Source organism: Pseudomonas sp. TE6283, assembly GCF_054060555.1.
In genome coordinates, this window is record NZ_JBSSDH010000025.1 from 1 (window position 1) to 54,575 (window position 54,575).

Annotated in this window: 53 protein-coding genes (1 of these 53 running past the window's edge); 21 read left to right on the top strand and 32 right to left on the bottom strand. The window is 64.7% G+C overall.

Translation table 11 applies throughout. From position 1 onward, the window contains the following. Positions 1-112: 112 nt before the first annotated feature. Together ACVWZ5_RS23240 and ACVWZ5_RS23245 are read right to left on the bottom strand one after the other, a co-directional pair. Positions 113-916: a hypothetical protein gene (locus tag ACVWZ5_RS23240; protein ID WP_143514973.1), complete on the bottom strand. Its 804-nt coding sequence runs from the start codon at positions 914-916 to the stop codon at positions 113-115. Next, positions 883-1,110: a hypothetical protein gene (locus tag ACVWZ5_RS23245; protein WP_062574814.1), complete on the bottom strand. Its 228-nt coding sequence runs from the start codon at positions 1,108-1,110 to the stop codon at positions 883-885. Before ACVWZ5_RS23245 ends, ACVWZ5_RS23240 begins: the two co-directional genes overlap by 34 nt. Before the next feature lie 220 nt (positions 1,111-1,330). Here ACVWZ5_RS23245 and ACVWZ5_RS23250 point away from each other — a divergent pair, with 220 nt between their 5' ends. After that, on the top strand, positions 1,331-1,600 hold the full coding sequence (locus ACVWZ5_RS23250) for a hypothetical protein (RefSeq protein ID WP_050706787.1): 270 nt from the start codon (positions 1,331-1,333) through the stop codon (positions 1,598-1,600). Positions 1,601-1,611: 11 nt separating this feature from the next. Here the strand turns inward: ACVWZ5_RS23250 and ACVWZ5_RS23255 are convergent, their stop codons facing one another. The 3 genes from ACVWZ5_RS23255 to ACVWZ5_RS23265 form a co-directional block, all read right to left on the bottom strand. Next, on the bottom strand, positions 1,612-1,848 hold the full coding sequence (locus ACVWZ5_RS23255) for a BrnA antitoxin family protein (protein ID WP_084943651.1): 237 nt from the start codon (positions 1,846-1,848) through the stop codon (positions 1,612-1,614). After that, on the bottom strand, positions 1,823-2,131 hold the full coding sequence (locus ACVWZ5_RS23260; RefSeq protein ID WP_050706788.1) for a BrnT family toxin: 309 nt from the start codon (positions 2,129-2,131) through the stop codon (positions 1,823-1,825). The genes ACVWZ5_RS23255 and ACVWZ5_RS23260 overlap by 26 nt, the downstream gene beginning before the upstream one ends. Positions 2,132-2,289: 158 nt before the next feature. Then, positions 2,290-3,615, bottom strand: coding sequence for a DEAD/DEAH box helicase (locus tag ACVWZ5_RS23265; RefSeq protein ID WP_028693084.1), 1,326 nt, complete (start codon positions 3,613-3,615; stop codon positions 2,290-2,292). A gap of 142 nt (positions 3,616-3,757) precedes the next feature. Between ACVWZ5_RS23265 and ACVWZ5_RS23270 the strand changes: the two genes are divergently transcribed. Beyond that, entirely contained in the window at positions 3,758-5,059 is a 1,302-nt protein-coding gene (locus ACVWZ5_RS23270; protein ID WP_084943648.1) for a mechanosensitive ion channel family protein, read from the top strand. A gap of 165 nt (positions 5,060-5,224) precedes the next feature. Continuing rightward, entirely contained in the window at positions 5,225-6,427 is a 1,203-nt protein-coding gene (locus tag ACVWZ5_RS23275; protein ID WP_062574816.1) for an MFS transporter, read from the top strand. Between the two features lie 3 nt (positions 6,428-6,430). Here the strand turns inward: ACVWZ5_RS23275 and ACVWZ5_RS23280 are convergent, their stop codons facing one another. The 3 genes from ACVWZ5_RS23280 to ACVWZ5_RS23290 all read right to left on the bottom strand — a co-directional run bounded on the left by ACVWZ5_RS23280 (position 6,431) and on the right by ACVWZ5_RS23290 (position 8,553). Next, on the bottom strand, positions 6,431-7,303 hold the full coding sequence (locus ACVWZ5_RS23280) for a carboxylate/amino acid/amine transporter (protein ID WP_062574817.1): 873 nt from the start codon (positions 7,301-7,303) through the stop codon (positions 6,431-6,433). Positions 7,304-7,528: 225 nt separating this feature from the next. Beyond that, positions 7,529-8,128: an FMN-dependent NADH-azoreductase gene (locus ACVWZ5_RS23285; RefSeq protein WP_062574818.1), complete on the bottom strand. Its 600-nt coding sequence runs from the start codon at positions 8,126-8,128 to the stop codon at positions 7,529-7,531. Between the two features lie 110 nt (positions 8,129-8,238). Next, on the bottom strand, positions 8,239-8,553 hold the full coding sequence (locus tag ACVWZ5_RS23290) for a hypothetical protein (RefSeq protein ID WP_050706798.1): 315 nt from the start codon (positions 8,551-8,553) through the stop codon (positions 8,239-8,241). 50 nt (positions 8,554-8,603) lie between these two features. On the opposite strand from ACVWZ5_RS23290, the gene ACVWZ5_RS23295 reads away from it, so the two are divergent. From ACVWZ5_RS23295 to ACVWZ5_RS23310, 4 genes are read left to right on the top strand one after another with little or no spacing between them, the layout of a single operon-like run. Continuing rightward, positions 8,604-9,527 carry a LysR family transcriptional regulator gene (locus ACVWZ5_RS23295; RefSeq protein ID WP_028693074.1) on the top strand — a complete coding sequence of 308 codons (924 nt, stop codon included), beginning with the start codon at positions 8,604-8,606 and terminating at the stop codon, positions 9,525-9,527. A gap of 13 nt (positions 9,528-9,540) precedes the next feature. Beyond that, positions 9,541-10,353 (top strand): alpha/beta fold hydrolase, encoded by an 813-nt coding sequence (locus ACVWZ5_RS23300; RefSeq protein ID WP_084943644.1) that lies wholly within the window; start codon positions 9,541-9,543, stop codon positions 10,351-10,353. Beyond that, complete coding sequence (locus ACVWZ5_RS23305; protein ID WP_062574821.1) at positions 10,347-10,904, top strand: peptidylprolyl isomerase; 558 nt, start codon at positions 10,347-10,349, stop codon at positions 10,902-10,904. Before ACVWZ5_RS23300 ends, ACVWZ5_RS23305 begins: the two co-directional genes overlap by 7 nt. A gap of 51 nt (positions 10,905-10,955) precedes the next feature. Beyond that, a complete protein-coding gene (locus tag ACVWZ5_RS23310) occupies positions 10,956-12,788 on the top strand; it encodes an ABC transporter ATP-binding protein (RefSeq protein WP_457340891.1) in 1,833 nt (610 codons plus the stop codon). Between the two features lie 155 nt (positions 12,789-12,943). Here the strand turns inward: ACVWZ5_RS23310 and ACVWZ5_RS23315 are convergent, their stop codons facing one another. Then, positions 12,944-14,071 carry a GNAT family N-acetyltransferase gene (locus ACVWZ5_RS23315; RefSeq protein ID WP_457340892.1) on the bottom strand — a complete coding sequence of 376 codons (1,128 nt, stop codon included), beginning with the start codon at positions 14,069-14,071 and terminating at the stop codon, positions 12,944-12,946. Positions 14,072-14,309: 238 nt separating this feature from the next. On the opposite strand from ACVWZ5_RS23315, the gene ACVWZ5_RS23320 reads away from it, so the two are divergent. Then, entirely contained in the window at positions 14,310-15,554 is a 1,245-nt protein-coding gene (locus ACVWZ5_RS23320) for a putative porin (protein ID WP_050706803.1), read from the top strand. A gap of 192 nt (positions 15,555-15,746) precedes the next feature. On the opposite strand, the gene ACVWZ5_RS23325 is transcribed toward ACVWZ5_RS23320, so the two are convergent. Continuing rightward, the gene (locus ACVWZ5_RS23325) at positions 15,747-16,868 is read right to left on the bottom strand and encodes a beta-ketoacyl-ACP synthase III (protein WP_186600134.1); all 1,122 of its coding nucleotides are present in this window, start codon (positions 16,866-16,868) and stop codon (positions 15,747-15,749) included. A gap of 233 nt (positions 16,869-17,101) precedes the next feature. Further along, positions 17,102-21,007: an ATP-dependent RNA helicase HrpA gene (gene hrpA / locus ACVWZ5_RS23330; protein WP_084943607.1), complete on the bottom strand. Its 3,906-nt coding sequence runs from the start codon at positions 21,005-21,007 to the stop codon at positions 17,102-17,104. A 591-nt stretch (positions 21,008-21,598) separates the two neighbouring features. Here hrpA and ACVWZ5_RS23335 point away from each other — a divergent pair. Both ACVWZ5_RS23335 and ACVWZ5_RS23340 read left to right on the top strand, forming a co-directional pair. Beyond that, positions 21,599-22,963: a glutamine synthetase family protein gene (locus ACVWZ5_RS23335; RefSeq protein WP_084943605.1), complete on the top strand. Its 1,365-nt coding sequence runs from the start codon at positions 21,599-21,601 to the stop codon at positions 22,961-22,963. A gap of 29 nt (positions 22,964-22,992) precedes the next feature. Next, positions 22,993-24,300 carry an NAD(P)/FAD-dependent oxidoreductase gene (locus ACVWZ5_RS23340; RefSeq protein ID WP_028693065.1) on the top strand — a complete coding sequence of 436 codons (1,308 nt, stop codon included), beginning with the start codon at positions 22,993-22,995 and terminating at the stop codon, positions 24,298-24,300. Positions 24,301-24,431: 131 nt separating this feature from the next. On the opposite strand, the gene fadD1 is transcribed toward ACVWZ5_RS23340, so the two are convergent. Together fadD1 and fadD2 are read right to left on the bottom strand one after the other, a co-directional pair. Then, positions 24,432-26,129 (bottom strand): long-chain-fatty-acid--CoA ligase FadD1, encoded by a 1,698-nt coding sequence (gene fadD1 / locus ACVWZ5_RS23345; protein WP_028693064.1) that lies wholly within the window; start codon positions 26,127-26,129, stop codon positions 24,432-24,434. A 311-nt stretch (positions 26,130-26,440) separates the two neighbouring features. Beyond that, positions 26,441-28,129 (bottom strand): long-chain-fatty-acid--CoA ligase FadD2, encoded by a 1,689-nt coding sequence (gene fadD2, locus ACVWZ5_RS23350; RefSeq protein ID WP_062574829.1) that lies wholly within the window; start codon positions 28,127-28,129, stop codon positions 26,441-26,443. Between the two features lie 201 nt (positions 28,130-28,330). Here fadD2 and ACVWZ5_RS23355 point away from each other — a divergent pair, with 201 nt between their 5' ends. Together ACVWZ5_RS23355 and ACVWZ5_RS23360 are read left to right on the top strand one after the other, a co-directional pair. Beyond that, a complete protein-coding gene (locus tag ACVWZ5_RS23355; protein ID WP_096049553.1) occupies positions 28,331-29,275 on the top strand; it encodes an alpha/beta hydrolase in 945 nt (314 codons plus the stop codon). A 33-nt stretch (positions 29,276-29,308) separates the two neighbouring features. Then, the gene (locus ACVWZ5_RS23360; RefSeq protein WP_062574831.1) at positions 29,309-29,779 is read left to right on the top strand and encodes a MaoC family dehydratase; all 471 of its coding nucleotides are present in this window, start codon (positions 29,309-29,311) and stop codon (positions 29,777-29,779) included. 42 nt (positions 29,780-29,821) lie between these two features. Here the strand turns inward: ACVWZ5_RS23360 and ACVWZ5_RS23365 are convergent, their stop codons facing one another. From ACVWZ5_RS23365 to ACVWZ5_RS23390, 6 genes are all read right to left on the bottom strand, one after another. Further along, positions 29,822-31,060 carry an RNA polymerase sigma factor gene (locus tag ACVWZ5_RS23365; protein WP_062575762.1) on the bottom strand — a complete coding sequence of 413 codons (1,239 nt, stop codon included), beginning with the start codon at positions 31,058-31,060 and terminating at the stop codon, positions 29,822-29,824. Positions 31,061-31,101: 41 nt separating this feature from the next. Beyond that, positions 31,102-31,446: a YciI family protein gene (locus tag ACVWZ5_RS23370; RefSeq protein ID WP_028693059.1), complete on the bottom strand. Its 345-nt coding sequence runs from the start codon at positions 31,444-31,446 to the stop codon at positions 31,102-31,104. A 42-nt stretch (positions 31,447-31,488) separates the two neighbouring features. Further along, a complete protein-coding gene (locus ACVWZ5_RS23375; protein WP_062574832.1) occupies positions 31,489-31,914 on the bottom strand; it encodes a YybH family protein in 426 nt (141 codons plus the stop codon). Between the two features lie 94 nt (positions 31,915-32,008). After that, complete coding sequence (gene aac(6') / locus ACVWZ5_RS23380; protein ID WP_232857282.1) at positions 32,009-32,461, bottom strand: aminoglycoside 6'-N-acetyltransferase; 453 nt, start codon at positions 32,459-32,461, stop codon at positions 32,009-32,011. 24 nt (positions 32,462-32,485) lie between these two features. After that, positions 32,486-33,127: a LysE family translocator gene (locus tag ACVWZ5_RS23385; RefSeq protein WP_062574833.1), complete on the bottom strand. Its 642-nt coding sequence runs from the start codon at positions 33,125-33,127 to the stop codon at positions 32,486-32,488. Between the two features lie 77 nt (positions 33,128-33,204). Continuing rightward, positions 33,205-34,164 (bottom strand): threonine dehydratase, encoded by a 960-nt coding sequence (locus ACVWZ5_RS23390; RefSeq protein ID WP_062574834.1) that lies wholly within the window; start codon positions 34,162-34,164, stop codon positions 33,205-33,207. Between the two features lie 75 nt (positions 34,165-34,239). Here ACVWZ5_RS23390 and ACVWZ5_RS23395 point away from each other — a divergent pair, with 75 nt between their 5' ends. Beyond that, the gene (locus tag ACVWZ5_RS23395; protein ID WP_096049551.1) at positions 34,240-35,607 is read left to right on the top strand and encodes an aminotransferase-like domain-containing protein; all 1,368 of its coding nucleotides are present in this window, start codon (positions 34,240-34,242) and stop codon (positions 35,605-35,607) included. Positions 35,608-35,659: 52 nt separating this feature from the next. Here ACVWZ5_RS23395 and ACVWZ5_RS23400 read toward each other — a convergent pair whose 3' ends face one another. After that, on the bottom strand, positions 35,660-35,917 hold the full coding sequence (locus ACVWZ5_RS23400; protein WP_028693053.1) for a DUF2790 domain-containing protein: 258 nt from the start codon (positions 35,915-35,917) through the stop codon (positions 35,660-35,662). A gap of 261 nt (positions 35,918-36,178) precedes the next feature. Here ACVWZ5_RS23400 and ACVWZ5_RS23405 point away from each other — a divergent pair, with 261 nt between their 5' ends. Next, positions 36,179-36,628, top strand: coding sequence for a GNAT family N-acetyltransferase (locus tag ACVWZ5_RS23405; RefSeq protein WP_081100329.1), 450 nt, complete (start codon positions 36,179-36,181; stop codon positions 36,626-36,628). Here the strand turns inward: ACVWZ5_RS23405 and def are convergent. From def to ACVWZ5_RS23420, 3 genes are all read right to left on the bottom strand, one after another. Continuing rightward, positions 36,583-37,119: a peptide deformylase gene (gene def / locus ACVWZ5_RS23410; protein ID WP_062574835.1), complete on the bottom strand. Its 537-nt coding sequence runs from the start codon at positions 37,117-37,119 to the stop codon at positions 36,583-36,585. The two genes, ACVWZ5_RS23405 and def, sit on opposite strands and share 46 nt — an antisense overlap. Next, the gene (locus ACVWZ5_RS23415) at positions 37,119-38,075 is read right to left on the bottom strand and encodes a YihY/virulence factor BrkB family protein (RefSeq protein ID WP_062574836.1); all 957 of its coding nucleotides are present in this window, start codon (positions 38,073-38,075) and stop codon (positions 37,119-37,121) included. The genes def and ACVWZ5_RS23415 overlap by 1 nt, the downstream gene beginning before the upstream one ends. Positions 38,076-38,240: 165 nt before the next feature. Further along, positions 38,241-38,420, bottom strand: a complete 180-nt coding sequence (locus tag ACVWZ5_RS23420; RefSeq protein ID WP_023629533.1) for a CsbD family protein — start codon at positions 38,418-38,420, stop codon at positions 38,241-38,243. A gap of 213 nt (positions 38,421-38,633) precedes the next feature. Here ACVWZ5_RS23420 and ACVWZ5_RS23425 point away from each other — a divergent pair, with 213 nt between their 5' ends. Next, complete coding sequence (locus ACVWZ5_RS23425) at positions 38,634-39,014, top strand: hypothetical protein (protein ID WP_050706820.1); 381 nt, start codon at positions 38,634-38,636, stop codon at positions 39,012-39,014. Here ACVWZ5_RS23425 and ACVWZ5_RS23430 read toward each other — a convergent pair whose 3' ends face one another. Next, positions 39,015-39,851 (bottom strand): CvfB family protein, encoded by an 837-nt coding sequence (locus ACVWZ5_RS23430; RefSeq protein WP_028693048.1) that lies wholly within the window; start codon positions 39,849-39,851, stop codon positions 39,015-39,017. A 130-nt stretch (positions 39,852-39,981) separates the two neighbouring features. Here ACVWZ5_RS23430 and ACVWZ5_RS23435 point away from each other — a divergent pair, with 130 nt between their 5' ends. Continuing rightward, positions 39,982-40,842, top strand: coding sequence for a DUF6279 family lipoprotein (locus tag ACVWZ5_RS23435; RefSeq protein WP_096049549.1), 861 nt, complete (start codon positions 39,982-39,984; stop codon positions 40,840-40,842). A gap of 50 nt (positions 40,843-40,892) precedes the next feature. Here ACVWZ5_RS23435 and aceK read toward each other — a convergent pair whose 3' ends face one another. Further along, complete coding sequence (gene aceK / locus ACVWZ5_RS23440) at positions 40,893-42,608, bottom strand: bifunctional isocitrate dehydrogenase kinase/phosphatase (protein WP_062574838.1); 1,716 nt, start codon at positions 42,606-42,608, stop codon at positions 40,893-40,895. Positions 42,609-42,741: 133 nt separating this feature from the next. Between aceK and ACVWZ5_RS23445 the strand changes: the two genes are divergently transcribed. Next, positions 42,742-43,641 (top strand): DMT family transporter, encoded by a 900-nt coding sequence (locus ACVWZ5_RS23445; RefSeq protein ID WP_084943599.1) that lies wholly within the window; start codon positions 42,742-42,744, stop codon positions 43,639-43,641. Positions 43,642-43,656: 15 nt separating this feature from the next. Here ACVWZ5_RS23445 and ACVWZ5_RS23450 read toward each other — a convergent pair whose 3' ends face one another. From ACVWZ5_RS23450 to cysK, 3 genes are all read right to left on the bottom strand, one after another. Next, a complete protein-coding gene (locus ACVWZ5_RS23450) occupies positions 43,657-44,538 on the bottom strand; it encodes a DMT family transporter (RefSeq protein WP_062574840.1) in 882 nt (293 codons plus the stop codon). Positions 44,539-44,914: 376 nt separating this feature from the next. Next, complete coding sequence (locus ACVWZ5_RS23455; protein ID WP_028693043.1) at positions 44,915-45,850, bottom strand: aspartyl/asparaginyl beta-hydroxylase domain-containing protein; 936 nt, start codon at positions 45,848-45,850, stop codon at positions 44,915-44,917. A gap of 269 nt (positions 45,851-46,119) precedes the next feature. Then, complete coding sequence (cysK, locus tag ACVWZ5_RS23460) at positions 46,120-47,094, bottom strand: cysteine synthase A (RefSeq protein ID WP_062574841.1); 975 nt, start codon at positions 47,092-47,094, stop codon at positions 46,120-46,122. A 130-nt stretch (positions 47,095-47,224) separates the two neighbouring features. Here cysK and ACVWZ5_RS23465 point away from each other — a divergent pair, with 130 nt between their 5' ends. The 3 genes from ACVWZ5_RS23465 (at position 47,225) to ACVWZ5_RS23475 (ending at position 50,481) form a co-directional block, all read left to right on the top strand. Beyond that, positions 47,225-48,298 (top strand): DUF748 domain-containing protein, encoded by a 1,074-nt coding sequence (locus ACVWZ5_RS23465; protein ID WP_258802142.1) that lies wholly within the window; start codon positions 47,225-47,227, stop codon positions 48,296-48,298. 145 nt (positions 48,299-48,443) lie between these two features. Continuing rightward, a complete protein-coding gene (locus tag ACVWZ5_RS23470; RefSeq protein WP_011535085.1) occupies positions 48,444-49,289 on the top strand; it encodes an AAA family ATPase in 846 nt (281 codons plus the stop codon). Positions 49,290-49,302: 13 nt separating this feature from the next. Beyond that, on the top strand, positions 49,303-50,481 hold the full coding sequence (locus ACVWZ5_RS23475) for a vWA domain-containing protein (RefSeq protein ID WP_062574843.1): 1,179 nt from the start codon (positions 49,303-49,305) through the stop codon (positions 50,479-50,481). 37 nt (positions 50,482-50,518) lie between these two features. On the opposite strand, the gene ACVWZ5_RS23480 is transcribed toward ACVWZ5_RS23475, so the two are convergent. From ACVWZ5_RS23480 to ACVWZ5_RS23495, 4 genes are read right to left on the bottom strand one after another with little or no spacing between them, the layout of a single operon-like run. Continuing rightward, positions 50,519-51,442 carry a 5-oxoprolinase subunit C family protein gene (locus tag ACVWZ5_RS23480; RefSeq protein ID WP_096049548.1) on the bottom strand — a complete coding sequence of 308 codons (924 nt, stop codon included), beginning with the start codon at positions 51,440-51,442 and terminating at the stop codon, positions 50,519-50,521. Further along, entirely contained in the window at positions 51,439-52,134 is a 696-nt protein-coding gene (gene pxpB / locus ACVWZ5_RS23485; RefSeq protein ID WP_062574845.1) for a 5-oxoprolinase subunit PxpB, read from the bottom strand. The genes ACVWZ5_RS23480 and pxpB overlap by 4 nt, the downstream gene beginning before the upstream one ends. After that, entirely contained in the window at positions 52,131-52,910 is a 780-nt protein-coding gene (locus tag ACVWZ5_RS23490) for a 5-oxoprolinase subunit PxpA (RefSeq protein ID WP_028693037.1), read from the bottom strand. Before ACVWZ5_RS23490 ends, pxpB begins: the two co-directional genes overlap by 4 nt. Positions 52,911-52,920: 10 nt before the next feature. After that, positions 52,921-54,207 (bottom strand): MFS transporter, encoded by a 1,287-nt coding sequence (locus ACVWZ5_RS23495; protein ID WP_062574846.1) that lies wholly within the window; start codon positions 54,205-54,207, stop codon positions 52,921-52,923. A 129-nt stretch (positions 54,208-54,336) separates the two neighbouring features. On the opposite strand from ACVWZ5_RS23495, the gene ACVWZ5_RS23500 reads away from it, so the two are divergent. Further along, positions 54,337-54,575 carry the 5' end (the start) of a LysR family transcriptional regulator gene (locus ACVWZ5_RS23500; RefSeq protein WP_050706836.1) on the top strand. 673 nt of this gene lie beyond the right edge of the window, so the window shows 239 of its 912 coding nt (coding positions 1-239); it begins with the start codon at positions 54,337-54,339; its stop codon lies beyond the right edge, outside the window.

A 54,575-nucleotide genomic window follows, 5' to 3' on the forward strand; every position in this document is an offset into this window, starting at 1 on the left:
GATGTTCTATAACCCCAAGCGTCGACACAGCAGTGCTATGCAGCTGTCTCCAGTAGAGTATGAGAAACGCTATTTTCTGAGCTTGGAGAGTGTCTCGGAAACCAGGGGCGATTCAATCCGCCGCATTATCCCGACCATAGTGTTCTCTATTAAGCTTAGACCTTTCAGCAACAGAATGTGGACTGTATGGATCATCCAATACACTGGGCTTACCACCACTGAATCCAGCTGTACCTCCATCTTTCGCACCATTAATGACACCCCTCCCGCCCCCTGGCAACTCCACAGGAGTAGTCGTTGGCTTTTTGGCCTCATGCCCACCACTCCCTTTGCGCCCCGAGGCAACACCCAGAATCATGCTGCTGATGAGCTTGCCGCCCCCCACCAGGAATTTGTCGCTGTCAGACTCCCCATTCAGGACAACACCGCCGCCTTCCATGTGCTCGGCAAGCATCGTGCCGACTCGGGTCATGGCACGGTCGTACTGTTCATTGAGGTCTTGACCGAGCTCCGTCTGCCCAATCGCTGTCGACACCGCCAGCTGTATAACCGCCTTGGGCCCCTGGATCATCGCCAGAGCAAGAGCCAGTTTCTGACCCCGCTCCGGGTCTGCATCCAGATACTCATTGATTTGCGAGCTATAGGTCAGCGCCATCTGCACCGGACCACGACGTTCAGTGATCGGCGTAGGGTCAAGCTCCATCGCCCCCCACAGACGGGCAAGCTCGTTCGTCGACTCCTCGTGCTTATCGAACACATGTTCGATCTGGTTAAGGCGTGCCAGCACCTCCTGCTGGAAACTCGGCGTGCGCATGAGCGCCTTGGCTTCATCAGGCTTGAAGTTCGCCATCAGCAGGGCTTCATAGGTGTCCTCTGCGAGCTTCACCCCGCCAATGGCCACGGCACCTGCATCCAACTGACGCCCTTGTCGGCCGCCGGTTGCGCTTCACCGGGTTCGGCGGCCTTGCCGGGCAGGTTGCGCAGCTCTTCCAGGCGGCGTTGCTGCTCTTCGAGCAGGCGGTCCTGGCGGTCGCGGATCAGGTCCTGGTCGCCGGGTGAGGCAGCACGGGCCGTACCCATGGTCGTGCAGGCCAGCAAGGCGGCAAGCATGCAAGCTCGCCCCCGGTTAAAACGCATAGACATCATCCAGTCCCTGGACCACGGAAAAAGAGCGCGAGATATTATTTGGCCATCATCATGGCATCAAATTAATATCGTCAAAAAACCGTGAAAGTCATCTGATGCCTGAACCAGCAGTCACCCGGGCTGAACTTCCTCGCAGCCCGACGCCTCCACCGGACTGAATCCACTGGTAACAAGGAGTCGAGGGATGAAACCGTTGCCATGCCTTATCTGCGCGGCCACCCTGCTCTGTGCACAGCCCATCTGGGCCTGCACACCGGAAGAGGCCACGCAAAAAAGAGAAGAACTGGCAGGGCTGGTCAGTCAGTTGACCGAACAGAACCCGCGCAAGGCCAAGGAGATAAACGACGAGCTCCAGCACATGGAGCTCGGAACGGCCAGCAAGGACCTGCCGGACAAATGCCAGTTGATCGACAAGCGCATCCAGGAACTTAAAGAAGCGGAAAGGAAAACCTGACCGCGCCAGTGTCAGCGTCGCTGCTGGGCCTGCATGTACTGGCGAAGCAACTGGTTGATGCGGGTCTGGTAGCCGGCCCCCTGTTCCTTGAACCAGGCCAGCACGTCGGCGTCCAGGCGGATGGTCACCGTTTGCTTGGCCGGCACTCGCAGCTCGGCGCGGCGGAAGAAGTCATCGTCGAGCTCGGGGATGTCCGAGGTATCGACAGTGGCTTGGTCTTGCTCACAGCTTCTGGACGGTTTCGACATAGCGCGTTACCTCACGTCGTGTGGCTCTTCTGGCGGAAATGATGCGGATCACATCACCCTGCCGTTCGGTGTAGGCGACCACGCTGACCCAGGCATTGATCCAGCCCATGCCGATCCAGCGTGCCTCCGGGTACTCGAATCGCTCATCGCGCAACGCCAGCATCGGCTGGCGGAACATCTCGGGCACGTCGTTGAAGTCGATACCGTGCTTGCGGATGTTGAGCAGGTTCTTTTCCTCGTCCCATTCAAATCGTACGGGACAATCGTATTTACAGCTGTACATACGCTACTCCTCCTTGACTGCACATGCCAGAGGAGTGTGGCGGGTAGGCGACAAAATGCCCGGGCTTGAACAGGGTTTGGGAAATGGGCTACGCGCCCTGGGGAAGGAGGTGAAGCAACCCGCCACCGTTGCAGTGGCGGGCTCATTGCCGGTGGTACTTACTCAGCGGCTGGCTTGCGCTTTTTCAGTGGTGCCAGGCCGTCGGAACTGGCCAGAGGCGCATTGGCCTTGGGCTTGGCGGTAGGCCTCTTCTTGGCGGCACCCTTCTTGTCGCCACCGGCCTTCTTCTCGACCTTTTTCTTCTTGCTGCCGGCTGCCTTGCCCGAGGCCTTGACCTTCTTCGGCCCGCTGTAGGTACCCTTGACCTCCTTGATGACGCGGCGCTCGAACTGCTGCTTGAGGTAGCGTTCGATGCTGGACATCAGGTTCCAGTCGTTGTGGGTGATCAGCGAGATCGCCAGGCCTTCGCCACCGGCACGGCCGGTGCGACCGATACGGTGCACGTACTCGTCACCGCTGCGAGGCATGTCGAAGTTGATCACCAGGTCCAGGCCGTCGATGTCCAGGCCGCGAGCCGCGACGTCAGTGGCCACCAGGACCTTGGAGCCGCCATCCTTGAAGCGGTCGATGGCCAGCTTGCGGTCCTTCTGGTCCTTCTCGCCGTGCAGGACGAAAGCCTTGACCTCCTTGGCCACCAGGTGACCGTAGATACGGTCGGCCAGGGCACGGGTGTTGGTGAAGATGATTGCCTTCTGGTAGGTCTCGTTGGCCAGCAGCCACTGCACGATCTGCTCTTTGTGCTGGTCATGGTCGGCGGTGATGATCTGCTGACGGGTGCCTTCGGCCAGTTGCGAGACACTGTTGAGCATCAGGTGCTCAGGGTCCTTGAGCACTTTACCGATGATGTCGCGCAGGGCCGCACCGCCCGTGGTCGCCGAGAACAGCAGGGTCTGCTTGCGGTTCTCGCACTCCTTGCACAGGCGCTCCATGTCTTCGGCAAAGCCCATGTCGAGCATGCGGTCGGCTTCGTCGAGGATCAGCACCTCCACGTGCGACAGGTCCAGGTTGCCGGCATTGAGCTGCTCGAGCAGACGGCCGGGGGTGCCGATCAGCACATCCGGCACCTTGCGCAGCATGGCGGCCTGTTCCTTGAAGTCTTCACCGCCGGTGACCAGCCCCGACTTGATGTAGGTGAACTGCGAGAACAGTTTCACCTGCTTGAGGGTCTGCTGGGCCAGCTCGCGGGTCGGCAGCAGGATCAGCGCCCGGATCTCCACGCTCGGGCCGCTGCGATCGACCAGGCGGTTGAGCAGCGGCAGCACGAAGGCGGCGGTCTTGCCGCTGCCGGTCTGCGCCGTCACCCGCAGGTCACGCCCTTGCAGGGCCAGGGGAATGGCCGCTGCCTGCACCGGCGTCGGCTCGACAAATTTCAGCTCGGCCACGGCTTTGAGCAGGCGTTCGTGCAGGGCGAATTGGGAAAACACGGGGTAACCTCGGGCAAGTGCGAAAAATTCAGTTGCATAGGGTAACGTTTTCCGTGGCCAGAACCGAATTTCTTTTGGCAACTTTGCACCGATCCACGCTCTAATACCCCTTCATACCGCAACACAGACCGCTTCCACGCCCATGGACATCCAACGCTTCTGGCGCGACGCCCTCGACCTTTGGGGCACGCTCGACCAACACCCATTGCTGCACGCCGCCCTCGGCCTGATCGTGCTGCTGCTGGTCTCGCTGCTGGTCGGCCGCCTCGCACGCTTTCTGATCCTGCACTCCACCCGCCTGCTCGGCCGCCAACAGCCACTCAGATGGCTGGACGACCTGCGCCACAACAAGGTGTTCCACCGCCTGGCGCAGACCACCCCGTCGCTGGTGGTGCAGTTCGGCCTGAAGCTGGTCCCGGAGCTGTCGACCACCACCCAGCACTTCCTCGGCAACGTCGCCCTGGCGGTGACCCTGCTGTTCATGACCCGCGCCCTGTCCTGCCTGCTCGACGCGCTGCTGGACATCTATGCCCGCAGCGAGCACGCCCGTACCCGCTCGATCAAGGGCTACATGCAGCTGGCCAAGATGATGCTGTGGATCTTCGCCGCCATCGTCATCGTCGCCACCCTGATCGACCGCTCGCCGCTGTTGCTGCTGTCGGGTCTGGGCGCCATGTCGGCGGTGCTGCTGTTGGTGTACAAGGACACCCTGCTGTCGTTCGTCGCCAGCGTGCAGCTGACCAGCAACGACATGCTGCACGTCGGCGACTGGATCGAGATGCCCCAGGCCGGCGCCGACGGCGACGTGGTGGACATCACCCTGCACACGGTCAAGGTACAGAACTTCGACAAGACCATCGTCTCGATCCCCACCTGGCGCCTGATGAGCGAGTCGTTCCGCAACTACCGCGGCATGCAGCAGTCCGGCGGGCGTCGGATCAAGCGCAGCCTGTTCATCGACGCCGCCGGCGTGCGCTTCCTCAGCCCGGACGAAGAACAGCGCCTGGGCCAGGTACGCCTGCTGGGCGACTACCTGGCGCAGAAGCGCCAGGAACTGCATCACTGGAACGAGGCCCTGGGCCCGGTGGCGGAGCTTTCGGCCAACCGCCGCAAGCTGACCAATATCGGCACCTTCCGCGCCTTCGCCCTGGCCTACCTGAAGAACCACCCCAACGTGCACCCGAACATGACCTGCATGGTCCGCCAGATGCAGACCACCGCCGAAGGCGTGCCGCTGGAGATCTACTGCTTCACCACCACCACGGTATGGGCCGAATACGAGCGCATCCAGGGCGATATCTTCGACTACCTGCTGGCGGTGCTGCCGGAGTTCGGGCTGAGCCTGTACCAGCAACCGAGCGGTAAAGACATGCGGGTGGGATTGGCGACCAGGCCGTTGCCTCAGACCCAGCCACGCAGCCTGGATGCATTGAGCGAAGCCTGACCGTCCAATCGGGGCGCCCGAGCGGGCGCCCCTTTGCATTGCGCCCCCAAGACGCTCTAACCTAGGGCCATCCAGGACGACGTCATCACGGAAGATCGACGGCCCACTCGCCACGCCCATCCCTGACGCTCGACAGACGCCTGCCACAGCCCTCGTGATCGAGCCATGCCTCAGGACATTTCCAGCGTTTCACTGCACGACGCCCCGCCATCGCCTCGGCGCAAGGCGCTTGCCGCCGCCAGCCTCGCCCATGGCGTGCATGACGGGCTGACCGATGTCATCTACGTGTTGCTGCCCCTCTGGCAGGTCGCCTTCGGCCTCAGCTACGCCCAGGTCGGACTGCTGCGCGGCGCCTACGCCGGCATGATGGCGGGCTTTCAGTTGCTGGCCAGCAAAGGCGCCCGGCGCTGGGGCCGCGAGGCCCTGTTGGTCCGCGGCACGGCGCTGGCCGGGCTGGCCTACCTGCTGGCCGCCCAGGCCAGTGACCTGAACCTTCTGCTGATCGCCCTGATGCTCGCCGGCCTCGGCGCCAGCACCCAGCACCCGCTGGCCAGCGCGCTGGTCGCCGATGCCTACGAAGGCAGTGGCAAGGTGAAACAGGCCCTGGCCCAGTACAACTTCGCCGGGGATATCGGCAAGGCGCTGATCCCCGGCCTGGTCGGCCTGGTGCTGGTGTATGTGTCATGGCAGGCCAACGCCACCGCGCTTGGCCTGCTCGGCCTGGGGGCGGCAGCGGCGCTGTGGTGGCTGTTGCGTCAGGCACCACCCGCAGGGCGATCAACGCACAAGGCCACAGCCCACGACCAGGTTGGCTCAAGGTCGGGGCTCGCGGCGCTGATCGCCACCGGCACCCTCGACAGTGGCGTGCGCATGGGTTTTCTGACCTTCCTGCCATTCCTGCTGCAGGGCAAGGGCGCGACCACTGCGCAGATCGGCCTGGCCCTGACATTGCTGTTCATCGGCGGCGCCTTCGGCAAGCTGTTCTGCGGCTACCTGGGCGCCCGGCTGGGGCCGGTACGCACCGTGGTCTGTACCGAGCTGCTGACCGCCGCGCTGATCCTGGTAGCGCTGCTGTTGCCCTATCTGCCATTGATGCTGGTGATGCCTCTGATCGGCGTTGCACTCAACGGCACTTCATCGGTACTGACCGGGCTGGTGCCGGACTTCGCCGGCCGCGAGCAGCGGGAACGGGTGTTCGCCTGCTTCTATACCGGCACCGTCGGCGGCGGCGCGCTGGCGCCGGTGTTGCTCGGCGCGATATCCGACCACACGGGAGTGGAACAGGGATTGATGGCGCTGGCAGGCACGCTGCTGCTGACACTGCCCTTGTGCCTGATCGTGCACACGGGCCTGCCGCGCCGGCAATGAGCCTCAGGCTGCTCCCGGCAGCCTCGCGCGCTGGCCACCCAAACGGCTCAACCACACCGACGCCAGGATCACCGTACCGCCAACGGCCAGGCGCCCGAGCGGTTCGTCCTGGTTCCAGATCAGCAGGTTGAGCAGCAGGCCCACCGGCACATGCAGGTTGTTCATCACCGCCAGGGTGCCGCCGGAGACCAGGCAGGCGCCCTTGTTCCACCAGTACAGCCCCAGCGCCGTCGGGCACAGGCCCAGGAACAGCAGCACCAGCCACTGGGTGTCGGTGCTCGGCAGGTGCTGGGTATTGCCGAACAGCAGGAAGGCCGGCAACACCACCAGCAACGCGCCCAGGTAGAAATAGCCGAACCGGCGGTAATGCGGCAGGTCGCTGGGGTGACGGGCCACCAGGTGGCGGTACAGCACCTGGCCGGCGGCGTAGGTGAAGTTGGCCAGTTGCAGCAGCAGGAAGCCCATGAAGAACTCGCCGGTGACCGTGTCGAAGCGGATCACCGCCGCGCCGGCCACCGCCACCAGGGCGGCGAGCAGCGCCCAGGGGTTGAAGCGCCGGTTCAGGGCATCCTCGATCAAGGTGACATGCAGCGGGGTGAGGATGGTGAACAGCAGCACCTCCGGCACCGTCAGCACGCGGAAGCTGAGGTACAGGCAGACATAGGTGATGCCGTACTGCAGCGCGCCGATCAGCAGCATCGAGCGCATGAAGCGCGGCTCGACCTGGCGCCAGCGGGTCAGTGGCAGGAACACCAGCCCGGCCAGCAGCACCCGGACCAGCACGGCGAAGTAGCTGTCGACGTGGCCGGCCAGGTATTCGCCGATCAGGTTGAAGGAGTACGCCTGGATCAGCGCGACGATTATCAGGTAGCCCATGGTTGGCCCTCGTGGATCAAGGCGGGGACCTTAGCGGGTTGGGCCTGTGCAGTTCAACCATGGGGATTGTTGAGGTGCTTGGGGTCTTCGCCATCCTTTGTTGCCCGCTCCCACGCCGTTCTCCCACGTCGTTCTTACGAGCATAAAAAAAGCCCGGCCATGAACTGGCCGGGCAGGCACACCCAAAGGAGCAACAAGGTGTCAGGGTTGGGAATTCGTCGCGGCTCAGGCCACCGCGGCCAGTCTTGCCTTGGCCTGGTTCAGGCCCTTCTCGTGGAACTCGCCGCTCATGTTCAGGCCTTCGGCGTGGATGAAGTCCACATCGTGGATGCCGATGAAGGCCATCACCTGGCGCAGGTAGGGTTCCTGGTGGTCGCTGCTGGCACCGGCATGGATGCCGCCGCGGGCGGTCAGGACGATGGCGCGCTTGCCGTTGAGCAGACCCTGCGGCCCGGTCGGGGTGTACTTGAAGGTGATGCCGGCGCGCAGCACGTGGTCCAGCCAGGCTTTCAAGGTACTGGGGATGGTGAAGTTGTACATCGGCGCGGCCATCACCAGCACGTCGGCGGCCAGCAGTTCGTCGGTCAGCGCATTGGAACGCGCCAGCGCCTCACGCTCGGCGGCGCTGCGCTGTTCCTCAGGCTTCATCCAGCCGCCAAGCAGGTTGGCGTCCAGGTGCGGCACGGGGTTCACCGCCAGGTCGCGCACCTTGATCTCGTCGGCGGGATGCGCCGCTTGCCATTGCTGGATGAAGTCCAGGGTCAGTTGACGGGAAACGGAATCCTGCTGGCGGGCGCTGCTTTCGATGATCAGTACGCGGGACATGGGCTGCCTCCATCGGCGCTAAAGGGTGGCGATTCGATGGAGGTGAGATTAATGGTTGACCTATCGATAAAAAAGCGTAAAAAGTGGGATCAACCTATCGATTAATCTGTTTATTCGGCTTTGCAGTCGAGCACGATGCGCAGCTTGATGATCTGCCGGTTGAACTTGGCGGTGACATCCACGCTCCTGCCGGCGGGCACATTGACCCGGCGCACCCGTGGCGCCTCGGGACCGTTGCGGAAGGTGACCTTGCACGCCGCCGGCACCTGCCCATAGTTGTTGAGGCTGATCGAGCCGATGTCGTAGGCCGTGTCGTAGGCGGTGTAGTCGACCTTGACCCCGGTCAGGTCCTTTTCCACGTCGATCGGGTATGCCATGGCCCCGAGGGGCAGGCACAACAGCAAAGCCGCACAACATTTCTTCATACGGGCGCTCTCCTTGGGAAGAGCGCAGCTTAGGACAACAGGAGCCCTGGATGAAAGCACCGCGCGTTACCCTGGATCAGTGGCGGACCCTGCAGGCGGTGGTCGACCACGGCGGGTTCGCCCAGGCCGCCGAGGCCCTGCATCGTTCGCAGTCGTCGGTGAGCTACACCGTGGCGCGGATGCAGGAGCAACTGGGCGTGCCGCTGCTGCGCATCGATGGGCGCAAGGCGGTGCTGACCGAGGCCGGCAGCGTGCTGCTGCGCCGTTCGCGGCAACTGGTCAAGCAGGCCAGCCAGCTGGAAGACCTGGCTCACCACATGGAGCAAGGCTGGGAAGCCGAAGTGCGCCTGGTGGTCGACGCCGCCTACCCCAGCGCCCGCCTGGTGCGCGCCCTGGCCGCCTTCATGCCGCAGAGCCGCGGCTGCCGGGTGCGCCTGCGCGAAGAAGTGCTGTCGGGGGTCGAGGAAGTGCTGCACGAAGGCATCGCCGACCTTGCCATCAGCAGCTTCAACATCGGCGGCTACCTGGGCACCGAACTGAGCCCGGTGGAGTTCATCGCCGTCGCCCACCCCGAGCACGCCCTGCACCGCATGGGCCGCGAGATCACCTTCCAGGATCTGGAAAGCCAGTTGCAGGTGGTGATCCGCGACTCCGGCCGGGCCCAGCCACGCGATGTCGGCTGGCTCGGCGCCGAGCAGCGCTGGACGGTCGGCAGCCTGGGCACCGCGGCGACCTTCGTCGGCAGCGGCCTGGGTTTTGCCTGGCTGCCCCGGCACATGATCGAGCGCGAGCTGCGCGAAGGCGTGCTCAAGCCCCTGCCGCTGGATCAGGGTGGCAGCCGCCATCCGCTGTTCTACCTTTACTCCAGCAAGGAAAAGACCCTGGGCCCGGCCACGCAGATCCTCATCGAACTGCTGCGCAATTTCGACACCGCGCCGCTGGACGTGCCCTTCGCAGCCCCCCCGCAAGCCTGAGAGGACCGCGCCCATGGCCTGTTTCGAACATGACGGATGCCTGCTGCATTACGAGGAACATGGCCAGGGCGAGCCCCTGGTGCTGCTGCACGGGCTGGGTTCGAGCAGCCAGGACTGGGAACTGCAGGTGCCCGAGCTCGGCCGCCAGTATCGGGTGATCCTCATGGACATCCGCGGCCACGGGCAATCCTCCAAGCCGCGCAAGGGCTACCAGATAAAGACTTTCAGCGAGGATCTGCTGGCCCTGCTGCGCCATCTGGACACCGGCCCGGTGCACTTCGTCGGCCTGTCCATGGGCGGCATGGTCGGTTTCCAGTTTGCCGTCGACCACCCCGACTGGCTGCGCAGCCTGTGCATCGTCAACAGCGCCCCCGAGGTCAAGCGACGCACCCGCAGCGACTGGATCTGGTGGCTCAAGCGCTGGGGCCTGGCACGCCTGCTCAGCGTCGAGACCGTCGGCAAGGGCCTGGCTGCGCGGCTGTTTCCCAAGCCGGAGCAGACCGAACTGCGGCGCAAGATGGCCGAGCGCTGGGCGCGCAACGACAAGCGTGCCTATTTGAAAAGCTTCGACGCCATCGTCGACTGGGGCGTGCAGGAACGCATCGGCCAGATCCGCTGTCCCACCCTGGTGATCGCCGCCGACCACGATTACACACCGATACAACTGAAGGAGCGTTACGTCGCCCTGATGCCCAACACAAGGCTGGCGGTCATCGACGATTCGCGGCACGCTACGCCCCTGGATCAACCCGAAGTCTTCAACCGTACCGTGCTGCAGTTCCTCGCAGCCGCTTCCACCTCTCAAGGATCTTTGAGCCCATGCTGAAAAAACTTCTGCTCACCGCCTGCTCGGTCGCCTTCGCCACCAGCGTCATGGCCTCCGACAAGACCCCGCACGTTGAGCTGGTCACCAGCTTCGGCAAGATCGAGATCGAGCTGAACGCAGAAAAAGCGCCGATCAGTACCAAGAACTTCCTCCAGTACGTGGACAGCGGCTTCTACAACAACACCATCTTCCACCGCGTGATCCCGGGCTTCATGGTCCAGGGCGGTGGCTTTACCGACCAGATGGTGCAGAAGAGCACCAAGGACCCGATCCGCAACGAAGCGAGCAACGGCCTGCAGAACACCCGCGGCACCCTGTCCATGGCCCGCACCTCCGACCCGAACTCGGCCACCAGCCAGTTCTTCATCAACGTCGCCGACAACGACTTCCTCAACCCGGGCCGCGACCGTGGCTACGCGGTGTTCGGCAAAGTCACCAAGGGCATGGAGGTGGTCGACCAGATCGTCAACTCGCCGACCACCGTCAAGAAAGGCATGCGTGATGTGCCGGCGGATCCGGTCTACATCAAGTCGGCCAAACGCATCGATTGATCCCGCGCCACACAGGGACGTGAGTCGGGTCGAACAGGAGTGTCGTCACCCATGCTGTACCGTCGTTTCGAGCAGTTGATCGATATCTTCCGCGAGGCGCCCAGTGAGGCGCCTCCCGGCAAGGTCTGGCCCTTCTATCTCTATTACCTGCGCCAGGTGTGGCCGAGTTTCCTCGCCCTGCTGATCGTCGGCCTGGTCGCCTCGCTGATCGAGGTGGCGCTGTTCAGCTACCTGAGCCGGATCATCGACCTGGCCCAGGGCACGCCCAACGCCAACTTCTTCAGCGAGCACAGCGGCGAGCTGATCTGGATGCTGGTGGTGGTGCTGGTGCTGCGGCCGGTGTTCTTCGGCCTGCACGACCTGCTGGTGCACCAGACCATCAGCCCGGGCATGACCAGCCTGATCCGCTGGCAAAACCACACCTACGTGCTCAAGCAGAGCCTGAACTTCTTCCAGAGCGACTTCGCCGGGCGCATCGCCCAGCGCATCATGCAGACCGGCAACTCCTTGCGCGATTCGGCGGTGCAGGCGGTGGACGCGCTGTGGCACGTGCTGATCTACGCCATCAGTGCGCTGGTGCTGTTCGCCGAGGCCGACTGGCGGCTGATGCTGCCGCTGCTGGTGTGGATCGCCTGCTATATCGGTGCGCTGTACTACTTCGTGCCACGGGTGAAGGAGCGCTCGGTGATTTCCTCCGACGCCCGCTCCAAGCTGATGGGGCGCATCGTCGACGGCTACACCAACATCGCCACGCTCAAGCTGTTCGCCCACACCGACTACGAGCAGCAGTACGCCCGCGAGGCGATCAGCGAGCAGACCGAGAAGACCCAGCTGGCCTCGCGGGTGATCACCAGCATGGATGTGGTCATTACCTCGCTGAACGGCCTGCTGGTGGTCACCACCACCGGCCTTGCCCTGTGGCTGTGGAGCCAGTCGCTGATCAGCGTCGGCGCCATCGCCCTGGCCACAGGCCTGGTGATCCGCATCGTCAACATGTCCGGCTGGATCATGTGGGTGGTCAACGGCATCTTCGAGAACATCGGCATGGTCCAGGACGGCCTGCAGACCATTGCCCAGCCGGTCACCGTCAGCGACAGGCCCAATGCTCCGGCGCTCAAGGTCAGCCGCGGTGCGGTGCGCTTCGACCATGTCGACTTCCACTACGGCAAGGGCGGCAAGGTGATCGACGCGCTGAACCTGGACATCCGCCCCGGCGAGAAGATCGGCCTGATCGGTCCGTCCGGCGCCGGCAAGTCGACCCTGGTCAACCTGCTGCTGCGCCTGTACGACATCGACAGCGGGCGCATCCTCATCGACGGCCAGGACATCGCCGAGGTCAACCAGGCCAGCTTGCGCGCGCAGATCGGCATGATCACCCAGGACACCTCGCTGCTGCACCGCTCGATCCGCGACAACCTGCTGTACGGCCGGCCGGATGCCAGTGACGAGGAAGTCTGGGAAGCAGTGCGCCGGGCCCGGGCCGACGAGTTCATCCCGCAGCTGTCCGATGCCCAGGGCCGCACCGGCTTCGACGCCCATGTCGGCGAGCGCGGCGTCAAGCTCTCCGGCGGCCAGCGCCAGCGCATCGCCATTGCCCGGGTATTGCTGAAGAACGCGCCGATCCTGATCATGGACGAGGCCACCTCGGCACTGGACTCAGAGGTCGAGGCGGCGATCCAGGAGAGCCTGGAGACGCTGATGCAGGGCAAGACGGTGATCGCCATCGCCCACCGCCTGTCGACCATCGCCCGCATGGACCGGCTGATCGTGCTGGACAAGGGGCATATCGTCGAAAGCGGCAGCCATGCCGAGCTGCTGGCACAGCGCGGGTTGTATGCGCGGTTGTGGCATCACCAGACCGGGGGGTTCGTCGGCGTCGACTGAGTTAGACGCGACCCCTGTAGGAGCGGCCTCGTGTCGCGAAAGGGCCGCAACGCGGCCCCGGCGATCTTTGCATCAACGCTGAAATCCTGGGGCCGCTTTGCGGCCCTTTCGCGACACAAGGCCGCTCCTACAGGGATAGCGTGTGGCCAGGCACTTCAAACCTGGCGATACGGCAACATCCCCCGCGCCTCGTCGGCGTAGGCCATCACCCCTTCACGCTCCTGGCGCAAAAAGTCCGCGACCGCCCGGCGCAACCCCGGGTGCAGCAGGTAATGCCACGACCGCGTGATCGCAGGCTCAAACCCGCGAATCAGCTTGTGCTCGCCCTGGGCCCCGGCATCGAAGCGCTGCAGACCTTCACCGATCGCGAAGTCCATGCCCTGGTAGAAACAGGTCTCGAAATGCAGGCGGTCGAATTCATCCAGGCAACCCCAGTAGCGGCCATACAGGCTGTCGCCCCCCACCAGGCTGAAAGCCATCGCCACCTCGCGCCCTTGCTGCCGGGCAATCACCACGCGAATCGCCTCGGGCATGCGCTCGGCCACCAGGCTGAAGAACTCGCGGGTCAGGTACGGTGCTCGTCGCCGTACGGCATAGGTGTTGGCATAGCAGCGGTAAACGAAGTCCCACTGTGCCTCGCTCAGTTCATCGCCGCGGTACCAGGCGAAATCGATCCCCTGCCCCGCCACCTGTTCACGCTCCTTGCGCATCTGCTTGCGCTTGCGTGAGCTGAGGGTGTCGAGAAAGTCCTGGAAGTCCCGATAACCCCGGTTACGCCAGTGGAACTGGCAGCCCAGGCGCTCCAACCAGCCCGGCTGGCCGGCAATGGCCGCGTCCAGCACACTGTCGGTGAAGTTGATGTGCGCCCCCGACAGCCCACCCTTGCCCAGGTACTCGGGAATCGCCTGCAACAGCAGCATGCCATCGGCTGGATCGGCGGCCAGCAAACGCGGCCCCGCGACCGGACTGAACGGCACCGCGCCGAGCAGCTTGGGGTAGTAGGCGATGCCCGCACGCTCACAGGCATCGGCCCAGCCATGGTCGAACACGTACTCGCCGAACGAATGCCACTTGCGGTAGGCCGGCAGCAACGCGCGCACCTCGCCATCGCGCTCCATCACCAGGTGTTCGGCGGCCCAGCCGGTGTCGGGCACCACGCTACCACTGTCTTCCATGGCACTGAGAAAGGCGTGGCGCAGGAACGGCTGGCCATCCGGCACCAGCGCATCCCAGGTGGTCGCCGGCAGGTCGCGCAGGTGGGCAAGGCTGTGGAGGCTGGTCACATCGGCAACTCGCAGGACAAAGAACGCCAGTATTGCCAAACCGACCGTGACACTCAAATGACGGGCCGTTTACTTCACAACAGTGCCACTATTCAGACATTATTCTGTCATTCCCCCCCGCAATACTTGCGCCTGTTTTCCGGAACCCCAGAACCTGTCTATTCAGGCCCTTTCCGAAGACATGCCAACTCGGGGGCGGGCGCTTGAGCCTCCCCACTTTTCCAACAGGGAGAACCTTATGCGTCTTGTTTCTACACTTACCGGAGTGAGCCTCACCGGCATGATGCTGGCTCTGAGTACTCCGGCCAGTGCTGCTGTCGACGCCAAGCTGCTCGAAATACTCCGCGCCAACGGCTCGATCAACCAGGCGCAGTACACCGAACTGCAGGGCGACCTGGCAAAGGAAACCAAGGAAAAGGCGGACCAGAAAGCCCAGTCCGAGCGCCTGAGCTCCTTCGAGCAGAAAGTGGCATGGGCCGCCAAGACCCAGATCAAGGGTGACGTGCGCCTGCGCTACGAAGACGTCAACGTCGACAACCCCAACAGCCGCAGCGGCAACCAGGACCGCGAGCGTGTGCGCGCCCGCGTCGGTTTCTACAGCGAGATCAACCCCCAGGTCGACGCCGGCATTCGCGTGGCCACCGGCAGCAGCTCGGACGCCCGCTCGACCAACCAGAGCCTGGACAACTACTTCGACAAGAAATCGCTGTGGGTGGACCTTGCCTACCTCGACTGGCACCCGACCGCCGTGCCGAACCTGCACCTGATCGGCGGCAAGATGCTGCAGCCGTGGGTGAGCATGGGCGACATCATCTGGGACAGCGACATCAACCCGGAAGGCGTGGCCGTCACCTACAAGACCAACCTGGGCGGCGCCGAAGTGTTCGGCAGCGCCGGCCACTACACCCTCAAGGACAACGTCGACGGCGACGGCGTGCAGTTCAAGCACGATGCGCAGCTGTACCACGGCCAGTTGGGTACCAAGTTCAACCTGGCTGACAGCGTCAAGGTCACCGTCGGCGGCAGCCTCTACGGCTTCGACAACGACAAGAAGTCGGCCGTGCTGCGCAGCTTCGGCAACACCACCACCGAGTTCAACCTGGCCGAAGGCTTTGGCCAGGTGGACTTCACCGGCTTCGCCATCCCGCTGTCGGCCTATGGCCAGTTCGTCAAGAACACCGACAGCACCGACGGCGAGGACAAGGCCTGGCTGGCCGGTTTGAAGACCAAGCTGGGCGCCTGGAGCCTGGACTACAACTACCGCGACGTGCAGCGCAACGCCGTGGTCAGCCTGTTCACCGACTCCGACTTCGGCGCAGGCTTCACGGGTTCGCGTGGCCACAAGTTCAAGGTCGGCTACGAGATCGACAAGAACTTCTCCCTGGGCGCGGCCTACCTGATGGCCAAGACCGACCTGTCGCAGTTGCCGAACAACAATGCTGACGTCGACACCTTGCAGGTCGACCTGGAAGCCAAGTTCTAAGCACTATGCTGAAGCGGGAATTGCTGACCCCATCCGGCATTTCCCGCTTTTTTTGCCTGCCAGAAAGCTGGGGCTGCTTTGCAGCCCTTTCGCGACACAAGGCCGCTCCTACAGGGGATCGCATTTCCCTGTAGGAGCGGCCTTGTGTCGCGAAAGGGCCGCAAAGCGGCCCCGGCATTCTCGAACCGGAAATCAGCGCTTGCGCAGCACCACGCTCCCGATCGAATACCCCGCACCAAACGAACTCAGCACCCCCAGCGACCCCTTGGCCAGATCATCCTGATACAGGTGGAAGGCAATCACCGACCCCGCCGAACTGGTGTTGGCATAGCGATCCAAGATCACCGGCGCATCTTCCTCGGCCACTTCACGCCCCAGCAGCTTCTTGACGATCAGGTGGTTCATGCTCAGGTTGGCCTGGTGCAGCCAGAAGCGCTTGACGTCCGACGGCTGCAGGTCGTTCTCGGCCAGGTGCTGGCCGATCAGCTCGGCAACCATCGGGCAGACTTCCTTGAACACCTTGCGGCCTTCCTGCACGAACAGCTTGTCGCGGGCACCGATGCCCTCTTCCGCGGCGCGGTTGAGGAAGCCGAAGTTGTTGCGGATGCTGTTGGAGAACGCCGTCAGCAGCTTGGTGCTGACGATGTCGAACTGGTGTTCGGAGGTCGCCAGGTCGGCACGCTCGACCAGCACCGCGGTGGCGGCGTCGCCGAAGATGAAGTGGCTGTCGCGGTCACGGAAGTTCAGGTGGCCGGTGCAGATCTCCGGGTTGACCACCAGCACCGCGCGCGACTGGCCCAGCTGCACGCTGTTGGCGGCGGTCTGGATACCGAAGGTGGCCGACGAGCAGGCCACGTTCATGTCAAAGGCGAAGCCCTGGATGCCCAGTGCCTGCTGCACTTCGATGGCGATGGCCGGGTACGGGCGCTGCAGGTTGGAACAGGCGACGATCACCCCGTCTACATCGGCGGCGGTACGCCCGGCACGCTCCAGGGCCTGGCGGGCGGCTGCCACGCCCATCTCGCAGAGGATCGATTGTTCGTCGTTGCCGCGCTCGGGCAGACGCGGCTTCATGCGCTGCGGATCGAGAATACCGGCCTTGTCCATGACGAAGCGGCTCTTGATACCCGAGGCCTTCTCGATGAAGGCGGCGTCGGACAGCGGCGCCGCCTCGACCTCGCCACGCTCGATGGCGGCGGCGTTGTCGCGGTTGAAACGCTGAGCCCAGGTGTTGAAGGATTCCACCAGTTCTTCGTTGGAAATGCTTTGGGCCGGGGTGTACAGGCCGGTGCCGCTGATCACGACGTTGTGCACGGTCGTTCCTCTGTCAGAGGCCATCGCCAAACGGGCGCTGGCCGAAAAAAGGTCGATACTGGCACCTTGGTACCAGTTTGTAGGCGAGGGCTTCGCCCTCGTTCGCGGGTAAACCCGCTCCCACAGGGCATCGCCATATTCAGAACCGGCGATAATCCTGTGGGAGCGGGCTTGCCCGCGAATGGGCCACAAAGCGGCCCAAATTCCACCAAGTTTGCCACAACTTGAGGGGCTTAGGCTTCCACCTGACTCCACTGTTTGCTCAGTCGCTTGTCGGAAACCGGCACCTTCGTCCCCAGTTGCTGGGCAAACAACGACACCCGGTATTCCTCCAGCAGCCAGCGGTACAGGGTCAACTGCTCATCGCGCTTGCCTTCCTGGGCATGCTTGTCGGCACGGGCCTGGTACTGCGCCCAGCAATTGGCCAGCTCAGCGCTCCACACCCGGTCCTTCTGCACCTGCGAACCCAGCTTTTCAAGGCGCAGTTCCACCGCCTTGAGATAACGCGGCAACTCCTTGAACCAGGCCCCCGGCGTTTCCCGCACGAAGCCCGGGTACACCAGGTTGGCCAGCTGCTGCTTGATGTCGTTGAGTGCCACCGCCTGGCTCAAGTCGATCTTGCCCTTGAAACGCTTCTGCAGGCCATGCCACAGCTTCAGCACCTCCAGGGTCTGGCGGGCCAGGCGTTCGGCGTGCTCGGTCCAGCTGCCGCGCTTGCGTTCGGCCAGCGAGGCCAGGCCCGCGCCATCGCGCGGCAGTGGGTCTTCGCCTTCCAGCACACAGCTGTCGAGGCTGGCCAGGAGGATATCCTCGACCAGCGCCTCGACCCGTCCCAGTTCACGGTACAGCAGCCCCAGCTCGGTCAGCCCCGGCAGCTTGCCGCGCAGGAACTTGGCCGGCTCCGCCAGCTGTTGCAGCAACAGGCGCTGCAAGGCGCGACGGTGCTGGAACTCGGCTTCGGCCTGGGTCGAGAAGCGCCCCTCGCGCACCGTGCCGTTGTCCTCGACCAACGCCGGATAGACCGTCATCGACAGCCCGGCGATCTTCTGCTGGGCGGTCTGCGCCACCTGCGCGAAGGCCTTGGCCTGTACCGGCTGCTCGGCCTTCTCGCTGCGCGGCAGGGCCAGCGCCGCCTGGCTGGCAGCGGCGAAGCGGGCGGTCAGCTCGGCGAGGTCGCGACCTTCGCCGAGGAACTTGCCCTGGGCATCGACCACTTCGATGTTCATGCGCAGATGGCCTTCCACCAGCCCGGCCGCCTCCGCCCAGGCCTCGTCCGACACCCGCGCCCCGGTCATGCGCAGCAACTCCTGGCCCAGGGCCTGCGGCAATGCCCCTTGGCCGAACGCCATGCGCGACAGGGCCGCCTTGACGAAGTCGGGCACCGGCACGAAGTTCTTGCGCAGGGCCTTGGGCAGGTTGCGCACCAGGGCGATGCACTTGGCCTCCAGCAGGCCGGGTACCAACCATTCCAGGCGTTCGCCCGGCAGGTTCGGCAACAACGGCGCCGGCACCCGCACGGTCACGCCGTCACGCGGGTGGTTCGGCTCGAAGTGATAGCTCAGCGACAGGCGCAGATCGCCCACCTGCAGGTGGTCCGGATACTGCGCGGCGGTGACCTCGCTGGCCTCGCGGGCGAGCACGTCCTCTTCGCGCATGATCAGCAGGTTCGGATCCTTCTGGCTGTTCATCCGGTACCAGCTGTCGAAGGTCGCCGTCTGGTGGATCTCTTCGGGCAGGCGTGCCTCGTAGAAGGCGTACAGCGTCTCCTCGTCGGCCAGAATATCGCGCCGGCGGGCCTTGGCCTCCAGCTCGTCGAGCTGCTCGAGCAGGCGCTTGTTGGCCGCCAGGCACTTGGCCCGGGACTGGATCTCGCCACCGACCAGGCCGTCGCGGATGAACAGCTCGCGGGAAGTGACCGGGTCGATCGGGCCGAAATGCACCGGTCGACGGCCGACCAGGATCAGTCCGTAGAGGGTAATCTGCTCGTAGGCCACCACCTGGCCGCGCTTCTTCTCCCAGTGCGGTTCGAAGTGGTTCTTCTTGATCAGGTGGGTGGCCAGCGGCTCGATCCAGTCCGGCTCGATCTTGGCCACCATGCGCGCATACAGCTTGGTGGTCTCCACCAGTTCCGCGGCCATCACCCACTGCGGGCGCTTGCGACCGATGCCCGACGACGGGTGAACCCAGAAACGCCGCTGACGCGCGCCCTGGTAGTCGCCCTCCTCGGTCTTCTGGCCGATCTGGCTGAGCAGGCCGCTGAGAATCGCCTTGTGCAGGGGCTGGTAGTCGCAGGCATCCTTGTTCACCGCCAATTGCAGGTCGCGGCAGATCAGCGCCAGCTGGCGATGGGCGTCGCGCCACTCGCGCAGGCGCAGGTAGTTGAGGAAGTTCTTGCGGCACCAGTTGCGCAGCGGGCTGGCGGTCAGCGCCTGGCGCTGCTCCTCGAAACCGCGCCACAGGTTGACCAGCGCGGCGAAGTCGGAATCGACATCCTTCCACTGCGCATGGGCCTGGTCGGCGGCCTGCTGGCGCTCCGGCGGGCGCTCGCGCGGGTCCTGCACCGACAGCGCGCTGGCGACGATCAGCACTTCCTGCAGGCTGCCCTGGCGGGCGCCTTCGAGCAGCATGCGGCCCAAACGAGGATCGATCGGCAGGCGCGCCAGCTGGCGGCCCAGCGGCGTCAGCTGGTTCTCGCGGTTGACCGCCGACAGCTCCTGCAACAGGTTGAAGCCGTCGCTGATGGCCTTGCCATCCGGCGGCTCGATGAACGGGAAGGCGTCGATCGCGCCCAGGCGCAGGTGCAGCATCTGCAGGATCACCGCGGCCAGGTTGGTGCGCAGGATCTCCGGGTCGGTGAACGCCGGCCGGCCGTTGAAATCGTCCTCGCTGTACAGGCGGATGCAGATGCCCGGCTCGACCCGGCCGCAGCGGCCTTTACGCTGGTTGGCGCTGGCCTGGGACACCGCCTCGATGGGCAGGCGCTGGACCTTGGCGCGGTAGCTGTAGCGGCTGATGCGCGCGGTGCCGCTGTCGATCACGTAGCGGATGCCCGGCACCGTCAGCGAGGTTTCGGCGACGTTGGTCGCCAGCACCACGCGCCGGCCGCTGTGGGACTGGAAGATCCGCTGCTGCTCGGCCGGCGACAGCCGCGCATACAGCGGCAGGATCTCGGTGTGGCGCAGCTGCGCCTTGCGCAGGATCTCGGCGGCGTCGCGAATCTCGCGCTCACCGGGCAGGAACACCAGCACATCGCCCGGGCCCTTGCCCTGGCTGCGTTCGTGCTGGGCGATCTCGTCGAGGCTGGCGAGGATCGCCTGGTCGACGGAAAGGTCCTCCTCGACCTGGTTGCCCTCCTCGTCGTGCTCGCTGGTCAGCGGCCGGTACCAGGTTTCCACCGGGTAGGTACGCCCGGACACCTCGATGATCGGCGCGCCGTCGAAGTGCTTGGAGAAGCGCTCCAGGTCGATGGTCGCCGAGGTGATGATCAGCTTCAGGTCGGGGCGGCGATGCAACAGGGTCTTGAGGTAGCCGAGCAGGAAGTCGATGTTCAGGCTGCGTTCGTGGGCCTCGTCGACGATGATCGTGTCGTAGCGCTCGAGGAAGCGGTCGTGCTGGGTCTCGGCCAGCAGGATACCGTCGGTCATCAGCTTGACCAGGGTGTTCGAATCGCTCTGGTCCTCGAAGCGCACCTGGTAGCCGACCAGCGCCCCCAACGGCGTGCCCAGCTCCTCCGCGACCCGCGCCGCGACGCTGCGCGCGGCGATCCGCCGGGGCTGGGTGTGGGCAATCAGGCCATGGCTGCCGCGGCCCAGCTCCAGGCAGATCTTCGGCAGCTGGGTGGTCTTGCCGGAACCGGTCTCGCCGGCGATCACCAGCACCTGGTGCTCGGCCAGGGCCTTCTTGATCTCGTCGCGCTTGGCGGCGATGGGCAGGTTGTCGTCGTAGCGAATGCTCGGCACGCTCTGCTGGCGCGCGGTGACCTGGGCGCAGGAGGCCTGGACCTTTTCCACCCACTGCGCGAGCTTGCCCTCGTCGGGGCGCTTGCGCAGCTCGTGCAATTGCCGGCGCAACCGATGGCGGTCGGCGATCATGGCGTGGTCGAGGTTCTTCAGCAGTTGGTCGATGGCGTGGTCTGTCATGGGGCTTTTTAATGATGCAGGCGAGTGCTGCTTTTTCATGATCGGCAGGCGTAAGAGGCGCGATTGTCGCAGATTTGCGAAATCGATGCTGCCTGTGCCCGCCGTTCAGTCGCGATCACGCTCGAAATAGCGGGAGCGCTTGAACAACAACGGGGTAGCAATTGCCACGAAAAAAGCTGACCAGCCACCTGCCAACTAGCCTAGGTCCGATAAAACTGTGGGAAGCTTCCTGAGCTGCTGCAACGCGGCGAGCAGACCTTGCCAATGTTTAGCTCTCACCGGAATGAACGTCGCCATTCACTGCTTTAATCAACCTTACAGGCCATGTGAGTATCCAGGGATGCTTCCCGACCCGATGAACGCCCGCCCGCTGCCCTACCCTTCGCTGCCGAAGGCCCGGGCCCGTGCCGGTGAAAATCCGCTGGTCCATATCATCATGGCGTTCTGGGCCCTGTGGCATTGCCGTCACGCGCGCCCACCGGACACGTCGCTCACGCACTCCTGACCCGACCCGGCCGCCCTACTGGCCGATTGACTCAGCCTGACCGCTCGCCTGCGCGGCGGTCACGTGTGCCCCAGAGCGAATCCACCATGCACTTTGCCCCTGCAGAGCAAGCCAGGCGTTTCCTGGCCGACAACCCCGATATCGACCTGATCGAACTGTTCATCCTCGATGCCAACGGCGTGCCACGCGGCAAGCTGCTGCACCGTGAGGAACTGCTGGCAGTGTTCGAAAGCGGCCGCCCGCTGCCCAGCACCATCCTCGGCCTGACCCTAAACGGCGACGATGTCGAAGACTCGGGCCTGGTCTGGGACGTCGGCGACATCGACTGCCGTGCCTACCCGCTGGACGGCAGCCTGGTGCGCCTGCCCTGGCGCCGGGTGCCGACCGCCGCCGTGCAGGTCAGCATGCACCCCAGCGAAGGCCTGCCGGCCAGCGTGGCCGATCCGCGCCATGTGCTGCTGCGGGTGATCGACGCGCTCAAGGCCGATGGTCTCCACCCGGTGATGGCCTGCGAGCTGGAGTTCTACCTGCTCGACCAGCAGCGCGACGCCCAAGGCCGGCCGCAGCCGGCGCTGGACAGCGACGGGGGACGTCCGCGTGGGACCCAGGTGTATGGCTTGCGCGAGCTGGAGCAGATCGAACCCTTCCTCGCCGACCTCTATGCCGCCTGCAAGGCCCAGGGCATCCCGGCCCGCACGGCGATCTCCGAATACGCGCCCGGCCAGGTGGAGATCACCCTGGAACACGGCGACGCACTCGAGGCGATGGACCAGGCCGTGCGCTACAAGCGCCTGGTCAAGGGCATCGCCAACGCCCACGGCATGCAGGCCTGCTTCATGGCCAAGCCGTTCGCCCAGCTGGCCGGCACCGGCATGCACATGCACCTGAGCCTGGCGGACGCCGCCGGCAACAACCTGTTCGCCAGCGAGGACAAGGCCGGTACCCCGCTGCTGCGCCAGGCGGTGGCCGGCATGCTGCATCACCTGCGCGAATCGTTGCTGATGTTCTGCCCCAACGCCAACTCGTTCCGCCGCTTCCAGGCAAACAGCTATGCACCGCTGGCACCGACCTGGGGCGTGGACAACCGCACCGTCAGCCTGCGCGTACCCGGTGGCCCGGCCAACAGCCGGCATATCGAGCACCGCATCTGCGGCGCCGACGCCAACCCCTACCTGGCCGCCGCCGCGATTCTCGCCGCCACCCACCAGGGCATCCGTGAACAACTCGATCCCGGCGCACCGGTCGAGGGCAACGGCTATGCCCAGGCCGGCGAACACCTGCCCACCGACTGGCTAACCGTCCTCGAGGCCCTGGAAAATTCGAGCTGGGCCCGAGAGGCGCTGGGCGAGGCCTTCCTCGGCGTCTACCTCAAGGTCAAGCGCGCCGAGTACCGCCAGTTCATGGCCGAGGTCGGCGAGCAGGACTGGCGCTGGTACCTGCACCAGGCCTGATGCCCACGAGATTACAAGAAGGAACAAGCATGAACGCAGCAGTGAACAACGGCCCGGCCCAGCGCGCGCCGTCCTATTACAGCGCCACCCTCAACGACACGACCGAATACCCCACGCTCAAGGGCACGGTGCAGGTGGACGTGGCGATCATCGGCGGCGGCTTCACCGGCGTGGCCACCGCGGTGGAACTGGCCGAGCGTGGCCTGAAGGTGGCCATCGTCGAGACCAACCGCATCGGCTGGGGCGCCAGCGGGCGCAACGGCGGCCAGGTCACCGGCAGCCTGTCGGGCGACGAGGCCATGCGCACGCAGATGCGCGACCGGCTGGGCGCCGAGGTGGACGATTTCATCTGGCACCTGCGCTGGCGCGGCCACCAGATCATCGAGCAGCGCGTCGAGCGCTACGGCATCCAGTGCGACCTCAAGCACGGCCACCTGCACGCGGCGATGAAACCGTCGCACATGAACGAGCTGCGCGCCTTCGAGGCCGAGGCCCAACGCCGCGGCATGGGCGACCAGGTGCAACTGCTCGACCGCAGCGCCATGCAGCGCCACCTGCAAAGCCCGCTGTACCTCGGCGCGCTGAAGAACCGCCGCAACCTGCACCTGCACCCGCTGAACCTGTGCCTGGGCGAGGCCCGCGCCGCCCACGGGCTGGGTGCGCTGGTGTTCGAAAACTCCGAGGTGCTGGAGATCGTCCACGGCCCGCGCCCGGCGGTGGTCACCGCCCAGGGACGGATCGAGGCACGCCAGGTGATGCTGGCAGGCGACGTGTATCACAAGCTGGAAAAGCGCCAACTCAAGGGCAAGATCTTCCCGGCCATGGGCGGCATCGTCACCACCGCGCCGCTGGGCGATCTGGCCGAGCAGATCAACCCGCAGGACCTGGCGGTGTACGACTGCCGTTTCGTCCTCGACTACTACCGCCTGACCGCCGACAAGCGCCTGCTGTTCGGCGGCGGCGCCAACTACTCCGGGCGTGATTCACGGGACATCGAAGGCGAACTGCGCCCGTGCATCGAGCGCACCTTCCCGGCGCTCAAGGGCGTGCCGATCGAGTTCCAGTGGAGCTGCGCCATGGGCATCGTGGTCAACCGCATCCCGCAGCTGGGCAAGCTGTCGGACAACGTCTGGTACTGCCAGGGGTATTCCGGGCACGGCATCGCCACCAGCCATATCATGGGCGAGATCATGGCCGAGGCATTGACCGGGACACTGGAGAAGTTCGATACGTTCGCGGGCTGCCGGCACATCAAGGTGCCGATGGGCGACTTGCTGGGCAATCCGCTGCTGGCGGCGGGGATGTGGTACTACCAGATGCTGGAAAAGCTGCGCTGAGTTTCCTGTATCGCAAACGTGGGAGCGGGCTTGACCCGCGATGGCTTCGACTCGGGCAACAACGTTACCTGAGCTGACGCTATCGCGGGGCAAGCCCGCTCCCACGTTTCAATCCCAAAGCGCGCTGCGGCTCAGGCGATCTTCTTCAGGCCCTGCTTCTTCAGCTCTTCGTCGCGCAGCTCGCGGCGCAGGATCTTGCCGACGTTGGTGGTCGGCAGCGCATCGCGGAACTCGATGGCCTTCGGCACCTTGTAGCCAGTGACGTTGGCGCGCATGTGCTCCATCACCTGCTCCTTGGTCAGGGTCATGCCCGGCTTGACCACGATGAACACCTTGATCACCTCGCCGGACTTCTCGTCCGGGATGCCGATGGCCGCGCACTGCAGCACGCCCGGCAGCGCGGCGAGCACGTCTTCGAGCTCGTTGGGGTACACGTTGAAGCCGGACACCAGGATCATGTCCTTCTTGCGATCGACGATGCGCATGTAGCCGTCCGGCTGGATCAGGGCGATGTCGCCGGTCTTCAGCCAGCCGTTGCTGTCGATGATCTCGGCGGTGGCGTCTTCACGCTGCCAGTAGCCCTTCATCACCTGCGGCCCCTTGATGCAAAGCTCGCCCACCTCGCCCAGGGGCAACTCCTGGCCGTTGTCGTCGATGATCTTGCACAGGGTGGACGGCACCGGGATGCCGATGGTCCCCAGCTGGTTGGCCGAAGTCGGGTTGACCGCCGCCACCGGGCTGGTCTCGGTCATGCCGTAGCCTTCGCAGATAGCGCAGCCGGTCACCGTCTTCCAGCGCTCGGCCACACTCTGTTGCAGGGCCATGCCGCCGGACAGGGTGATCTTCAGCGCCGAGAAGTCGAGGTTGCGGAACGTCTCGTTGTTGCACAGGGCGACGAACAGCGTGTTGAGGCCAACGAAACCGCTGAACTTCCACTTGCCCAGTTCCTTGACCATGGCCGGCAGGTCGCGTGGGTTGCTGATCAGCACGTTGTGGTTGCCGATGAGCATCATGGCCATGCAATGGAAGGTGAAGGCGTAGATGTGGTACAGCGGCAGCGGGGTGATGAGGATCTCGCAGCCTTCGTGCAGGTTCGAGCCCATCAGCGCGCGACACTGCAGCATGTTGGCGACCAGGTTGCGGTGGGTGAGCATCGCGCCCTTGGCCACTCCGGTGGTACCGCCGGTGTACTGCAGCACGGCGACATCGCCGGACTGCGGGTTGGCCTCGGTCACCGCACCGCCTTTGCCCAGCGCCAGGGCGTCGTTGAAGCGCACGGCGCCCGGCAGGTGGTAGGCCGGCACCATTTTCTTCACGTACTTGATGACGCTGTTGATCAGCAAACGCTTGAGAGGTGGCAACAGGTCGGCCACTTCGGTGACAATGACATGTTTGACCTGGGTCTTGGGCACCACCTTTTCCGCCAGGTGCGCCATGTTGGCCAGGCATACCAGGGCCTTGGCCCCGGAATCGTTGAACTGGTGCTCCAGCTCCCGCGCGGTGTACAGCGGGTTGGTGTTGACCACGATCAGGCCGGCGCGCATGGCACCGAACACAGCGACGGGATACTGCAGAACGTTGGGCAACTGGACAGCGATGCGATCACCCGGCTTCAGGTCGGTGTGCTGCTGCAACCAGGCGGCGAAGGCGCCGGACAGGGTATACAGCTCGCCGTAGGTGATGGTCTTGCCCAGGTTGCTAAAGGCAGGTTTGTCGGCAAAGCGTTGGCAGGATTGCTTGAGTACCGCCTGGATATTGGGGAATTCGTCAGGATTGATGTCCGCCGTGACCCCGGCTGGGTACTTATCCTTCCAAAAATGTTCGATCATGGAAGCCCGCTCCTTCAGCAACAGCGAATTCGGTACGCGTCGATGCGCTTATTATTGATATGAGAGGCCGGCTCATTGCAAACCGGATCCTCTGAAAGCGCGCCGAGAGTAACAGCTTTGCAAAGGGTCGACTAGAGGCCGAAATGGGCCGGCGGGTCACGAAAATGACTCAATGAACTATACAGGTCATTTTTAGAGTAATTATACAAAATGTCGCAAATCCGCCTGAAAGCCCTGCCCTAGATAGGCCTTGCGATTGCGTCAGCCTGGGCGACGACGCTGTCAGAGATGACACAATCGCGGGCCTACCATCAGGCGATGTCGCGCAACTCCCTACGAAGGATCTTGCCCACCGGCGTCATCGGCAGCGATTCGCGCAGCACGATGTGCTTGGGTACCTTGTAGCCGGTGAAGTTGGTCTTGCAGAACGCCTTGAGCTCATCGACGCTCACCCCACCCGCGCGCGGCACCACGAACAGCTTCACCGCCTCGCCGGTGCGCTCGTCCGGCACGCCGATCACCGCGCAGCTGGCCACCTGCGGATGGCCCATCACCACGTCCTCGATCTCGTTGGGATACACGTTGAAGCCCGAGACGATGATCATGTCCTTCTTGCGGTCGACGATGCGGGTGAAACCGTCCGGGTCGATGACGGCGATGTCGCCGGTCTTCAGCCAGCCTTCGGCATCCAGGACCTGGGTGGTGGCCTCAACCTGCTGCCAGTAGCCTTTCATGACCTGCGGCCCCTTGATGCACAGCTCGCCACGCTCGCCCAGCGGCTGCTCGTGACCTTCGTCGTCGATCACCTTGAACGCCGTGCCAGGCACCGGGAGTCCCACGGTCCCCAGGCGCGCCAGCTGGCCATAGGGATTGGTACTGGCTGCCGGCGAGGTTTCGGTCAGGCCGTAGCCTTCGACAATGCGGCAACCGGTGAGGGCCTCCCAGCGTTCGGCGGTGGCCTTGACCAACGCGGTGCCGCCGGAGTTGGTGATCTTCAGCGCGGAGAAATCCAGCGACTTGAAACCCGGGTTGTCCATCAGCGCGACGAACAGCGTGTTCAAGCCCACCAGCGCCGAGAACCGCCACTTGCCCAGCTCCTTGATGAAGCCGGGGATATCGCGGGGGTTGGTGATCAGCACGTTGTGGTTGCCGGTCACCATCATGCACATGCAGTTCGCGGTGAAGGCATAGATGTGGTACAGCGGCAGCGGCGCGATCATCACCTCCTGCCCTTCCTTGATCAGTGGCTGGCCATCGGGGCCGTGCTGGCCGAAGCAGGCCAGTACCTGGAGCATGTTGGCCACCAGGTTGCCGTGGGTGAGCATGGCGCCCTTGGCCAGCCCGGTGGTGCCGCCGGTGTATTGCAGCACCGCAATGTTTTCCAGGGTCTGCGCCACCGGTTTGTGGGTAAGCCCGCGCCCCTGGCGCAGCATCTGCTTGAACGACACGGCCTGGGGCAACTGGTAGGCCGGCACCATCTTCTTCAGCTTGTCGACCACGGTATTGACCAGCCAGCCCTTGGCCGTCGGCAGCAGGTCGCCCATCTTCGCCTCGATCAGGTATTCGATGCCGGTGTCGGGCAGCACCTCCTGCACACGCTTGCCGAACATGTTCAGGTACACCAGCGCGCGGGCGCCGGAGTCCTTGAACTGATGACGCATCTCGCGCTCGGTGTACAGCGGGTTGGTGTTGACCACGATCAGGCCGGCGCGCATGGCGCCGAACACCGCGATAGGGTATTGCAGGACATTGGGCATCTGCACCGCGATGCGGTCGCCCGGCACCAGTTCGGTGTGCTGCTGCAGCCAGGCGGCGAAGGCCGCCGAATGGCGCTCGAGGTCGGCATAGCTCAGGGTGACGCCGAGGTTGCTGTACGCCGGGCGGTCGGCGAAACGCTTGCAGCAGCGCTCGAAGACATCGACGACCGATGTGTAGGCATTCATGTCAATGGTGGAAGGTACGCCCGCCGGGCGCTTGTCGTTCCAGAAGTCGGCTTGCATTTATTGTTGTTCCTCTAACGGGACATCCCTGACCTGATCGCCTGCTGGCAAAAAGGTGTTCAGCCGACGTTAGCAGCTCTGTCGAGGGTGGCAAATACGCCAAGTGCCGCCATTAACATTGTGAATCTCTTTTCTGCCCTTCCTGCAATTGATGGCTTTGCGCATACACTGTTGGGCAACCTCCGCGCGCAAGGACCCGCCATGCCCCACGACGCCTTCTGGCTCCCCGCCAGCGAGCATTGCAGCCTTTATGTCCACCAATGGCTGCCGGCCACCCCGGTCAAGGCCGTGGTGTTGCTGGCCCATGGCATGGCCGAGCACGCCGGGCGCTACCAGCGCCTGGGCCATGCGCTCAATGCCGCCGGCTACGGACTGCTCGCCCCCGACCTGCGCGGCCACGGCCGCACCGCCGAGCTGGGCAGCCTGGGCCTGTTCGCCCGGCAAAATGGCTGGAATGCCGTGCTCAATGACTTGGGCCTGCTGGCCCAGCATATCGGCCAGCAGTTTCCGGGGACCCCGCTGTTCCTGTTCGGCCACAGCATGGGCAGCTACATCGCCCAGGCCTACCTGCTGCACCACAGCGCCAGCCTGCAGGGCGCGATCCTCAGCGGCTCGAACTTCCAGCCGGTGGCGCTGTACCGCGCTGCGCGCCTGATCGCCCGTCTCGAGGCCTGGCGCCAGGGCCCGCTGGGCAAGAGCACGCTGATCGACTGGCTGTCGTTCGGCTCGTTCAACAAGGCGTTCAAGCCCAACCGCACCGCCTTCGACTGGCTCAGCCGCGATGCCGAGGAAGTGGACAAATACATCGCCGACCCGCTGTGCGGCTTTCGCTGCAGCAACCAGCTATGGCTCGACCTGCTGCAGGGCCTGGCGCAGATCAGTCAGAAAAAGAACCTGGCGCAGATCGATCCGAACCTGCCGATCTTCGTGGTGGGCGGCGAATGTGATCCGGTGAGTGCCGGCAAGCGTCTCACCCACCTGGCCGACGCCCTGCGCGCGACCGGCAACCGTCATGTACAGTTGCGCATCTACCCCGGCGCACGCCACGAAGTGCTCAACGAAACCCATCGCGACGAGGTCACCGCCGAGATCATCGGCTGGCTGGAGCAGGCGCTGGCCCTTGGCCGCCCCGCCCGCAGTGAATGATCGGCAGCCTCGCCCCCCACAAGGAAGCCCCTGATGACCCAGGTCACCAACACGCCTTACGAAGCCCTCGAAGTCGGCCAGAAAGCTGAATACAAGAAGTCCGTGGCAGAACGCGATATCCAGCTGTTCGCCGCCATGTCCGGTGACCACAACCCGGTGCATCTGGATGCCGAGTTCGCCGCCAAGAGCATGTTCAAGGAGCGCATTGCCCACGGCATGTTCAGCGGCGCGCTGATCAGCGCCGCGGTGGCCTGCACCCTGCCTGGCCCTGGCACCATCTATCTGGGCCAGCAAATGAGCTTCCAGAAGCCGGTGAAGATCGGTGACGAGTTGACCGTACGCCTGGAAATCCTCGAGAAGCTGCCCAAGTTCAAGGTGCGTATCGCCACCAACGTGTACAACCAGAACGACGAGCTGGTGGTCGCCGGCGAAGCCGAGATCCTCGCGCCGCGCAAACAGCAGACCGTCGAGCTGGTGAGCCCGCCGGAATTCGTTGCCGGCTGAAAGTACAGCGGCTCCTACAGGTCTTGCACTCGGCCTGAGCGCTTACCCCAGCTCGCGCAAGCGCCGCTCGATATGCCGGCGCTCCGGCCCCTGCCGGGTCAGCGTCAGCGCCTGCTGCCAGGCCTCGCGGGCCTGTTCGGTATTGCCCAGTTGACGATGCAGTTCGGCGCGCGCGGCGTGGGCCAGGTGATAATCGCCCAGTTCGCCCCGCTCGAGAATTGCTTCAACCGCGCGCAACCCGACCTGTGCGCCATCGCGCCGGGCCAGGGCTGCTGCCCGGTTCAGCTCCACCACCGGTGACGGCCAGTGGCGCTGCAGCACATCGTACAGGCCGACGATCTCGTCCCAGTCGGTGGCCTCGGCGCTGGGCGCTTCGGCATGCAGCGCGGCAATCGCCGCCTGCACGCTGTAAGGGCCGAACTCCCGACTGCCCAGTGCCTGGCGCACCAACTGGCTGCCCTCCTCTATCTGTGCCCGGTCCCACAGACCGCGGTCCTGCTCATCAAGCAGCACCAGCTCGCCGTGGGCGTCGCTGCGCGCGTTCTGCCGCGAGGCCTGCAACAGCATCAACGCCAGCAGCCCCAGCACTTCGGCATCCGGCAGCAATTGCGCCAGCAACCGGCCCAGGCGGATGGCTTCGTCGGTCAGCGCGCGCGTGGTCACATCCTCGCCCGAAGACGCCGAATAGCCCTCGTTGAACACCAGGTAGATCACCCGCAGCACGCTCTCCAGCCGCTCCGGCAATTCGCCCAGCTCCGGTACCTGGTAGGGGATCTTCGCATCACGGATCTTGGCCTTGGCCCGCACGATGCGCTGGGCGATGGTCGCCGGGCTCTGCAGGAAGGCGCGGGCGATCTGCTCGGTGGTCAGGTCGCAGACCTCGCGCAATGTCAGCGGCACCTGGGCATCGAAGGCCAGGGCCGGGTGGCAGCAGGTGAAGATCAGGCGCAGCCGATCATCGACCAGCAGTTCCTGCTCGCCCGGATCCTGGGCCTCGCCTTCTAGCAGCATGATCAGGTCCGCCTGGGAGCGGTCGAAGCGGGCACGCCGGCGCAAGGCGTCGATGGCCTTGAAACGGCCGGCGGAGACCAGCCAGGCCCGCGGATTGTCCGGGATGCCATCGCGCTGCCAACGTTCGACGGCAATGAAGAAGGCGTCATGCAAGGCCTCCTCGGCCAGGTCGAAGTCTCCCAGCAGGCGGATCAGGGTGGCCAGGATACGCCGGGAGTCGCGGCGGTAGACCGCCGCCACTTCATCACGGATTTGCCCTTCGCTGTTCATCAGCCCGGCGATACCTGGGTCATCGTGGTTCTCCATTCACGTCAGGGTTGCAGCTCTCGCACAGGGCGCACCTCGACGCTGCCGACCCGCGCCGCCGGAATACCCTTGGCGATGTTCAACGCTTCGTTGAGGTCGCGGGCATCGACCAGGTAGAAACCAGCCAACTGCTCCTTGGTCTCGGCGAACGGGCCATCGGTCAGGCTCATCCGGCCGGCGCGCACGCGCACCGTTGTGGCCGTCTGCACGGGCTTGAGCGCCTCGGCGGCGATCATCCGCCCGGAGCCCTGGATGGACTCGGCGTAAGCCATGCATTCGGCGTCCTCGGGGCTGTCGGGCAGGCTGTGCAACAGCGCTTCATCACAATAGACCAGGCACAGGTATTTCATGATCGTCTCCGGGGCAAGGTGGCGATAGGCGGTCGAGGGCATTCAGGGTTTGAGATCGAACAGCGCTTTTTGCGTTTCCATGTCGAACGGCGCCGACCAGTGTTCGTGGATGACCTGCCATTGGCCGCCGCTGCGCCGGTAGCCGACGGTGGCGCGCATGAAACCGCACTGGCTCTCATCGTCGCCCGGGCCACAGCGGTTGAGCCAGTGGGCCAGGCCCAGGTCGCCGTCGGCGTGCACGGTCAGTTGCGCCAGTTCGAACACCATCGGCCCGGTGCACATGCCCATGCACATCTCCCAATGGGCGCGGTAGGCGGCCTTGCCTTTGAATTGCAGGGCCTGGATGGCGTCGAAGGCAAGAATGTCGTCGGCGTAGGGGGCGACGATACGGTCCACGTCACGCTCGCGCACGGCTTGCATCCACTGTTCGATCAGTTGCTTCAGCTCACGCTCGGCTGCAGTGTTCATCGGTGTTTCCTCCGAAGATTCATCAGGGTTGGTGGTGACGCTTTCAACACTGGTCGAACGGGAAAACGGCAAATCGACAACTGCCCGGAAACTTTCAGTCGAGGGGCGCGACTGGCTTGAGGAAATACACGACACGCTCAGTCTCGGCAAAGCCCAGGGCCGCGTGCATGCGCTGGCTGCCAAGGTTGTCCAGCGCGGCGTCCGAGGCCAGCTCGCGGCAACCTTTGCCATCGGCCCACCGTTCGACAGCCGCGATCAGCTGGCGGGCGACGCCCTGGCCGCGCGAGGCCTGTTCGACAAAGACGCCTTCAAGGTATGCCACCGGCGAAGTGTTGCTGCCATTGACATAGTCATGACGCACCGACGCCTCGGCCAGCCCTTGCGCCCTGCCCTGCTCGTCATACGCCAGCAGGGCCACGAAGGTTGCGGGGCGGCCGGCGATATCGGCCATTTCTGCCAGGTGGTCAGTCGCCGCACTGTCGGGCCACAAGGCGCTGCGCAAGTGCAGCCAGGCCGGACTGCCCGGGTCAGTGCAGGGTTGGATCATTGCCACTTCTGGGAACTCCATGACTCAAACAGGTGTAGACAAGATGAACTCACGATAACCGGAGAGAATCACATACACAGCGAAATAACAGAAAATGGCCGCCGACAGCAGGTAGGACCACGTAAGCAGCCGGTCCCCAAGCAGACGCCCACCATGGCTGGCGATGCCGCAGAGCGACACGCACCAGACCAACCCGGCGGCGAAGAAGCCCCCGAGGAACAGTCCCGCATCGAGCAGACTGCCGCCACCGGACCTTGAGATCAGCACCCCACCCACCGCCGCGAACCAGAGGATCGCGCTGGGCGATGACATGGCCAGGAAGATCCCGCGCAGGAACTCGCGCCAGCCCGACTCCACCACCACTTCGCCCCGCGACTCCAGATGCCCGCCGCGCCAGGCCGCCAGCAACATCTTCACGGCAAACCACACCAGCAGCGCCGAGCCGCCCAGCCACAGGGCCCAGCGCACGCTTTCGAACTGCAGCAGCACGGTCATCCCGGCCAGAGCAGCAATTGCATAGACCAGGTCGCCGACGCAGGTACCCAGGCCCAGCCAGAACCCCTGGAGAAACCCGCGCTGCATGGCCAGGGTGATCATGGCGATATTGGCCACCCCGATATCCAGGCAAAGGGACAGACTGAGCAGAAAACCGTTGGAGAAAGGCATGGTGCACTCTGGGCATATTCAGGGGTGCACATTGAACCCGAGGGGGCGCCTGCCGTACAGAAAGAAAGCTCACTCGCTCAGACAGGCCCCGCCAACACCTGCGCATAGCGCCCACGATCCACATTGGCGCCACTGAGCACCACCGCCACACGCTTGCCGGCCTGACGCCCACGTTCCTGCATCAGCGCGGCCAGGGCAGCGGCACCGGCACCTTCGGCGGTGTTGTGGGTGGTCTCGTGGTAGAGCCGCATGGCCTCGGCGATCTCGTCGTCGCTTACTCTCACGATACGTGCGGCATGCTCGCGCACCAGGGCGAAGGCGTCGGGGTGCGGCACGCGGCAGGCCATGCCGTCGGCGAAAGTGTCGGCGCTGGCGGTGGTGACGATGCGCCCCCGCTCGAAGCTCTGGGCATAGGCATCCGCAGCACTGGAGACCACGCCGACGATCTCGGTGTCCAGCCCCAGCAGGTTGCGCGCCTGGATCAGCCCGCAGATGCCCGAGCCCATGCCGATCGGCACGTACACGCAATCCAGGTCGGCCACCGCCTCGAACAGCTCCAGCGCATAGGTGGCCACGCCACGCACCAGTTCCGGGTGGAACGACGGGACCATCGCGTAGCCGCGCGCCTCGGCCAGGCGCGCCGCTTCTTCACGGGCAACGTCGAAGTCCACGCCGTGCTCCACCAGTTCCGCGCCCAGGGCACGCATGGCGGCGTTCTTCTCTCGCGAGTTGCCTTCAGGCACCACGATCACCAGCGGCAAGCCCGCCTGGCGCGCGGCCAGGGCCATGCTCTGGCCATGGTTGCCGCGGGTGGCGGTGACCAGCCCGCGTGGGACTTCGCCACCGGCCAGCAGGGAACGCACGTAGACCAGCCCGCCACGTACCTTGAAGGCACCGGTGGGGGCATGGTTCTCGTGCTTGACCCAGAGCTGGCAACCCAACCGCTCGGCCAGCAGCGGCCAGGCATGCTGCGGGGTCGGTGGCACGTGCTGGTGAACAAAATCGGCGGCTTCACGCAGGGCGGGCAAGTCGAACATGACGATCTTCCTTCATCGGTAGGGCTTGATCCGATCCTAAGCGCCGGTCATTGTATGGGTCCAAATATATATTGCATGGGTAGCAATTTCGTGTGGATTCCCGCCCTGCCAGACAACGACCAGCCGCGCTACCTGGCGCTGGTCGAGGCCATTGCCGGCGCCATCGAACAGGGTGAGCTGAAAGCCGGTGAACGCCTGCCGCCCCAGCGTCGCCTGGCCTGGGCGCTGGGCCTGAACCCGAGCACCACGCAACAGGCCTACCGCGAAGCCGCAGCGCGGCACCTGGTGTCCGGGGAGGTGGGGCGCGGCACCTATGTGCTGGCCAGCAGCAAGGAGGCGACGCTGTTTCGCCTCAAGCAGCCCGACCGCCAGCACCCGGTGATCGACTTGTCGACCAACGTGCCGGTGGCCGACCCGCATAATCTCGACCTGGAGCACAGCCTGCCCAGACTGCTCGAACAAGGTGCAACCGCCCTGCTCGACCATTACCTGGGGCCGGAACAACTGCTGCTGGGACGGATCCAGGCCGCTCGCTGGCTGGCCAATCGTGGCCTGGACCTCAGGCCGGAGGAAGTGTTGCTCTGCGGTGGCGCCCAGCAGGCCTTGGTCATGGTGTTGCAGTCGCTGTGCCAGGCGGGCGAGCCGGTGATGGTCGAGGCGTTGACCGCCCCGGGCATCAAGGCGGCCTGTCGTCAGTTGCGCCTGCCGGTGCAGGGGGTCGCGCTGGATGAGCAAGGTTTGCGCCCTGAGGAGCTGGACCGCGTCGTGCGGGCCAGTGGCGCGCGGGTGCTGGTGACCACCCCGACCCTGCACAACCCGACCGGGGCATGCATGGACGAGGCCCGGCGCCTGGCACTGGCGGAAGTCGTCCGCCACCACGACTTGCTGGTGATCGAGGATGACGTGTATGGCGCCTTGACCGATCGGCCGCCGCTCTACCCTTTGCTCGAAGGCCGCGGCGTGCTGATCAGCAGCATGTCCAAGACCGTGGCCGCCGGCCTGCGCCTGGGCTGGATCGTGGCCCCACCAGCGTTGCTGGCGCAGATCGACCCTTATGCACAGGCTACCCACTGGTCGGTGTCGCCGTTGAACCTGCACATCGCTTGCCAGTGGATTTCGGACGGGACCGCCGCACGGCGACTGGCCTGGCAGCGGGAGGAACTGGCCGAGCGCTGGCGCCTGGCGCGGTCGTTGCTGGGTAATGCATTGCCGGTGGATGGCGTGCCTTCGCCCCATGTCTGGCTGGCCACGCCTGGAGAGGCCGAGGCGCTGGTTGCCCGGTGTCGGGCGCAAGGGGTGGAGATCGTGCCGGCCAGCGTGTTCGCGGTGGGCACGGAGCGTGTGCGGGCGGTGCGGGTCAGCCTGTCGGCGGCGCACAGCCGGGCGCAGTTGAAGCAGGGGCTGGAGCTTGTGGGGGCGGGTTTGACCCGCGATTGCAACTGATCGCCATCGCGGGGCAAGCCCGCTCCCACGGGCCCTGACGGGGCCAACAGGCTCAATTCAGCCGGCAACCCTCGCCCAGGGCACGGTACTGAAGGGTGTGCACCTGTCCTTGATGGTCCTCGTAGGTCATGGTGGCGGGCACCACTTCACAGACGTTGGGGATCGTCGACAGACTGATCACGCGCTTGATGTCGAGGTTGGTGGAATAGTCATACTGCTCGACCACGGGTTGGGTGTCTGCGGTCTTGACCTGGTCCGCGAAGGCGAGCGAGGACATACCGACCAATGCAAGAATCAGTAAGGCTTTCATGGATAACGACCTTGATGGCTATCAAGCTGATCGCGTGACTTCTGATGCCGTCAATGGCGCGGAGAAGTTGTCATCGACTGCGAAGATGACACGAAGTACCGATCCCGCTTTATCGTACTGCCGGGGGGATGAGTGAAAGTCTACTCCGTAGTCGGAATAGTTGAACCCCGGAGTCGGATATTCACCCTTGCCGGATTTGCAACAATCTGCGACAAAGCACCGTCATTTTTCCTGCTTCTTGCAGCGCCCTACGAGCCACGCATGCCGCCCCTGACCTGTACCCGCCTGCCTCCGATCCAGCGCCGCCTGCTGGAGCAATTCTATCGCCAGCATGGTTCGCGCATGCGCGCCGCCGGTGATGGCGAACAATGGGTGGCACGCAGCGGTGAAATCATTGGCGGGATGAATCTGTCCCCTGTCGAGGGCGGCTACTGGCTGACCGGCCTGTTCGTCGCCCCGCAATGGCGTGGACAGCAGGTCGCCTCACAGCTGCTGCAAACCGCGCTGGGCGCTGCCACCACCCCGACTTGGCTGTTCTGCCATCCGGACCTGACGCCCTTCTACCAACGCCTGGCCTTCACCCCGGCCAGCACGCTGCCCGAAGCCCTGGCCTCGCGCCTGGCCCGCTACCAGCGCAGCAAGCCCCTGGTGGCGCTGGTACGGGATCAGTCGTCGGCCACATCGAGCCCGGGGAACAGCACGTCGGTGTAGCCGAACTTGCTGAAGTCCTGAATGCGCGAAGGGTACAGCCGGCCGATCAGGTGATCGCACTCATGCTGCACCACCCGCGCATGAAAACCATCGGCAAAGCGGTTGATCGGGTTGCCCTGCGGGTCGATGCCCGAATAGCTGATGTGCTTGTAGCGCGGCACCACGCCACGCAGGCCCGGCACCGACAAACAGCCCTCCCAGCCATCCTCGACCTCCGTGGCCAGCGGCGTGATCACCGGGTTGAGCAAGATGGTCCGCGGCACTGGCTCGGCGTCCGGGTAGCGCTCGCTGCGCTCGAAGCCGAAGATCACCAGTTGCAGGTCGATGCCGATCTGCGGCGCGGCCAGGCCGACGCCTCCGACATGGGCCATGGTCTCGAACATGTCGTCGATCAGTTGCTCGAGCTCGGGGCTACCGAGCATGTGCTCCGGCACGGGCGGGGCGATGCGCAGCAGGCGTTCATCGCCCATCTTGAGAATGTCGCGGATCATCAGGTGTTCGGCTCGCGGGTCTGGGGTTCGGGGGTCACCGGGTGCTCATGCCCGAGCACGGTAATGCTCTGTTGCGGATTGTCTTCGGCGAACGCCTTCTCGCCGGGGTTCTTGCCCTCGGCGGACATGTGCTCGATCACCGCGTTCATCTCGGCCCCGAGCAGCAGTACGGCGGCGGAGATGTAGAAGTACAGCAGCAACACGATGATCGCCCCGATACTGCCATACATGGCGTTGTAGTCGGCAAAGGTCTTCACGTAGTAGGCAAAGCCCAGCGACGCGACGATCCAAACCACCACCGCCAGCACCGAGCCTGGGGTGATGAAGCGGAATTTCTGCTTCACATCGGGCATCACGTAGTAGATCAGCGCCACCGCCACCATCATCAGGATGATGATCGCCGGCCAGCGCAGGATGGTCCAGACGACCACCACCGCCTCCTCCAGCCCCACCTGGGAAGCGATCCACTCCATGACCTGCGGCCCCAGCACCATCAACGCGGCGGCCGCCAGGAGCATGCCGGCGATGCCGACGGTGTAGATGATCGACAGTGGGATGCGCTTCCACACCGGCCGCCCTTCAGGCACGTCGTAGGCGGCGTTCATCGCGCTCATCATCAGGCGCACACCCGCCGAGGCGGTCCACAGGGCGATTACGATACCCACCGACAGCAATCCGCCCTTGGACTGCTGCAACTGGTCGATCACCGGGTTGACCTGCTCCAGGGCCTGGGGCGGCAGCACCAGCTCGGACTGCAGCCGCAGCCAGGAGAAGAAGTCCGGCAGGTGCAGGAAACCGATCAGGGCGATCAGGAACAACAGGAACGGGAACAGCGAAAACAGCATCTGGTAGGCCAGCGCGGAAGCGTAGGTGGACATCTCGTCGTCAATGAACTCCTTGACGGTGCGCACCAGCACGCGGTGCAGGGGCAGGCCGCGCAGGTCGGGGAAAATCATAGCGTCTCCTTTCGCCGCTTGATCGGGGTGGCAATACAACAAGTCTAATAGACCGGGCGGCGGGCGTGCTGTTCGCTGGCGCGTTGCCGAACGCACAAAGCAGTCGCGGGGCAAGTGCGCTCCCACCGGAAGAGCGCGCACTGCCCCGCGACAATACCACTGCGATCAAGGCTTCTTCACGGCATCCTTGACCTTGCCCACGGCCTGCTGCGCCTCGCCCTTCAGCTCCTGGGCCTTGCCCTCGGCGCGCAGCTTGTCGTTGTCGGTCACCTTGCCGACGCCCTGCTTGATGTTGCCCACCGCCTCGTTGGCCAGGCCTTTCGCTTTATCCTTGGTGCCACTCATGGGATATCTCCTTGCCGAAAAGACACGGGAAATCGTGTCGACACCTGATCGACCCAAGGTCATCGGCAAGAGTTTCAATTAGTTCGCCTGGTCCCGGCCCAACGGCTTAAAGCGTTCCCCCGCGGGCGCAGCGGTACGCCGATGCGACTTGCCCCGCGATGAGCCCACCCGCACAATACCAGGCCAATCTAGCGTCAACCCGCAGGAACCTGCATGAAACTCGACAAACCCACCGCCATCGCTCGGCGCAACGAAGCGCTGACCCGGCCGGTGCTCAACCGCGACAACACCCTGTTCGCCATTCTCGACAAGAAGCGCAACCTGTGGTGGTTCGAGGTACCGGTGGCGCTGCTGCGCAAAGGTCAGCCCGACTGGGTCAACCTGCTGCTGCACACCCCGGAGACCGATGAACTGCAGCACCTGAAGGTGCCGACCAACTTCCTGCGCGCTCACCAGGAGCAGATGGAAGTGCGCAACGCCGGCAAGCGCCGCTCGACCATCAGCCTGGCCCTGAGCGCCGACCGCGACTCGCTGCTGCGCGACAGCCGCCCGGGTGGCGAGCAGCTGGACTTCAGCACCTTCGTGCAGGCCTGATCAGGCCCGCTCGATGCGATCGTCATGGATGACGATCCGGCCCTGCTTGAACAGTGCGCCGATGGCTTTCTTGAAGTTGCCCTTGCTGACATTGAACATCTGGCTGATCAGCGCCGGATCGCTCTTGTCGCACACCGCCAGCACACCGCCATTGGCCTCCAGGCGCTGCATGATCTGCTCGGGCAAGCCGTCGGCCAGGGCCTGGCCCACCGGCTGCAGGCTCAGGGCGATCTTGCCGTCGGCGCGCACTTCCTTGATGAAGCCCTTCTCGTGCATGCCCGAACGCAGGAACTTGAACACTTCGTTCTTGTGGATCAGGCCCCAGTGGCGATTGTTGATGATCGCCTTGAAGCCCATCGGCGTCTCGCCGGCCACCAGCAGCTCGACCGGCTGGCCGACCTGGTAGTCCACCGGGGTGCGGTCGAGGTAGCGGTCCAGCTTGGCGGTGGCGGTGATGCGCCGGGTGCGCTTGTCCAGATAGGCGTGGACCACGCAGTAGTCACCGATCTTCAGTGGCCGGGACTCCTCCGAGTAGGGCATCAGCAGGTCCTTGGACAGGCCCCAGTCGAGGAAGATGCCCGCGCCGTTGATGTCCTTGACCTTGAGGCTGGCGAACTCGCCCACCTGCATCTTCGGCTTTTCGGTGGTGGCGATCAGCTGGTCCTCGCTGTCGAGGTAGATGAACACGTTGAGCCAGTCGTCCAGTTCGAGCTCGGCATCCTTGGGGAAGTAGCGCCTTGGCAGGAGGATTTCGCCGTCGGCGCCGCCGTCCAGGTACAGGCCGAATTCCACGTGTTTCACGATTTGCAAACTGTTGTAACGCCCAAGCAGAGCCATTTCCGAAGATCCTCAAGACAAGGCGGCTATTCTAACACTTGACCCGCCCGTCCGCCCGAGCGCGCATGCGCCGGAACCCTCGGGCCCACCTTGCGTCCACCGCCTGGCCAGCCTGTGCAAGGATTCGCTCATGCCCCGACGCCTGATCCACGCCCTACTGCTCGTCATTGGCTTCGCCCTGGCCCTTGTGGCCTGCAGCCGGATCGACCTGGCCTACCGCAACCTCGACCGCCTGGTGCCCTGGTCGCTGGGCGATTACCTGGACATGAACCGCGAGCAGAAACAGTTGCTCGACGAACGGCTTGAGCAACAACTGGCCTGGCACTGCAAAACACAGCTGCCCGGCTACCTCGACTGGCTCGACCGGGTGCGGCTGATGGTGGCCGACGACGCGGTCACCGACCAGGCCCTGGAACAACGCACCCTCGAAGCCCGCCAGGCCATCGACCGGGTGGCCACGGCGATCACCCCCTCGGCCACCGAACTGCTGCGCGGGATGAGCGACGACCAGGTCGCCGAAATGCGCCAGGCGTTTCGTGCCGACATCAGCAAGCGTCGCAAGACCTATGACGAAACCCCGCTGCCCAAACAGATCGAACAGCGCGCCGCGCGCATGCAGAAACGCCTGGAACCCTGGCTGGGTGAGCTCAGCGCCCAGCAACGCTTGCGGGTGATGAGCTGGTCCCAGGCCCTGGGCGACCAGAGCCGCCAGTCGATCGCCAATCGCGCGCACTGGCAGCAACAACTGGTGCTGGCAATGGACCAGCGCGCCACACCGGGCTTCGAAGCGCGCCTGGCGCAACTGCTGCAACGCAAGGAGAGCCTGTGGACGGCGGAGTACCGCCAGGCCTATGAGAACAGCGAACAGCAGGCGCGCAGCCTGCTGATCGACCTGATGAGGCAGAGCAGCCCTGCGCAGAAACAGTTCCTGCAGCAGCGCCTGAGCAAGGTGCGGGCGGATTTCAGTGAGCTCAAGTGCCTGAAAGGTTGAAGATGGCCGGACTGCTCGAGCCATACGCATTTCCCGTGTAGGCGCGCCAGTCAGCGCCCCTTGCGTCGATACGGAAACACATCGATCACCTTCCCCGCCCGGATCGTCTCCTGCAGGCCTTTCCAGTAGTCGGCGTCATACAGCTCGCCGTGCAGGCGACTGAACAAACGGCGCTGACCGATATCGGCGAACAGGAACGGCGGAAACTCCTCGGGGAACACATCATGCGGCCCGATCGAGTACCACGGCTCGCCCGACATCTCGTCTTCGGGGTAGCGCGGCGGTGGAATATGGCGGAAGTTGACCTCGGTAAGGAAGCTGATCTCGTCGTAGTCATAGAACACCACCCGGCCATGGCGGGTGACGCCGAAGTTCTTCAGCAGCATGTCGCCTGGGAAGATGTTCGCCGCCGCCAGCTGCTTGATCGCCAGCCCATAGTCCTCCAGCGCCTCCAGCACCTGGGCTTCGCTGGCCTGTTCGAGGTAGAGGTTGAGCGGGGTCATGCGCCGCTCGGTCCAGCAGTGGCGGATAAGTACCGTGTCCCCTTCCAGCGCCACGGTGGAGGGCGCCACTTCCAGCAGCTCGGCGAGGCAGTCGGGATCGAACTTGGCGCGGGGAAAGCGAAAATCGGCGAACTCCTGGGTGTCGGCCATCCGCCCGACACGGTCCACGCTCTTCACCAGGCGGTACTTCTCGATCACCGTGGCACGGTCTACGGTCTTGGACGGCGAAAAGCGGTCCTTGATGATCTTGAACACCGTGTTGAAGCCCGGCAGGGTAAACACACTCATCACCATCCCGCGCACCCCCGGCGCCATGATGAAGCGGTCGTCGCTGTTGGCCAGGTGGTTGATCAGTGCGCGGTAGAACTCTGACTTGCCGTGCTTGTAGAAGCCGATCGAGGTGTACAGCTCGGCGATGTGCTTGCCCGGCAGGATGCGCTTGAGAAAGTTGACGAACTCCGCCGGCACCGGCACATCGACCATGAAGTACGAGCGGGTGAAGGAAAAGATGATCGACACCTCCGCCTCGTCGGTGATCAGCGTATCGGCCTCGATGCCGTGGTCTTCACGGTGCAGCAGCGGGATCACCAGCGGCCACTGTTCGTCGGGGGTGTACAGGCGCCCGACCAGGTAGGCCCCCTTGTTGCGGTAGAGCACCGGGCTGAACAGCTCCGCCGCCAGCGCCGGGTCCTTGCACACCCAGTCGGGCAGGCATTCACGCAGTTGGTCCTGCAACCGCGACAGGTCGCCCTCCAGGTCTGCGTAGGGCACGTCAAAACCGTAATCGGCGAAGATTGCCCGCAGCAATCCCTTCAATCCACCGTCCAGCGCATAGGTGCGGGTCTGCGCCGCGCGTTCGTGGCCACGCATGGACGGGCGGGTGGTGTGGATGAACATGCAGCCGTCGCTGATCTGCTCATGGCTGAACAGGCTGCAGAACAGCGAGTTGTACCAGGTCTCGGACAGTTCATCGTCCAGCCGCGGGTCGATCAGGCGGATGTAGGCGTTCTTCACCAACGGCCACTGCTCCACGTCCAGCAGTTGGGAGGCTTCGAAGCCCTGGCGCAGCCAGCCGTTGACCTCGGCGACCTTCTCTTCGTAGAGGTTGATCCGCGCCGCCGCTGCACGCTGGATGTCCTGCCAGCGTGCCTGCTCGAAGCGTTCGCGGGCACCGAGGGTTATCCGGCGAAAATGCTCGCGGTAGTCGTCGAAGCCATCGAGGATCATCCGGGCGATGTCAGCGGCGGGCCAGGGTTGGGTCATGCGCGGGATCTCAAGTTGAGTGGCGTTAGACAGCTTAGTCGTCCGCAAGCGGCTCACACAGCAAGAAAGCACAAGAATCCCGGTTGCCCACTGACGTAGACTCGCGCACTGCCCCCAACGCCGGAGACCACCCGTGAGCCCCATCGCCCTTGCCCGCCTGCTGACCCTTGCCGCCGTCTGGGGCGCGAGTTTCCTGTTCATGCGTATCATCGCCCCGGAGCTTGGTACCGTGCCGACCGCCTTCTTTCGCGTGTCAATCGCCTGCCTGGGGTTGATGGCCATACTCGCCGCCGCCCGCGTGCGCTGGAAATTCGAAGGCAAGCTGGGCGCCTGCCTGGTGCTGGGCATGATCAATTCCGGTATTCCAGCGACGTTCTACTCCGTGGCGGCGCAGGTGCTGCCGGCCGGCTACTCGGCGATCTTCAACGCCACCACGCCGCTGATGGGCGTGCTGATCGGCACCTTGTTCTTCCGCGAGGCGATGACCCTGCCCAAGCTCTGCGGGATCTTCCTTGGCCTGTTCGGCGTCGGCATTCTCAGCGGCGCCGGACCGGTGGCGCTGGACATGGCCCTGGTGCAAGGCGCCCTGGCGTGCCTGGCGGCGACCACCTGCTACGGTTTCGCGGGATTCCTGGCACGACGCTGGGTGGGAACGCTGGACAGTCGCCTGTCAGCCCTGGGCAGCATGCTCGGCGCCACCCTGCTGTTGAGCCCGCTGTTCGCCTGGAGCGCGCTGACCCAACCGCCGGCCAGCTGGGGCGGCTGGCAGGTGTGGCTGTCGCTGCTGGGCCTGGGGCTGTTGTGTACGGCGTTCGCCTACATCCTGTACTTCCGCTTGCTGAACGAAATCGGGCCGGTCAAGGCCAGTACCGTGACCTTCCTGATCCCGGTGTTCGGCGTGCTGTGGGGCGCGTGGCTGCTGGATGAGCCGCTGTCGATGGCGCACCTGTACGGCGGCCTGCTGATCGCCGCGGCACTCTGGCTGGTGCTGCGTCCTGTGGGAGCGGCCTTGCGTCGCGAAGGGGCCGCATAGCGGCCCCCCTTTGGCTCAGGCTTCAGCCGCACGCAACGCCGGCTTGCGGAACACGAACAGCAGCCCGATCACGATCAACCCCATTCCCAGCAGGCTGAGCGGCGCCAGGCGGTTACCGAAGATGGCGAAATCCATCACCGCCGTCACCGCCGGCACCAGGTAGAACAGGCTGGTGACATTGACCAGGTTGCCACGGGCGATCAGCCGGTACAGCAGCAGCGTGGCCAGCAGCGAAACCACCAGCCCCATCCACAGCAGCGCGCCGACGAAGTTTGCGTTCCACTCGACATGCAACGGCTGGAACGGGGCAAACAGCGCGCACAGGGCAAATCCGGCCAGATACTGCAGCGGCAAGGTGCCCATCGGGTTGTCGGTGATGCGCTTCTGCAGGATCGAGCCGAAGGTCATGCTGGCCAGCGCCAGCAAGGCGAACAGCATGCCCGCCAGGGACACCCCGCCAAGGTTGATGCCCTGGTAGACCACCATCACCAGGCCGCCAAGCCCCAGGCCCAGGCCGAACAGCCGGCTCCAGGAACGCTGGCGCTCCATCAGCACCACGGTAAGGATCGGCTGCACGCCCATGACCGTGGCCATGACGCCGGGGGTGACATGGGTATCGAGCGCCAGCAGGTAGAAGATCTGGTAGGCGCCCAGCAGCACGCAGCCAGTCCCCAGGGCGCGAACGATGCCGCCCCGGGTACGTGGCCAGCGCAAGCCGAGCAACGGTCCGATCAGCAATAGACCGAAAAGCGCCAGGGCCGAGCGCAGCAGCAGGAAGGCGAAAGGGCTGGCCTGGGCCAGGCCGAGCTTGGAAACGATCGCCCCGCTGCTCCACAGCAGGACGAACAGGCTGGTAGTGGCCGCCGAGGCCACGGATGCTTTGTTGAAAACAGACATGTATTGCCACCTGTATACGGGCAAATGAACCGTACGGAGGACCTATCGCGTCTTGCGGGGATAGCCGACCGTGTTCAGTAGGTTGCGAGTGCGGTGGGGAGCGGCCAGCGGCCGGTCAGCCCAGCACCACGACTGCGCAAGGAGGCGGAGCTACGCCGCCTACGACGCCACTGACAGGTGGTGGGTAGTGACTGATCATGGCCGGCTGCTGGCTGCCACGCACGACCACGCCCGCGACAGGCGCGAGAACGTAAGCGATGGTGGCAGGAATGGCGGGCATGAACAGGTCTTCTGGGAAGAGAGTGTTTCGGAATATAGCGGGGGAATCATCACGGGGCAAGCCCGCTCCGTTCAGGAGCGAGCCTGCCCAGGCGAATCAGAACAGCCAGCGGTAAAGCGCGTAGGCCACGACAACCGCCAGCACCGGCCTCAGCACGCGGTAGGCCTTGGGGTTGGCGCGCTTGAACTGCTTGACCCGGGTGCTGATGACGTTGCTGAAGCGCTTGCTCCAGGCATAGGCCTGGTTGATCCCGCCGACACGCTCGTCATCGGTGTTCTGCGGCGCGGTGGCGCGGCCGAGGAAGGCGCTGACCTTGCGGTTGATGCGGGTCATCAGCGGGCTGTTGAGCGGGCGCTCGACGTCGCAGAACAGGATCACCCGGGTGACGTCGGTCTCGTTCTTGACCCAGTGCACGAAGGTTTCGTCGAACATCACGTCCTCGCCATCACGCCAGGCGTAGGGCTGGCCGTCGACGTAGATGCGGCAGTTGTCCGAGTTCGGCGTGGACAGGCCCAGGTGATAGCGCAGGGAGCCGGCAAACGGGTCGCGGTGCGGGTTCAGGTGGCTGCCGCCGGGCAACAGGGCGAACATCGCGCCCTTGACGTTGGGGATGCCGCTGACCAGCTCGACGGTCTTCGGACACAGCGCCTCGGCCGAAGGCAGCGGCTTGTCGTACCACTTCAGGTAGAAACGCTTCCAGCCCTTCTTGAAGAACGAACCGAAGCCGGCGTCGTTGTCCTTCTCGGCAGCGCGGATGTAACCCTCGTCGAAAAGGCGCATGGCTTCTTCGCGGATCACCTCCCAGTTGTCCTTGAGCACATCCAGTTCGGGGAAGCGCTGGCGGTCCAGGTAGGGCTTGGAAGGCACGCCGGAGAACAGGTACATCAGGCTGTTGTAGGGGGCGAACAGCGCCGAATGGTTGACGAACTGGCGCAGCACCGGCAGGCGCGCCTTGCCGCGCAGGTGCACGAACAGCACGCTGCCGAAAAACACCAGCAGCACACCGGCCTTGGCGACGAAGGAAAAGGTCATGCAACACTCCTTGGAGGGGAAATCAGGCCATCCCCAGATAGCCGGACATCATAAACCCATCCGGGCCGGGTAAAAACAACCGGTGCCGGATCGCAGTGTTAAGGATTGTGCAATAAACGAAAGCGGCCGACATTGCGCCGGATCAGCGGTGGTGCGGATATCCCGGGGCCGCTGCGCGCGCCATCGCCGGCAAGCCGGCTCCCACAGAGGCAACGCAAGCGGTGTGGGAGCAGGCTTGCCGGCTAAAGGCCTGCACGGCAGACCCAGGTTTACTGCTGGTTCTCCTGCTCGCTGAACATGTCGCTGAACAACATGCTCGACAGGTAGCGCTCTCCGGAGTCCGGCAGGATCACCACGATGGTCTTGCCCTGCATCTCGGGCTTCTCGGCCAGGCGCACCGCTGCCGCCATCGCCGCGCCACAGGAGATACCACAGAGGATGCCCTCCTCCTGCATCAGACGGATGGCCATGGCCTTGGACTCGTCATCGGTCACCGTCTCGACCTGGTCGACAATCGACAGGTCGAGGTTCTTCGGCACGAACCCAGCGCCGATGCCCTGGATCTTGTGCGGGCTGGGCTTGAGCTCCTCGCCCGCCAGGGTCTGGCTGATCAACGGCGAGCTCACCGGCTCTACCGCCACCGACAGGATCGACTTGCCCTGGGTGTGCTTGATGTAGCGTGACACGCCGGTGATGGTGCCACCGGTGCCGACGCCCGCCACCAGTACATCCACCGCGCCGTCGGTGTCGTTCCAGATCTCGGGGCCGGTGGTCTTCTCGTGGATGGCCGGGTTGGCCGGATTGTCGAACTGACCAGGCAGGAAGTAGTGGGCCGGATCGGAGGCGACAATTTCGTTGGCCTTCTCGATGGCGCCCTTCATGCCCTTGGCCGGATCGGTGAGCACCAGCTCGGCCCCCAGGGCCTTGAGCACCTTGCGCCGCTCAAGACTCATGGACGCCGGCATGGTCAGGAGCAGCTTGTAGCCGCGGGCGGCGGCGACGAACGCCAGGCCGATACCGGTGTTGCCCGAGGTCGGCTCGACGATGGTCATGCCCGGCTTGAGCTTGCCGCTGCTCTCGGCGTCCCAGACCATGTTCGCGCCAATCCGGCACTTCACCGAGTAACCCGGGTTGCGCCCTTCGATCTTGGCCAGGATGGTCACCCCACGCGGGGCGATGCGGTTGATCTGCACCAGCGGCGTGTTGCCGATGGAATGGGCGTTGTCGGCGTAGATGCGGCTCATGGCAGTGTCCTTGAACATGAAAGAGCAGGGAAAACCATGAGGGTAAGCCCGCAATGCAGGAGCGTAAAGCCCGTTCGAACTCGGCGAAGCGGCCTGCGGTCAACCGCAAAAGCCGGTGCGGAGAACCACGATGAAAGCACGTTATCGCTGGCCATTGGTCGGCCTTGCCAGCCTGGTTGGGTTGCTTGTGGCCCTGCACCTGGCCCTGCCCTATCTGGTTCGCGATTACCTGAACGACAAGCTGGCCGACATGGGCGACTACCGTGGCCAGGTCACCGACGTCGATCTGGCCTGGTGGCGCGGCGCTTATCAGATCAATGGCCTGAAGATCGCCAAGGTCAGCGGCAAGGTGCCGGTACCGCTGCTCGACGCACCGCTGATCGACCTGTCGGTGAGCTGGCATGCGCTCTGGTACGACCATGCAGTGGTTGGCGAAGTGACCTTCCTGCGCCCCGAACTGAACTTCGTCGATGGCGGCACCAGGCAGAACTCACAGACCGGCCAGGGTACTGACTGGCGCCAGCAACTGGAGAAACTGCTGCCCATCACGCTCAACGATGTGCGCATCGAACAGGGCACCCTGAGCTTTCGCAACTTCAACTCCCAACCGCCGGTCGACCTCAAGGCCACACAGCTCGACGCCAGCATTCGCAACCTGACCAACGTGCGCGATGAAAAGGGCCGGCGGGACGCCAGTTTCGAAGGGACGGCGTTGCTGACGGGCGACGCCAGGGTCGAGAGCGAGGCCACCTTCGACCCGTTCAGCGACTTTGACGACTTTCAGTTCCGCCTGCGCGCCAAGGGCATCGAACTGCGCCGACTCAACGACTTTGCCAGCGCCTATGGAAAGTTCGACTTCAATGCCGGACACGGGGACGTGGTGATCGAGGCCGAAGCCGCGAATGGCCGACTGAATGGCTACATCAAGCCACTGCTGCGCGATGTCGACGTGTTCAACTGGCGGCAGGATGTGCAAGACAAGGACAAAGGTTTCCTGCGCTCAATCTGGGAGGCGCTGGTAGGCGCCACCGAGACCGTGCTGAAGAACCAGCCGAAGAACCAGTTCGCCACCCGTGTGGAACTGAGCGGCAGTGTGCACCAGCAGGATATCAGCGCGTTCGAGGCGTTCCTGCAGATACTGCGCAACGGGTTCATCCAGGCATTCAACGCACGTTACGAACAACCCCCGCCCCAATCCGACTAAGCCGACAGTGACGGATCATTCAGGGACTGAATACCCGGTCTGCGTTTGCAGGCGGCGGGTGCGGGGTTATAGTCGCTGGCACATCAATAAACATGCGTCGGCTGCCCCGCGATGAGGCGAGCCCAGCCACCCAGAGGATCGGTTCATGAAGTTCGAAGGCACCCGCGACTACGTCGCCACAGACGACCTGAAGCTGGCGGTCAACGCGGCCATCACCCTGGAGCGCCCGCTGCTGGTCAAGGGCGAGCCGGGCACCGGCAAGACCATGCTCGCCGAACAGCTCGCCGCCTCCTTCGGCGCCCGCCTGATCACCTGGCACATCAAGTCCACCACCAAGGCCCACCAGGGCCTGTACGAGTACGACGCGGTCAGCCGCCTGCGCGACTCGCAACTGGGCGTGGACAAGGTCCACGATGTGCGCAACTACCTGAAGAAAGGCAAGCTGTGGGAGGCCTTCGAGGCCGACGAGCGGGTGATCCTGCTGATCGACGAGATCGACAAGGCCGACATCGAGTTCCCCAACGACCTGCTGCAAGAGCTCGACAAGATGGAGTTCTACGTCTACGAGATCGACGAGACCATCAAGGCCAAGCAGCGCCCGATCATCATCATCACCTCCAACAACGAGAAGGAACTGCCCGACGCCTTCCTGCGCCGCTGCTTCTTCCACTACATCGCCTTCCCCGACCGCGCCACCCTGCAGCAGATCGTCGACGTGCACTACCCCAACATCAGCCAGTCGCTGGTCAGCGAGGCGCTGGACGTGTTCTTCGACGTGCGCAAGGTCCCGGGCCTGAAGAAGAAGCCCTCCACCTCGGAGCTGGTCGACTGGCTCAAGCTGCTGATGGCCGACAACATCGGCGAGGCCGTGCTGCGCGAACGCGACCCGACCAAGGCCATTCCGCCGCTGGCCGGGGCCCTGGTCAAGAACGAGCAGGATGTGCAACTGCTCGAGCGCCTGGCCTTCATGAGCCGGCGCGGCAACCGCTGACAGGAGCCGGGCCATGCTGCTCAACCTGTTCAATGAAATGCGCGCGGCCAAGGTACCGGTGTCGGTGCGCGAACTGCTCGACCTGCATCACGCCCTGCAAAAGGGCGTGGTGTTCGCCGACATGGACGCGTTCTACTACCTGGCCCGGGCCATCCTGGTGAAGGACGAGCGCCATTTCGACAAGTTCGACCGTGCGTTCGCCGCCTACTTCAAGGGCCTGGAGAACCTCGACCGGCACATCGAGGCCCTGATCCCCGACGACTGGCTGCGCAAGGAGTTCGAGCGTTCGCTGACCGACGAGGAACGGGCGCAGATCCAGTCCCTGGGCGGCCTGGACAAGCTCATCGAGGAATTCAAGAAGCGCCTCGAAGAGCAGAAGGAGCGCCACGCCGGCGGCAACAAGTGGATCGGCACCGGCGGCACCAGCCCGTTCGGCTCCGGCGGCTTCAACCCCGAAGGCATCCGCGTCGGCGAGGCCGGCAAGCGCCAGGGCAAGGCGGTGAAGGTGTGGGACCAGCGCGAGTACAAGAACCTCGACGACCAGGTCGAGCTGGGCACGCGCAACATCAAGCTGGCCCTGCGCCGCCTGCGCAAGTTCGCCCGCGAAGGCGCCGCCGAGGAGCTGGACATCGACGGCACCATCGACCACACAGCCCGTGACGCAGGCCTCTTGAACATCCAGATGCGCCCCGAGCGGCGCAACACGGTCAAGCTGCTGTTGCTGTTCGACATCGGCGGCTCGATGGACGCCCACGTGAAGGTCTGCGAGGAATTGTTCTCGGCCTGCAAGACCGAGTTCAAGCACCTGGAGTACTACTACTTCCACAACTTCATCTACGAGTCGGTGTGGAAGAACAACCTGCGCCGCACCTCGGAGCGCTTTTCCACCTTCGACCTGTTGCACAAGTACGGCGACGACTACAAGGTGGTGTTCGTCGGCGACGCGGCCATGGCGCCCTACGAGATCACCCAGCCGGGCGGCAGCGTCGAGCACTGGAACGAAGAGGCCGGGTATGTGTGGATGCAACGCTTCATGGAGAAGTTCAAGAAGATCATCTGGATCAACCCTTATCCGAAGCACGCCTGGGAGTACACCGCTTCGACCCATCTGGTGCGGGACCTGATCGAGGACAGGATGTTTCCGCTGACCTTGCAGGGGTTGGAAGACGGGATGCGTTACCTGTCCAAGTAATGTTTTCAGGGCCGGCCCCGTCGCGGGGCCGGCACCTTCATCCCCAACGGCTCAGATAAGCCTGCTGCTCCCGCCACGCTTCGTCCTGCACCACCGCCCGAAACCGCACCACGCCCCCCGGCATGCACTGTGCCAATTGCGCCAGCGCCAACGGCGTCAACGCCCCCAGCCGCGGATATCCACCGATGGTCTGGCGGTCATTGAGCAACACGATCGGCTGCCCATCCGGTGGAACCTGCACGGCGCCAAGCGGGATCCCTTCGGAGATCATCGGCGCGCCCTGGTAGACCAGTTGTGGACCGAGCAGGCGAATGCCCATGCGGTCGGCACGGCTGTCCAGCGTCCAGTCACGGTTGAACGCCTCGAACAGGCTGGTGCCGCCGAAATCACCGATCTGCGCGCCCATCACCAGATCCAATATCGGTTTCTCGGCATACAGCGGCCGCAGCGCTTCGGGCACGTGGGAGCGGGTATGCCCCGCGATGGCCCCGGCAGCATGCAGTACCTCCCCTTTCAACAGCGCTCGGCCCTGGCCGTCAACCCCACCCAGTTCTTCCCGTACCACGGTGGAACAACTCCCCAGCACCGACTCGCCCACGAACCCGCCCGGCACCGCCAGGTAAGCACGTACCCCCTGGCGAGGCTGGCGCAGCGTCAGGCGCTGGCCCTTGCCGAGGTTGAAACTGGTCCAGGGCGCCACGGCCTGCCCGTCGACCTGCGCATCCAGATCGGCCCCGGCCAGCGCCAGCACGCAGTCCTGCTCGGCAACCACACTGAAGCCGCCAAGCGCGATCTCCACCACGGCGCTGTCCAGGGCATTGCCCAGCAGCCAGTTGGCCCAGCGCATCGCCACCCAATCCAGCGCGCCGCCCTGGGTCACGCCCAGGTGCCGCACACCGAAACGCCCGGCATCCTGCAACAGGCACAGCGCGGTGCTGGCCTCGACTCTCAACTGGCTCATACCTGGGCCTCCAGCGGGCTGTCGTCACCGCCCAGGTTGATGAATTCGGCCCTTTCGACGGCCACGAAGCGCACCCGATCGCCAGGCTGCAGCAGGCTGTAGCCCTCGCGCTCGCGGTCGAACAGCCGCACCGGCGTGCGACCGATCAGGTTCCAGCCGCCCGGCGACACCGCAGGATACGCGGCGGTCTGGCGCTCGGCGATGCCGACGCTGCCCGCCGCCACGCGCTTGCGCGGGGTGCTCAGGCGCGGCGTGGCCAGGCATTCGTCGACCAGTCCCATGAAGCCAAAGCCCGGCGCGAACCCCAGGGCGAACACCGGGTAGTCGCGGCCACAATGCAGACGGATCACCTCGGCCTCGCTCATCCCGCCGCGCGCGGCCAGCACCGGCAGCTCGGGGCCGACGCTGGCGTGGTACCACACCGGGATCTCGTGCCGGCGCCCGGCCTGGCCGGCATCCGGCCGCAGGCCCTCCAGCGCCTGCAGGATGCGCTGGCGCGCCTCGCCCGGTGCCAGGTCGAACTGCACCATGAGCGTGGTGTAGGACGGCACCAGGTCGATCAGTTGCTGGCCAAAAGCCTCCCGCAAGCGCTGGCTGGCGGCGAGGATCCACGGCATGTTGCCTTCATCGATGGCATCGAACAGCCGCACCATCAGGCTGTCGATGGCCACCACCTCGATACGTGGCGTCATGCTTGCTCCAGTGCATCCAGGGCCTGGCGGATCTGGCGCACGGCGGCCACCGAGCCGTCGTTGTCGCCGTGCACGCACAGGGTGCTGGCGTTCAAGCGCACATCGCTGCCGTCGTCAGCCACCAGGGCCTCGCCCTTGGCCAGGCGCAAGGCCTGCTCGACCACCAGCGCCGGATCGTGGTGCACCGCGTTGGGCAGGCGCCGCGACATCAGGTGTCCGCTGGCCGTGTAGCCACGGTCGGCGAAGGCCTCGAACCACAGTGGCACGCCGACTTCGTCACCCAGGGCCTGGGCGGCGCTGTCGTCGGCGGTGGCCATGAGCATCAGCGGCAGGCCGCTGTCGAACGCCGCCACCGCTTCGAGCACGGTGCGCAGGATGTCAGGGTTGGCCATCATGTCGTTGTACAGCGCGCCGTGGGGCTTGACGTAGGCCACCCGACCGCCGAGCACCTTGCAGATGCCGTCCAGGGCGCCGATCTGGTAGTGCAGCAGGTCACGGATCTCGTCGCTGCTGCAGGCCATGGAACGGCGGCCGAAGCCCATCAGGTCCGGGTAGGCCGGGTGCGCGCCGATGGCCACCCGGTGTTCCAGGGCCAGGGCCACGGTGCGGCGCATGGTGCCCGGGTCGCCGGCGTGGTAGCCGCAGGCGATGTTGGCGCAGTCGATGAACGGCATGACCTTGGCGTCCTGGCCCATGCGCCAGTTGCCGAAGCTCTCGCCCATGTCGCAATTGAGTAGCAGGCGTTTCACCTGGCGGACCTCCGTATCAATGTTCATGGTGCCTACCTTAGCGCGCCTGGAGCGCTTTGCCGCGGGTTTCCGGCAGGCTCAGAGCCGCCAGGATCACCACACCGTAGGACACCGCGGCGAAGGCGCCAATCCCCAGGCCCAACGGCACTTTCTCGCCAAGCAGGCCGATCAGCAACGGGAACATCGCCGCGACCACCTTGCCGATGTTGTAGCAGAAGCCCTGCCCCGATCCGCGGATCCGGGTCGGGAACAGTTCGGTGAGGAACGAACCCATGCCACTGAAGATGCCCGAGGCGAAAAAGCCCAGGGGGAAGCCCAGCCACAGCATCACGCCGTCGCTGACCGGGATCTGCGTGTAGAGCAGGACGATGACGAACGAGCCCACGGCGAACAGGATGAAGTTCTTCCTGCGCCCCAGCAGGTCGCACAGGTAGGCGCTGACCACGTAGCCGATGTAGGAGCCGACGATGACCATCGCCAGGTAGCCGCCGGTGCCCAGCACGCTCAGGCCGCGCTCGTTCTTGAGGAAGGTCGGCAGCCACGAGGTGATGGCGTAGTAGCCGCCCAGGGCGCCGGTGGTCAGCAGCGAAGCGCGAATCGTGGTCCAGAGCATGCCGGGGGCGAAGATCTCGTAGAACTGCGCAGGCGCCTCGGCCTGTTCCACGGCCTTGGCCTGACGGTAGATCTCCGGGTCCTTGACCAGGCGCCGGACGAAAATCACGAAGATCGCCGGCAGCAGGCCCAGCAGGAACAGCGCGCGCCAGGCCTGCTCGGCCGGCAGCCAGGAGAACAGCAGGGCATAGAGGATCGCCGTCAGGCCCCAGCCGATGGCCCAGCCCGATTGCACCATGCCCACCGCCTTGCCGCGGTCCTGGGCACGGATCACCTCGCCGATCAGCACCGCGCCAGCGGTCCATTCGCCGCCGAAGCCGAAGCCCATCAGGGTGCGGGCGATCAGCAGTTGCTCGTAGCTCTGGGCGAAGCCGCAGAGGAAGGTGAAGAAGGCGAACCAAAGCACCGTCAGCTGCAAGGTGCGCACCCGCCCGATGCGGTCGGACAGAATGCCGGCGATCCAGCCGCCCAGGGCCGAGGCGATCAAGGTGCTGGTGTGGATCAACCCGGCCTCGGCGGTGCTGATGCCCCACACCATGATCAGGGTGGGGATGACGAAGCTCAGCATCTGGGTGTCCATGCCGTCCAGGCCGTAGCCGATCTTGCAGCTCCAGAAGGTGCGTCGTTGCTGGGAGTCGATGTCGCGGTACCAGGCGAAGGGGCCGCTCGAGGTTCGGGCGGGGGCCTGCTGCTGCACGCCGGTCGGGTTCATGGTTGCCTCGGCTTGTTGGTATTGTTCTATGGGCGACGTCGGGCGTCGCGGCCTGGGCTTCATGTTCAGAGGCCGCGCCACCTGCGTCCAACGAGAAAAACCGCCGGTCTGGAACAAGAAAAACTGATCATGAACCTTCGTTTCCTCGAAACCTTCGTCTGGGTCGCCCGGCTCAGGAGCTTCCGCCTCACCGCCGAGAAGCTGTTCACCACCCAGGCCTCGGTGTCCAGCCGCATCGCCGCGCTGGAGGCCGACCTGGGCGTGAAACTGCTGCTGCGCGACTCCCGCGGGGTCAGCCTGACGCCGGAAGGCGCCAAGGTGCTGGAGTACGCCGAGCGCATGCTCGACACCGCCAAGGCCATGAAGCA

What these genes read in the sequence shown, in the direction of transcription:
- ACVWZ5_RS23245 (WP_062574814.1), bottom strand. Translation starts at nt 1,110, where the DNA reads ATGCTTGCCGCCTTGCTGGCCTGCACGACCATGGGTACGGCCCGTGCT.
- ACVWZ5_RS23305 (WP_062574821.1), top strand. Translation starts at nt 10,347, where the DNA reads ATGCTGAAAAAACTTCTGCTCACCGCCTGCTCGGTCGCCTTCGCCACC.
- ACVWZ5_RS23415 (WP_062574836.1), bottom strand. Translation starts at nt 38,075, where the DNA reads ATGATTTTCCCCGACCTGCGCGGCCTGCCCCTGCACCGCGTGCTGGTG.
- ACVWZ5_RS23405 (WP_081100329.1), top strand. Translation starts at nt 36,179, where the DNA reads ATGCCGCCCCTGACCTGTACCCGCCTGCCTCCGATCCAGCGCCGCCTG.
- ACVWZ5_RS23320 (WP_050706803.1), top strand. Translation starts at nt 14,310, where the DNA reads ATGCGTCTTGTTTCTACACTTACCGGAGTGAGCCTCACCGGCATGATG.
- fadD1 (WP_028693064.1), bottom strand. Translation starts at nt 26,129, where the DNA reads ATGATCGAACATTTTTGGAAGGATAAGTACCCAGCCGGGGTCACGGCG.
- pxpB (WP_062574845.1), bottom strand. Translation starts at nt 52,134, where the DNA reads ATGACGCCACGTATCGAGGTGGTGGCCATCGACAGCCTGATGGTGCGG.
- ACVWZ5_RS23370 (WP_028693059.1), bottom strand. Translation starts at nt 31,446, where the DNA reads ATGAAATACCTGTGCCTGGTCTATTGTGATGAAGCGCTGTTGCACAGC.
- ACVWZ5_RS23480 (WP_096049548.1), bottom strand. Translation starts at nt 51,442, where the DNA reads ATGAGCCAGTTGAGAGTCGAGGCCAGCACCGCGCTGTGCCTGTTGCAG.
- ACVWZ5_RS23280 (WP_062574817.1), bottom strand. Translation starts at nt 7,303, where the DNA reads ATGGGCTACCTGATAATCGTCGCGCTGATCCAGGCGTACTCCTTCAAC.
- ACVWZ5_RS23475 (WP_062574843.1), top strand. Translation starts at nt 49,303, where the DNA reads ATGCTGCTCAACCTGTTCAATGAAATGCGCGCGGCCAAGGTACCGGTG.
- fadD2 (WP_062574829.1), bottom strand. Translation starts at nt 28,129, where the DNA reads ATGCAAGCCGACTTCTGGAACGACAAGCGCCCGGCGGGCGTACCTTCC.
- ACVWZ5_RS23310 (WP_457340891.1), top strand. Translation starts at nt 10,956, where the DNA reads ATGCTGTACCGTCGTTTCGAGCAGTTGATCGATATCTTCCGCGAGGCG.
- ACVWZ5_RS23355 (WP_096049553.1), top strand. Translation starts at nt 28,331, where the DNA reads ATGCCCCACGACGCCTTCTGGCTCCCCGCCAGCGAGCATTGCAGCCTT.
- cysK (WP_062574841.1), bottom strand. Translation starts at nt 47,094, where the DNA reads ATGAGCCGCATCTACGCCGACAACGCCCATTCCATCGGCAACACGCCG.
- ACVWZ5_RS23275 (WP_062574816.1), top strand. Translation starts at nt 5,225, where the DNA reads ATGCCTCAGGACATTTCCAGCGTTTCACTGCACGACGCCCCGCCATCG.
- ACVWZ5_RS23470 (WP_011535085.1), top strand. Translation starts at nt 48,444, where the DNA reads ATGAAGTTCGAAGGCACCCGCGACTACGTCGCCACAGACGACCTGAAG.
- ACVWZ5_RS23435 (WP_096049549.1), top strand. Translation starts at nt 39,982, where the DNA reads ATGCCCCGACGCCTGATCCACGCCCTACTGCTCGTCATTGGCTTCGCC.
- ACVWZ5_RS23335 (WP_084943605.1), top strand. Translation starts at nt 21,599, where the DNA reads ATGCACTTTGCCCCTGCAGAGCAAGCCAGGCGTTTCCTGGCCGACAAC.
- ACVWZ5_RS23490 (WP_028693037.1), bottom strand. Translation starts at nt 52,910, where the DNA reads ATGAACATTGATACGGAGGTCCGCCAGGTGAAACGCCTGCTACTCAAT.
- ACVWZ5_RS23365 (WP_062575762.1), bottom strand. Translation starts at nt 31,060, where the DNA reads ATGAACAGCGAAGGGCAAATCCGTGATGAAGTGGCGGCGGTCTACCGC.
- ACVWZ5_RS23300 (WP_084943644.1), top strand. Translation starts at nt 9,541, where the DNA reads ATGGCCTGTTTCGAACATGACGGATGCCTGCTGCATTACGAGGAACAT.
- ACVWZ5_RS23450 (WP_062574840.1), bottom strand. Translation starts at nt 44,538, where the DNA reads ATGTCTGTTTTCAACAAAGCATCCGTGGCCTCGGCGGCCACTACCAGC.
- ACVWZ5_RS23340 (WP_028693065.1), top strand. Translation starts at nt 22,993, where the DNA reads ATGAACGCAGCAGTGAACAACGGCCCGGCCCAGCGCGCGCCGTCCTAT.
- ACVWZ5_RS23250 (WP_050706787.1), top strand. Translation starts at nt 1,331, where the DNA reads ATGAAACCGTTGCCATGCCTTATCTGCGCGGCCACCCTGCTCTGTGCA.
- ACVWZ5_RS23425 (WP_050706820.1), top strand. Translation starts at nt 38,634, where the DNA reads ATGAAACTCGACAAACCCACCGCCATCGCTCGGCGCAACGAAGCGCTG.
- ACVWZ5_RS23270 (WP_084943648.1), top strand. Translation starts at nt 3,758, where the DNA reads ATGGACATCCAACGCTTCTGGCGCGACGCCCTCGACCTTTGGGGCACG.
- aceK (WP_062574838.1), bottom strand. Translation starts at nt 42,608, where the DNA reads ATGACCCAACCCTGGCCCGCCGCTGACATCGCCCGGATGATCCTCGAT.
- ACVWZ5_RS23430 (WP_028693048.1), bottom strand. Translation starts at nt 39,851, where the DNA reads ATGGCTCTGCTTGGGCGTTACAACAGTTTGCAAATCGTGAAACACGTG.
- ACVWZ5_RS23360 (WP_062574831.1), top strand. Translation starts at nt 29,309, where the DNA reads ATGACCCAGGTCACCAACACGCCTTACGAAGCCCTCGAAGTCGGCCAG.
- ACVWZ5_RS23260 (WP_050706788.1), bottom strand. Translation starts at nt 2,131, where the DNA reads ATGTACAGCTGTAAATACGATTGTCCCGTACGATTTGAATGGGACGAG.
- ACVWZ5_RS23285 (WP_062574818.1), bottom strand. Translation starts at nt 8,128, where the DNA reads ATGTCCCGCGTACTGATCATCGAAAGCAGCGCCCGCCAGCAGGATTCC.
- ACVWZ5_RS23400 (WP_028693053.1), bottom strand. Translation starts at nt 35,917, where the DNA reads ATGAAAGCCTTACTGATTCTTGCATTGGTCGGTATGTCCTCGCTCGCC.
- hrpA (WP_084943607.1), bottom strand. Translation starts at nt 21,007, where the DNA reads ATGACAGACCACGCCATCGACCAACTGCTGAAGAACCTCGACCACGCC.
- ACVWZ5_RS23455 (WP_028693043.1), bottom strand. Translation starts at nt 45,850, where the DNA reads ATGACCTTTTCCTTCGTCGCCAAGGCCGGTGTGCTGCTGGTGTTTTTC.
- ACVWZ5_RS23390 (WP_062574834.1), bottom strand. Translation starts at nt 34,164, where the DNA reads ATGTTCGACTTGCCCGCCCTGCGTGAAGCCGCCGATTTTGTTCACCAG.
- ACVWZ5_RS23255 (WP_084943651.1), bottom strand. Translation starts at nt 1,848, where the DNA reads ATGTCGAAACCGTCCAGAAGCTGTGAGCAAGACCAAGCCACTGTCGAT.
- ACVWZ5_RS23295 (WP_028693074.1), top strand. Translation starts at nt 8,604, where the DNA reads ATGAAAGCACCGCGCGTTACCCTGGATCAGTGGCGGACCCTGCAGGCG.
- ACVWZ5_RS23290 (WP_050706798.1), bottom strand. Translation starts at nt 8,553, where the DNA reads ATGAAGAAATGTTGTGCGGCTTTGCTGTTGTGCCTGCCCCTCGGGGCC.
- ACVWZ5_RS23495 (WP_062574846.1), bottom strand. Translation starts at nt 54,207, where the DNA reads ATGAACCCGACCGGCGTGCAGCAGCAGGCCCCCGCCCGAACCTCGAGC.
- def (WP_062574835.1), bottom strand. Translation starts at nt 37,119, where the DNA reads ATGATCCGCGACATTCTCAAGATGGGCGATGAACGCCTGCTGCGCATC.
- ACVWZ5_RS23375 (WP_062574832.1), bottom strand. Translation starts at nt 31,914, where the DNA reads ATGAACACTGCAGCCGAGCGTGAGCTGAAGCAACTGATCGAACAGTGG.
- ACVWZ5_RS23465 (WP_258802142.1), top strand. Translation starts at nt 47,225, where the DNA reads ATGAAAGCACGTTATCGCTGGCCATTGGTCGGCCTTGCCAGCCTGGTT.
- ACVWZ5_RS23420 (WP_023629533.1), bottom strand. Translation starts at nt 38,420, where the DNA reads ATGAGTGGCACCAAGGATAAAGCGAAAGGCCTGGCCAACGAGGCGGTG.
- ACVWZ5_RS23385 (WP_062574833.1), bottom strand. Translation starts at nt 33,127, where the DNA reads ATGCCTTTCTCCAACGGTTTTCTGCTCAGTCTGTCCCTTTGCCTGGAT.
- ACVWZ5_RS23395 (WP_096049551.1), top strand. Translation starts at nt 34,240, where the DNA reads ATGGGTAGCAATTTCGTGTGGATTCCCGCCCTGCCAGACAACGACCAG.